The 57,157-nt window shown below is 61.2% G+C and carries 52 protein-coding genes and 1 other RNA gene (1 of these 53 running past the window's edge); 18 read left to right on the forward strand and 35 right to left on the reverse strand.

The genetic code is table 11. The features are described 5' to 3' along the window. A protein-coding gene (locus ACB031_RS15540; protein WP_010635968.1) for a patatin-like phospholipase family protein crosses the window boundary here: on the reverse strand, positions 1 to 1,454 show its 5' portion. The gene continues 805 nt to the left of window position 1, outside the view; only the first 1,454 of its 2,259 coding nucleotides appear in the window; it begins with the start codon at positions 1,452 to 1,454; its stop codon lies off the left edge, out of view. Positions 1,455 to 1,701: 247 nt separating this feature from the next. Here ACB031_RS15540 and ACB031_RS15545 point away from each other — a divergent pair, with 247 nt between their 5' ends. The 3 genes from ACB031_RS15545 to ACB031_RS15555 all read left to right on the forward strand — a co-directional run bounded on the left by ACB031_RS15545 (position 1,702) and on the right by ACB031_RS15555 (position 5,715). Continuing rightward, a complete protein-coding gene (locus tag ACB031_RS15545; protein WP_274181715.1) occupies positions 1,702 to 3,609 on the forward strand; it encodes a methyl-accepting chemotaxis protein in 1,908 nt (635 codons plus the stop codon). A 132-nt stretch (positions 3,610 to 3,741) separates the two neighbouring features. Beyond that, positions 3,742 to 5,388: a methyl-accepting chemotaxis protein gene (locus tag ACB031_RS15550; protein ID WP_162518888.1), complete on the forward strand. Its 1,647-nt coding sequence runs from the start codon at positions 3,742 to 3,744 to the stop codon at positions 5,386 to 5,388. A 144-nt stretch (positions 5,389 to 5,532) separates the two neighbouring features. Next, on the forward strand, positions 5,533 to 5,715 hold the full coding sequence (locus ACB031_RS15555; RefSeq protein ID WP_005305619.1) for a hypothetical protein: 183 nt from the start codon (positions 5,533 to 5,535) through the stop codon (positions 5,713 to 5,715). 72 nt (positions 5,716 to 5,787) lie between these two features. Here ACB031_RS15555 and lpdA read toward each other — a convergent pair whose 3' ends face one another. The 5 genes from lpdA to ampD form a co-directional block, all read right to left on the reverse strand. Continuing rightward, positions 5,788 to 7,215 carry a dihydrolipoyl dehydrogenase gene (gene lpdA / locus ACB031_RS15560; RefSeq protein WP_005305622.1) on the reverse strand — a complete coding sequence of 476 codons (1,428 nt, stop codon included), beginning with the start codon at positions 7,213 to 7,215 and terminating at the stop codon, positions 5,788 to 5,790. Positions 7,216 to 7,364: 149 nt separating this feature from the next. Beyond that, on the reverse strand, positions 7,365 to 9,251 hold the full coding sequence (gene aceF / locus ACB031_RS15565) for a pyruvate dehydrogenase complex dihydrolipoyllysine-residue acetyltransferase (RefSeq protein ID WP_005305624.1): 1,887 nt from the start codon (positions 9,249 to 9,251) through the stop codon (positions 7,365 to 7,367). 113 nt (positions 9,252 to 9,364) lie between these two features. Beyond that, a complete protein-coding gene (gene aceE, locus ACB031_RS15570) occupies positions 9,365 to 12,025 on the reverse strand; it encodes a pyruvate dehydrogenase (acetyl-transferring), homodimeric type (protein ID WP_371139868.1) in 2,661 nt (886 codons plus the stop codon). A 79-nt stretch (positions 12,026 to 12,104) separates the two neighbouring features. After that, positions 12,105 to 12,869: a pyruvate dehydrogenase complex transcriptional repressor PdhR gene (pdhR, locus tag ACB031_RS15575; protein ID WP_371139869.1), complete on the reverse strand. Its 765-nt coding sequence runs from the start codon at positions 12,867 to 12,869 to the stop codon at positions 12,105 to 12,107. Between the two features lie 275 nt (positions 12,870 to 13,144). Continuing rightward, positions 13,145 to 13,717, reverse strand: a complete 573-nt coding sequence (gene ampD, locus ACB031_RS15580; RefSeq protein ID WP_208200766.1) for a 1,6-anhydro-N-acetylmuramyl-L-alanine amidase AmpD — start codon at positions 13,715 to 13,717, stop codon at positions 13,145 to 13,147. 123 nt (positions 13,718 to 13,840) lie between these two features. Here ampD and ACB031_RS15585 point away from each other — a divergent pair, with 123 nt between their 5' ends. From ACB031_RS15585 to yacG, 9 genes are all read left to right on the forward strand, one after another. Continuing rightward, positions 13,841 to 14,311 (forward strand): TIGR02281 family clan AA aspartic protease, encoded by a 471-nt coding sequence (locus tag ACB031_RS15585; protein ID WP_043171614.1) that lies wholly within the window; start codon positions 13,841 to 13,843, stop codon positions 14,309 to 14,311. 4 nt (positions 14,312 to 14,315) lie between these two features. Then, positions 14,316 to 15,173, forward strand: a complete 858-nt coding sequence (gene nadC, locus ACB031_RS15590; RefSeq protein ID WP_139725691.1) for a carboxylating nicotinate-nucleotide diphosphorylase — start codon at positions 14,316 to 14,318, stop codon at positions 15,171 to 15,173. A gap of 321 nt (positions 15,174 to 15,494) precedes the next feature. Beyond that, entirely contained in the window at positions 15,495 to 15,935 is a 441-nt protein-coding gene (locus ACB031_RS15595; RefSeq protein ID WP_010635961.1) for a prepilin-type N-terminal cleavage/methylation domain-containing protein, read from the forward strand. Continuing rightward, positions 15,926 to 17,641 carry a PilB family type IVa pilus assembly ATPase TapB gene (tapB, locus tag ACB031_RS15600; RefSeq protein ID WP_185450531.1) on the forward strand — a complete coding sequence of 572 codons (1,716 nt, stop codon included), beginning with the start codon at positions 15,926 to 15,928 and terminating at the stop codon, positions 17,639 to 17,641. The genes ACB031_RS15595 and tapB overlap by 10 nt, the downstream gene beginning before the upstream one ends. Before the next feature lie 115 nt (positions 17,642 to 17,756). Then, positions 17,757 to 18,998 (forward strand): type II secretion system F family protein, encoded by a 1,242-nt coding sequence (locus ACB031_RS15605; protein ID WP_010635960.1) that lies wholly within the window; start codon positions 17,757 to 17,759, stop codon positions 18,996 to 18,998. A 22-nt stretch (positions 18,999 to 19,020) separates the two neighbouring features. Further along, positions 19,021 to 19,893: an A24 family peptidase gene (locus ACB031_RS15610; RefSeq protein WP_017779053.1), complete on the forward strand. Its 873-nt coding sequence runs from the start codon at positions 19,021 to 19,023 to the stop codon at positions 19,891 to 19,893. Positions 19,894 to 19,912: 19 nt separating this feature from the next. Beyond that, a complete protein-coding gene (gene coaE / locus ACB031_RS15615; protein ID WP_371139870.1) occupies positions 19,913 to 20,527 on the forward strand; it encodes a dephospho-CoA kinase in 615 nt (204 codons plus the stop codon). Positions 20,528 to 20,564: 37 nt separating this feature from the next. Then, positions 20,565 to 21,287 (forward strand): cell division protein ZapD, encoded by a 723-nt coding sequence (gene zapD / locus ACB031_RS15620; protein WP_026141277.1) that lies wholly within the window; start codon positions 20,565 to 20,567, stop codon positions 21,285 to 21,287. A 9-nt stretch (positions 21,288 to 21,296) separates the two neighbouring features. After that, positions 21,297 to 21,491 carry a DNA gyrase inhibitor YacG gene (gene yacG, locus ACB031_RS15625; RefSeq protein WP_005305661.1) on the forward strand — a complete coding sequence of 65 codons (195 nt, stop codon included), beginning with the start codon at positions 21,297 to 21,299 and terminating at the stop codon, positions 21,489 to 21,491. Between the two features lie 60 nt (positions 21,492 to 21,551). Here yacG and mutT read toward each other — a convergent pair whose 3' ends face one another. The 21 genes from mutT to rsmI form a co-directional block, all read right to left on the reverse strand. After that, on the reverse strand, positions 21,552 to 21,965 hold the full coding sequence (gene mutT, locus ACB031_RS15630; RefSeq protein WP_010635956.1) for an 8-oxo-dGTP diphosphatase MutT: 414 nt from the start codon (positions 21,963 to 21,965) through the stop codon (positions 21,552 to 21,554). 8 nt (positions 21,966 to 21,973) lie between these two features. Then, the gene (locus ACB031_RS15635) at positions 21,974 to 23,152 is read right to left on the reverse strand and encodes a tetratricopeptide repeat protein (protein WP_371139871.1); all 1,179 of its coding nucleotides are present in this window, start codon (positions 23,150 to 23,152) and stop codon (positions 21,974 to 21,976) included. Positions 23,153 to 23,226: 74 nt separating this feature from the next. Next, positions 23,227 to 25,944, reverse strand: coding sequence for a preprotein translocase subunit SecA (gene secA / locus ACB031_RS15640; RefSeq protein WP_010635954.1), 2,718 nt, complete (start codon positions 25,942 to 25,944; stop codon positions 23,227 to 23,229). 59 nt (positions 25,945 to 26,003) lie between these two features. Further along, positions 26,004 to 26,909: a M23 family metallopeptidase gene (locus tag ACB031_RS15645; protein WP_005305673.1), complete on the reverse strand. Its 906-nt coding sequence runs from the start codon at positions 26,907 to 26,909 to the stop codon at positions 26,004 to 26,006. A 140-nt stretch (positions 26,910 to 27,049) separates the two neighbouring features. Beyond that, positions 27,050 to 27,973, reverse strand: coding sequence for a UDP-3-O-acyl-N-acetylglucosamine deacetylase (gene lpxC, locus ACB031_RS15650; RefSeq protein ID WP_011707578.1), 924 nt, complete (start codon positions 27,971 to 27,973; stop codon positions 27,050 to 27,052). A gap of 101 nt (positions 27,974 to 28,074) precedes the next feature. Beyond that, positions 28,075 to 29,226, reverse strand: a complete 1,152-nt coding sequence (gene ftsZ, locus ACB031_RS15655; protein ID WP_005305686.1) for a cell division protein FtsZ — start codon at positions 29,224 to 29,226, stop codon at positions 28,075 to 28,077. Positions 29,227 to 29,266: 40 nt separating this feature from the next. Further along, positions 29,267 to 30,526 carry a cell division protein FtsA gene (gene ftsA, locus ACB031_RS15660; RefSeq protein WP_005305690.1) on the reverse strand — a complete coding sequence of 420 codons (1,260 nt, stop codon included), beginning with the start codon at positions 30,524 to 30,526 and terminating at the stop codon, positions 29,267 to 29,269. Beyond that, positions 30,507 to 31,259 (reverse strand): cell division protein FtsQ/DivIB, encoded by a 753-nt coding sequence (locus ACB031_RS15665; protein ID WP_005305694.1) that lies wholly within the window; start codon positions 31,257 to 31,259, stop codon positions 30,507 to 30,509. Before ACB031_RS15665 ends, ftsA begins: the two co-directional genes overlap by 20 nt. A 97-nt stretch (positions 31,260 to 31,356) precedes the next feature. After that, a complete protein-coding gene (gene murC / locus ACB031_RS15670; protein ID WP_010635950.1) occupies positions 31,357 to 32,811 on the reverse strand; it encodes a UDP-N-acetylmuramate--L-alanine ligase in 1,455 nt (484 codons plus the stop codon). Between the two features lie 2 nt (positions 32,812 to 32,813). Further along, positions 32,814 to 33,893: an undecaprenyldiphospho-muramoylpentapeptide beta-N-acetylglucosaminyltransferase gene (gene murG, locus ACB031_RS15675; RefSeq protein ID WP_010635949.1), complete on the reverse strand. Its 1,080-nt coding sequence runs from the start codon at positions 33,891 to 33,893 to the stop codon at positions 32,814 to 32,816. Continuing rightward, positions 33,893 to 35,074: a cell division protein FtsW gene (gene ftsW, locus ACB031_RS15680; protein ID WP_005305703.1), complete on the reverse strand. Its 1,182-nt coding sequence runs from the start codon at positions 35,072 to 35,074 to the stop codon at positions 33,893 to 33,895. The genes murG and ftsW overlap by 1 nt, the downstream gene beginning before the upstream one ends. Beyond that, entirely contained in the window at positions 35,071 to 36,354 is a 1,284-nt protein-coding gene (murD, locus tag ACB031_RS15685; RefSeq protein WP_201990151.1) for a UDP-N-acetylmuramoyl-L-alanine--D-glutamate ligase, read from the reverse strand. Before murD ends, ftsW begins: the two co-directional genes overlap by 4 nt. A gap of 3 nt (positions 36,355 to 36,357) precedes the next feature. Continuing rightward, complete coding sequence (mraY, locus tag ACB031_RS15690; RefSeq protein WP_005305710.1) at positions 36,358 to 37,440, reverse strand: phospho-N-acetylmuramoyl-pentapeptide-transferase; 1,083 nt, start codon at positions 37,438 to 37,440, stop codon at positions 36,358 to 36,360. After that, positions 37,434 to 38,789, reverse strand: a complete 1,356-nt coding sequence (gene murF, locus ACB031_RS15695; protein ID WP_244364973.1) for a UDP-N-acetylmuramoyl-tripeptide--D-alanyl-D-alanine ligase — start codon at positions 38,787 to 38,789, stop codon at positions 37,434 to 37,436. The genes mraY and murF overlap by 7 nt, the downstream gene beginning before the upstream one ends. Then, entirely contained in the window at positions 38,786 to 40,270 is a 1,485-nt protein-coding gene (murE, locus tag ACB031_RS15700) for a UDP-N-acetylmuramoyl-L-alanyl-D-glutamate--2,6-diaminopimelate ligase (RefSeq protein WP_201990149.1), read from the reverse strand. The genes murF and murE overlap by 4 nt, the downstream gene beginning before the upstream one ends. Further along, complete coding sequence (locus tag ACB031_RS15705) at positions 40,251 to 42,005, reverse strand: peptidoglycan glycosyltransferase FtsI (protein ID WP_005305719.1); 1,755 nt, start codon at positions 42,003 to 42,005, stop codon at positions 40,251 to 40,253. The genes murE and ACB031_RS15705 overlap by 20 nt, the downstream gene beginning before the upstream one ends. Further along, positions 42,002 to 42,316, reverse strand: a complete 315-nt coding sequence (ftsL, locus tag ACB031_RS15710) for a cell division protein FtsL (RefSeq protein WP_005305726.1) — start codon at positions 42,314 to 42,316, stop codon at positions 42,002 to 42,004. Before ftsL ends, ACB031_RS15705 begins: the two co-directional genes overlap by 4 nt. A gap of 3 nt (positions 42,317 to 42,319) precedes the next feature. Beyond that, entirely contained in the window at positions 42,320 to 43,258 is a 939-nt protein-coding gene (rsmH, locus tag ACB031_RS15715) for a 16S rRNA (cytosine(1402)-N(4))-methyltransferase RsmH (RefSeq protein WP_010635944.1), read from the reverse strand. Further along, positions 43,259 to 43,717, reverse strand: a complete 459-nt coding sequence (gene mraZ / locus ACB031_RS15720) for a division/cell wall cluster transcriptional repressor MraZ (protein WP_371139872.1) — start codon at positions 43,715 to 43,717, stop codon at positions 43,259 to 43,261. It lies immediately after the preceding gene. Between the two features lie 447 nt (positions 43,718 to 44,164). Further along, positions 44,165 to 44,551, reverse strand: an RNA gene (gene rnpB, locus ACB031_RS15725) — RNase P RNA component class A. A gap of 62 nt (positions 44,552 to 44,613) precedes the next feature. Next, positions 44,614 to 45,447 carry a 16S rRNA (cytidine(1402)-2'-O)-methyltransferase gene (gene rsmI / locus ACB031_RS15730; protein ID WP_017779751.1) on the reverse strand — a complete coding sequence of 278 codons (834 nt, stop codon included), beginning with the start codon at positions 45,445 to 45,447 and terminating at the stop codon, positions 44,614 to 44,616. 79 nt (positions 45,448 to 45,526) lie between these two features. Here rsmI and ACB031_RS15735 point away from each other — a divergent pair, with 79 nt between their 5' ends. Genes ACB031_RS15735 through dolP form a run of 4 tightly spaced genes read left to right on the forward strand, consistent with a single transcriptional unit; the run spans position 45,527 to position 48,930 of the window. Beyond that, positions 45,527 to 47,434 (forward strand): penicillin-binding protein activator, encoded by a 1,908-nt coding sequence (locus ACB031_RS15735; protein ID WP_081013004.1) that lies wholly within the window; start codon positions 45,527 to 45,529, stop codon positions 47,432 to 47,434. Beyond that, positions 47,376 to 47,747 (forward strand): YraN family protein, encoded by a 372-nt coding sequence (locus ACB031_RS15740; protein WP_026139282.1) that lies wholly within the window; start codon positions 47,376 to 47,378, stop codon positions 47,745 to 47,747. Before ACB031_RS15735 ends, ACB031_RS15740 begins: the two co-directional genes overlap by 59 nt. A 9-nt stretch (positions 47,748 to 47,756) precedes the next feature. Beyond that, positions 47,757 to 48,347, forward strand: coding sequence for an SIS domain-containing protein (locus ACB031_RS15745; protein WP_005305871.1), 591 nt, complete (start codon positions 47,757 to 47,759; stop codon positions 48,345 to 48,347). A gap of 4 nt (positions 48,348 to 48,351) precedes the next feature. Beyond that, a complete protein-coding gene (dolP, locus tag ACB031_RS15750) occupies positions 48,352 to 48,930 on the forward strand; it encodes a division/outer membrane stress-associated lipid-binding lipoprotein (RefSeq protein ID WP_005305875.1) in 579 nt (192 codons plus the stop codon). A 46-nt stretch (positions 48,931 to 48,976) separates the two neighbouring features. Here the strand turns inward: dolP and ACB031_RS15755 are convergent, their stop codons facing one another. From ACB031_RS15755 to zapE, 8 genes are all read right to left on the reverse strand, one after another. Next, entirely contained in the window at positions 48,977 to 49,402 is a 426-nt protein-coding gene (locus tag ACB031_RS15755; RefSeq protein WP_371139873.1) for a ClpXP protease specificity-enhancing factor, read from the reverse strand. Next, positions 49,399 to 50,028, reverse strand: a complete 630-nt coding sequence (sspA, locus tag ACB031_RS15760; RefSeq protein ID WP_010635939.1) for a stringent starvation protein SspA — start codon at positions 50,026 to 50,028, stop codon at positions 49,399 to 49,401. Before sspA ends, ACB031_RS15755 begins: the two co-directional genes overlap by 4 nt. An 87-nt stretch (positions 50,029 to 50,115) precedes the next feature. Then, on the reverse strand, positions 50,116 to 50,850 hold the full coding sequence (locus tag ACB031_RS15765) for a cytochrome c1 (protein WP_010635938.1): 735 nt from the start codon (positions 50,848 to 50,850) through the stop codon (positions 50,116 to 50,118). Continuing rightward, entirely contained in the window at positions 50,847 to 52,064 is a 1,218-nt protein-coding gene (locus tag ACB031_RS15770; protein WP_005305888.1) for a cytochrome bc complex cytochrome b subunit, read from the reverse strand. The genes ACB031_RS15765 and ACB031_RS15770 overlap by 4 nt, the downstream gene beginning before the upstream one ends. A 2-nt stretch (positions 52,065 to 52,066) precedes the next feature. Beyond that, entirely contained in the window at positions 52,067 to 52,657 is a 591-nt protein-coding gene (gene petA / locus ACB031_RS15775; RefSeq protein ID WP_005305890.1) for a ubiquinol-cytochrome c reductase iron-sulfur subunit, read from the reverse strand. A gap of 295 nt (positions 52,658 to 52,952) precedes the next feature. Beyond that, positions 52,953 to 53,345, reverse strand: coding sequence for a 30S ribosomal protein S9 (gene rpsI / locus ACB031_RS15780; RefSeq protein ID WP_005305893.1), 393 nt, complete (start codon positions 53,343 to 53,345; stop codon positions 52,953 to 52,955). 15 nt (positions 53,346 to 53,360) lie between these two features. Continuing rightward, positions 53,361 to 53,789, reverse strand: coding sequence for a 50S ribosomal protein L13 (rplM, locus tag ACB031_RS15785; RefSeq protein ID WP_005305895.1), 429 nt, complete (start codon positions 53,787 to 53,789; stop codon positions 53,361 to 53,363). A 266-nt stretch (positions 53,790 to 54,055) separates the two neighbouring features. Further along, positions 54,056 to 55,150: a cell division protein ZapE gene (gene zapE, locus ACB031_RS15790; protein WP_017766407.1), complete on the reverse strand. Its 1,095-nt coding sequence runs from the start codon at positions 55,148 to 55,150 to the stop codon at positions 54,056 to 54,058. A 140-nt stretch (positions 55,151 to 55,290) separates the two neighbouring features. Here zapE and ACB031_RS15795 point away from each other — a divergent pair, with 140 nt between their 5' ends. Together ACB031_RS15795 and ACB031_RS15800 are read left to right on the forward strand one after the other, a co-directional pair. Next, positions 55,291 to 55,671 (forward strand): YhcB family protein, encoded by a 381-nt coding sequence (locus ACB031_RS15795; RefSeq protein ID WP_005305902.1) that lies wholly within the window; start codon positions 55,291 to 55,293, stop codon positions 55,669 to 55,671. A gap of 81 nt (positions 55,672 to 55,752) precedes the next feature. Continuing rightward, the gene (locus tag ACB031_RS15800) at positions 55,753 to 57,114 is read left to right on the forward strand and encodes a Do family serine endopeptidase (RefSeq protein WP_117405618.1); all 1,362 of its coding nucleotides are present in this window, start codon (positions 55,753 to 55,755) and stop codon (positions 57,112 to 57,114) included. The last annotated feature ends 43 nt before the right edge of the window (positions 57,115 to 57,157 follow it).

Genomic DNA, 57,157 nt, shown 5'->3' on the forward strand with positions numbered 1-57,157 from the left:
TCGCCGAAGAAGGTCTGGGAGGGCTCCAGCGGGGTGTAGAAGTCGGTCTTGAAGTGCTTGGCGGTACCGAGCGATGCCTCGGTCAGCCACTCGCCCCCCCAGTCGTTGACGTTGGTGAGGGTGTAGGACATGCCCACGTTGTAGTTGGAGCTGCTCTCGAAGTCATCGGAAAAGCCGAACTGGAAGTTGAGGTAGCCCGGCCCCCAGTTCTTCTCGCTGGCGTCGACCACCAGCACGTTCTCGCCACCCCGCTCCACCACCTCGTAAGTGATCCGATCGAACGACTCCAGTGCATAGAGCCGGCGAATACCCGCCTCCAGGCTCTCGTTGGTCTGGATCTTGTCGGGACGCACCTTCAGCATGGCGCGCACCGTCTCGTCGGAGAGACGGGACTTGTTGATGATCTCCACCTTGTCGATGTAGTAGGCGGGCTGACCGCTGCGCTCGGCACGCCGGCTCAACTTCTGGTTGCGATAGGCGGCATAGGCGGCCGGCGAGAGGGAGAGCTTGTCGAGCCGGGCCGAGGCGCGGTTGGCCACCTCCTCCCCGAGCTTGATCCCCTCCGGCATCAGGGCGAAGTCGGCAATGCCCATGTTGCCGAACTCGGGCGTCAGCAGAATGTCGTCTGGCCCCATCAGCGCCTTCTGTTTCTCGGTGCCGACCTGGGTCATGTAGGTAGTGAGCTGGTCGATCATGGCGAGCCCCGACTTCAGGGACTCGCGGGTGCGCAGCCTGGCGCTGATGTCCACCGCGATCACCACGTCGGCTCCCATCGCCTTGGCCACGTCCACCGGCATGTTGTTGACGGTGCCGCCATCGGCCAGGATGTGCCCCTCCCACTCCACCGGCTTGAGGGCGCCGGGAATGGACATGGAGGCCTGCATCGCCTTGGCCAGGCTGCCGTGGTCCAGCACGAAGGGGGTCACCGTCTCCATGTCGGTGGCCATGGCGCGGTAGGGAATGGGCAGATCGTTGAAGCTCTTCTGTACCGGCAGGTTGGAGGTGGCGTGGCGCAGCAGGCTGGCCATGGACTGGCCCTGGAAGAAGCCGTCGGGGAACTGGACCGAGTCGCCGTTGATGCCGATGTCGGTGCGCAGCTGGTACTGCTCGCTCTGCTGCTTCTTGCGCAGGGAGAGTTCGTCGCGCCCTACCTTGTCCTGATAGCCCTTGTTCCAGTCGATGGCCAGGGTGGTGCGCTCCACCTCTTCGGCGCTGAGCCCCATGGCGTACATGCCCGCCACGTAGGAGCCCATGCTGGTGCCCACTATGATGTCGACCGGGATGCGCTTCTGCTCCAGCACCTTGAGGATGCCGATGTGGGCCGACCCCTTGGCGCCGCCGCCGCTGAGTACCAGGGCAATTTTGGGCCGTTCGGGCTGGGCCGCCGCCATCAGCGGCAGACAGGCCAGCAAAATCAGGAACAGGGGGTTCCATCCTCGACGAAAGATGCGCATATGATTTTCCATTGAATCCAGGGCGAGCCAGCTAGGCAGTGAAGCCTACTATAAGGTGCGCAAAGCGAACCGCAACAGTTGGCAGGGGTTATCGGCGCGCATTCCGACACAGGCGGCCACAGCCCGGCCAGGCAGCGATGTGAGCGCAAACGTAATCCATCAATAAAGTGGGCCGGCCTATCAAGGGTGGCGCCGGGCTGCCGCTAATATGTGCTCAATCCCGCGTTCATCCATCCGAGTCACTCTTATGCTTGCAAGCCTGACACTCAAACAGAAAATCCTGGCCACGGTCACCCTCGCCGTGGTGCTCTCCTGCCTGCTGGTAGGCTACTTCAGCCAGCGTTCGGCCCAGCAACTGATCGAAACCCGCATGTTCGAGCAGGAGCTGCCCAACCTGACCCAGCGCATCGGCAAGGAGATCGAGAAGGATCTCACCTCGGTCGCCGGCGCCGCCAGACAGCTGGCCAACGATCGCTTCGTGCTGGACTGGGTCGAGCGCGGCATGCCCAAGGAGCAGGAGTCCATCCTCATCAACCAGCTCAAGGACATGACGAGCCAGTATGGTCTGGTCACCGCCTCCTTCGCCGATCGCCAGAGCGCCGCCTACTACAACCAGGATGGCTTCCTGCGCAACCTCACCCCGGAGCAGGACGCCTGGTTCTACGGCTACACCAAGAGCCAGCAAGACCTGATGCTCAGCATCTTTCGCGAGAACAACGGCGAGGTGAAGCTGTTCGTCAACTTCCAGCAACTCAATGGCCGCGGCCTCGCCGGTCTCGCCAAGTCCCTCGACAGCATGGTCAGCATGCTCGCCAACTTCCGCATCGGTGACAGCGGCTTCGTGTTCATGACCGATGGCAGCGGCAAGGTGAAGCTGCACCCCGACGCCAGCCGCATCGACCGGGACAGCCTGACCCAGCTGGCAAGCGGCAGCGGCAACCTGCTGGCCAAGCAACCCTTTGCCGCCACCCACGCCGAGGTGGATGGTCAGCCGGTGGTGCTAGCCAGCAGCTACATCCCCCTGCTCGACTGGTACCTGGTGGCCCAGGTACCGGAAGCGGAGATCTATGCCGAACTGGATCGGGCCCGCCTGCACATCCTGCTGGTGAGCCTGGCCATCGCCGCCGGCATGGGCCTGCTCGGCATGCTGCTGGCCGGCTCGGTGAGCCGCCCGCTCAACCAGCTGGCCCGCCTGTTCCGCGAACTCGGCAGCGGCGACGGCGATCTGACCCAGCGCCTCAAGGTGGAAGGGCGGGATGAACTGGCCCAGGTGGCCACCGGCTTCAACAACTTCGTCGCCAAGATCCACGGCTCCATCGAGCAGGTGGCCGACAACTCCCGCCAGCTCGCCGCCACCGCCAACGAGGTGGCCGCCAAGGCCCAGCTCACCCAGCACAACTGTACCGCCCAGCGCGATCGCACCGTGCAGGTGGCCACCGCCATCCACGAGATGGGGGCCACAGTGAGCGAAATCGCCGGCAATGCCTCCCTCGCCGCAGAAGTGGCGAGACAGGCCAACGAGCAGGCAGATGCGGGGGCCGGCGTGGTGGCCCAGGCCCGCCACGGCATCGTCGGCCTCTCCGACGAGATTGAAGGGGTGGCCGGGGTCATCGAGTCGCTGGCCAGTCAGACCGACTCCATCGGCAGCATCCTCGACACCATCCGCAGCATCTCGGAGCAGACCAACCTGCTGGCGCTCAACGCCGCCATCGAGGCGGCCCGTGCCGGCGAGCAGGGCCGCGGCTTCGCGGTGGTGGCCGACGAGGTGCGCAACCTCGCCAGTCGCTCCGCCGCCTCCACCGCCGAGATCCAGAGCATGATCAACCGGCTGCAGGAGCAGAGCGCCCGCGCCGTCAGCGCCATGGCCCAGGGCCGCAACCAGAGCCTGGAAGTGGTCACCCAGGCCGATGCGGCCAACGGCGCCCTCGGCCAGATCACCGCCCACATCACCCAGATCAGCGACATGAACATCCAGGTCGCCACCGCCACCGAGGAGCAGTCCAGCGTGGTGGGCGAGATCAACCGCAACGTGGAGGACATCAACCAGCTCACCATGGAGACCGCCGACATCGCCCACCAGCTCACCGAGTCGAGCCGCAGCCTGCAGCACCTCTCCGGCGAGCTGGACAAGCTGGTCGGCAACTTCCGACTTTGAGGCTTTTGACATCACAAGGGGCGCATGGCGCCCCTTTTTGTTGGCCGTTTGTTAACAAAGGCTCAAGTTGGCGCCAGATCCGTCGATTTATACTGTGATAATTCACATCGTCATGATCAGCGAGGAGAACCCATGCTAGAGGGTAAACTGACAATCAAGAGCCAGTTGATACTGGCTGTCGCCGTGCCCTGCCTGGCGCTGCTGCTGGTGGGCGCCGCCAGCCTTCGCAGCATGGGCGCTATCGAACGACAGGCCACCGAGCTCTATGAGAACACCGCCACCCCGATGCGGGCCATGGCAGAGGTAGTGTCGCGCATCCCCCGCATGCGGGTGGGGCTCGACATGATGCTGCTGCAAGAAACTTCGCTCAAGGATGAAAAAGGGGTGTTGACCCGGGTCAAGGAGACACGGGAAGAGGACATCCCCGAGATGCGCCAGGCCATGCAGCTGGCGGTCAACGCCCAGGTCGATCCTGCCGCGCGGCAAAATGCCCAGCAGCTGTTCGAACAATTCGAAGCGATGGAAAAGAGCGAGTTGCAGCCCATGCTGGCCGCCATGGAACAGGGTGACATGGAGAGTGCACGGCGCATCTACAAGGAGCGCTACGCGGTGACCTACGGCACCATGCGCAAGAGTGCCAATACCCAGCTTGACGAACTGATGAAGCTGGCCCAGCAGCGTCACGCCATCAGTCAGCAGAGCTTCGCACGGGGCGAAAGCCAGATGCTCGCCATCATAGGAGGCGCACTCGTCATCTGCCTGCTGGTCTCCTTTCTGGTACTGCGTGGCCTGCGCAATCGCGTCAGCTTCCTGCAGCAGTACATTGGCTATGCCGCCGAACACCTGGCGCTGGATTCCCGTGCCCAGCTGAAGGGCAATGACGAGCTGGCGGAGATCACGGTGAGCTTCAATCACTTCGTCAGCAAGATCCACAGCGCCATCGAGCAGGTAGCCCGCAACTCCCATCAACTGGCCGCCACCGCCAACGAGGTGGCCGCCAAGGCCCAACTCACCCAGCACAACTGCACCGCCCAGCGGGATCGCACCGTGCAGGTGGCCACCGCCATCCACGAGATGGGGGCCACAGTGAGCGAAATCGCCGGCAATGCCTCCCTCGCCGCAGAAGTGGCGAGACAGGCCAACGAGCAGGCGGATGCGGGTGCCGGCGTGGTCGCCCAGGCCCGTCATGGCATCGTCGGCCTCTCCGGCGAGATTGAAGGGGTGGCCGGGGTCATCGAGTCGCTGGCCAGCCAGACCGACTCCATCGGCAGCATCCTCGACACCATCCGCAGCATCTCGGAGCAGACCAACCTGCTGGCGCTCAACGCCGCCATCGAGGCGGCCCGCGCCGGCGAGCAGGGCCGCGGCTTCGCGGTGGTGGCCGACGAGGTGCGCAACCTCGCCAGTCGCTCCGCCGCCTCCACCGCCGAGATCCAGGGCATGATCAACCGGCTGCAGGAGCAGAGCGCCCGCGCGGTCAGCGCCATGACCCAGGGCCGCAACCAGAGCCTGGAAGTGGTTACCCAGGCCGATGCGGCCAACGGCGCCCTCGGCCAGATCACCGCCCACATCACCCAGATCAGCGACATGAACATCCAGGTCGCTACCGCCACCGAGGAGCAGTCCAGCGTGGTGGGCGAGATCAACCGCAACGTGGAAGACATCAACCAGCTCACCATGGAGACCGCCGACATCGCCCACCAGCTCACCGAGTCGAGCCGCAGCCTGCAGCACCTCTCCGGCGAGCTGGACAAGCTGGTCGGCAACTTCCGGCTGTAACTCTTGGCGGCCACTTCATCACCCGACAGAGGGCGCTGCGGCGCCCTCTGTCGCCACCACGGCAAGCCGTGACGCAGGTGCTTGTGCGCCGCCTCCACCGGCTTCTGAAAATGCCCCATAATCAGGAAAATGAGAGGAGGAGTTATGGGCAAGCTGGTAGTGATGATAGTGCTGGGGGGGCTGCTCAGCGCCTGCAGCAGCGGACCGGTACGGGTGCACAGTGCCGATGTGAGCGTCGATGACGCCCGCATCCGGGTCAGCGATGGCAGCAGGGACGGTTACGGCACCTTCTGCCCGCCCGGCCAGGCGAAGAAGGGGCGCTGCTGACAACCAGCCGTCTGCAGCTGAAAAACAAAAAGCCGCTCGATTGAGCGGCTTTTTCATGGGGCGGGAAGAGAATTACTTCTTCTTCTTGGCCTTGGCGTTCGGCAGGTCGGTGATGGAGCCTTCGAACACTTCTGCAGCCAGGCCCACGGACTCGTGCAAAGTCGGGTGAGCGTGGATGGTCAGCGCGATGTCTTCGGCGTCGGCCCCCATCTCGATGGCCAGACCGATTTCACCCAGCAGTTCACCACCGTTGGTACCCACGATGGCACCACCGATGACGCGGCCGCTCTCCTTGTCGAAGATCAGCTTGGTCATGCCGTCGGAGCAGTCGGACGCGATGGCGCGACCGGAAGCAGCCCACGGGAAGGTGGCGACTTCGAAGTTCAGGCCCTGTTGCTTGGCTTCTTTCTCGGTCAGACCAACCCAGGCCATCTCCGGCTCGGTGTAGGCGATGGACGGGATCACTTTCGGGTCGAAGTAGTGCTTCTTGCCGGCGATGACTTCGGCAGCCACGTGGCCTTCGTGCACACCCTTGTGAGCCAGCATCGGCTGACCGACGATGTCGCCGATGGCGTGGATGTGCGCCACGTTGGTACGCAGCTGCTTGTCCACCTCGATGAAACCGCGCTCGGTCACGGCAACGCCGGCCTTCTCGGCATCCAGCATCTTGCCGTTCGGCACACGACCTACGGCAACCAGCACGTTGTCGTAACGAACCGGCTCGGCCGGGGCGTGCTTGCCTTCGTAGGAGACGTACAGGCCGTCTTCACGGGCTTCAACTGCGGTGACCTTGGTCTCCAGCATGATGTTGAATTTCTTGGCAACGCGCTTGGTGTAGATCTTGACGATGTCTTTGTCGGCAGCCGGTACCAGCTGGTCGGCGAATTCCACCACGTCGATCTCGGAGCCCAGGGAGGAGTACACGGTACCCATCTCCAGACCGATGATGCCGCCACCGATGACCAGCAGCTTGCCCGGAACGGTAGTCAGCTCCAGCGCATCGGTAGAGTCCCATACGCGCGGGTCGTCATGGGGGATGAACGGCAGCTTCACCGGACGGGAACCGGCGGCGATGATGGCGTTGTCGAAGGTGACGGTGGTCTTGCCGTCGGCGCCTTCCACTTCCAGGGTGTTCGGGCCGGTGAACTTGCCGAAGCCGTTCACAACCTGGACTTTACGCATCTTGGCCATGCCAGCCAGACCGCCGGTCAGCTGGTTGATGACCTTCTCTTTCCACAGACGCACCTTGTCGATGTCGGTCTGCGGGGCACCGAAGACGATGCCGTGCTCGGCCAGCGCCTTGGCTTCTTCAATGACTTTGGCGACGTGCAGCAGCGCCTTGGACGGGATGCAGCCCACGTTCAGGCAGACGCCCCCCAGGGTGGAGTAACGCTCGACGATAATGGTATCCAGACCCAAGTCAGCCGCACGGAAGGCAGCGGAATAACCGGCAGGGCCAGCACCCAGTACTACGACCTGGGTTTTGATTTCTTTACTCATCATGACCTCTTTGTCGTTCTTATATCCCCGGACAGCGCAGTCTTAAGCCAGGACAAGGCGGCTGCAGCCGTGAAAAAAACGGGGCAAGTTTACAATCCTGTTAACGAAATGAGAAGTAAAAAGGGCAGGCTCTGGGCCCGCCCTCTCACTTACAGGACCAGTCGACGGATGTCGGACAGCACGCCGTTCATGGTGGTGATGAAGCGGGCTCCATCGGCACCATCGATGACGCGGTGGTCGTAGCTCAGGGCCAGCGGCAGCATCAGGCGTGGCGCGAACTCTTTGCCGTTCCACTTCGGCTTCATCTCGGACTTGGAGACGCCCAGGATGGCCACTTCCGGCGCGTTGACGATCGGGGTAAAGCTGGTACCACCGATGCCACCCAGGCTGGAGATGGTGAAGCAACCGCCCTGCATGTCGGCAGCGGTCAGCTTGCCGGCACGGGCCTTCTTGGAGATCTCGGCCAGATCGCGAGACAGCTCCATGATGCCCTTCTTGTTGACGTCGCGCACCACGGGCACAACCAGACCGTTGGGGGTATCCACCGCCACACCGATATGGATGTACTTCTTCATGATCAGCTTGCTGCCATCTTCGGACAGGGAGCTGCAGAAGCGCGGATGAGCTTCCAGCGCCTTGGCGGCGGCTTTCAGGATGAACACCAGCGGGGTGATCTTCACGTCTGCCTTCTGCTTCTCGAGCATCGCGTTCTGCTCTTTGCGGAACGCTTCCAGCTCGGTGGTATCGGCTTCGTCGAACTGGGTGACATGGGGGATCATGACCCAGTTGCGGTGCAGGTTCGGACCGGAGATCTTCTGGATGCGGGTCAGATCGACCTCTTCCACATCACCGAACTTGCTGAAATCGACCTTCGGCCACGCCAGCACACTCATGCCGTTGCCGTTACCAGTGCCTTGACCTGCAGCCGGAGCGGACTCGGCGCGCTTGACCGCATCCTTCACGTAGGCCTGCACGTCTTCTTTGACGATGCGCCCCTTGCGACCGGAGGCTTTCACCTTGGCCAGGTTGACACCAAACTCGCGAGCCAGACGGCGTACCGCCGGAGAGGCGTGTACGTAGGCATCGTTGGCAACGAAGTCGGAGGCGGCAGCAGCCTGGGCAACCGGAGCAGGAGCAGCGGCAGCAACAGGTGCAGCGGCAGGAGCCGGAGCCGCCACGGCAGCCGGAGCGGCACCAGCCACTTCGAATACCATGATCAGGGAACCGGTGGAGACCTTGTCACCCGCCTTCACCTTGATCTCCTTGACCACACCGGCGAACGGCGCAGGCACTTCCATGGAGGCCTTGTCACCTTCCACGGCGATCAGGGACTGGTCGGCTTCAACCTTGTCACCCACGGCGACCATGATCTCGGTGACTTCGACTTCGTCGCCACCGATATCTGGTACATTGACCTCTTTGGCAGCAGCGGCAACCGGGGCAGCAGCCACGGGAGCGGCAGCCTGGGCCGGTGCAGCAGCAACGGCAGGAGCGGCGCCAGCCACTTCGAACACCATCACCAGAGAACCGGTAGAGACCTTGGCGCCAGCGGCAACCTTGATCTCGACCACGCGGCCCGCGAACGGTGCCGGCACTTCCATGGAGGCCTTGTCACCTTCCACGGCGATGATGGACTGGTCGGCTTCAACCATGTCGCCCACGGCAACCATGATCTCGGTCACGTCCACTTCGTCGTCACCGATGTCCGGCACGTGCACGTCTTTGCGAGCGGCAGCAGCAGGAGCGGCGGCCGGTGCGGCTGCAACCGGTGCAGCGGCCTGGGCCGGCGCCGGTGCGGCAGCACCCTCGGCTTCGAAGATCATGATCTGGGAACCGGTGGCAACCTTGTCGCCCACCTTGATCAGGATCTCTTTGACGATACCGGCGGACGGGGCCGGGACTTCCATGGAGGCCTTGTCGCCTTCTACCGCGATGATGGACTGGTCCAGCTCGACCTTGTCACCCACGGCCACCATGATCTCGGTGACTTCAACTTCATCGGCGCCGATATCCGGCACCATAATCTGTTTGGACATTGTGCTTTATCCTCTTGCGTGCATCCGCGTGACCGACTGCTGTCACGCGTCTTTCGCGTTAACCTTTGCAAGGCCGTGCCGGGCAACGAGTCCCGGCACGACACTTGATCCTCTTACGCGTACAGCGGGTTGACCTTGTCGGCATCGATGCCGTACTTGGCGATGGCCTCGGCCACAACCTGCTTGTCTACCTCGCCGCGCTTGGCCAGTTCGGTCAGGGCAGCAACCACTACGTAGAACTCGTTCACTTCGAAGTGACGACGCAGGTTGGCACGGCTGTCGGAACGGCCGTAACCGTCGGTACCCAGCACGCGGTAGTTTTCGGTCGGCACGAAGGCACGCACCTGATCGGCGAAGGACTTCATGTAGTCGGTCGCGGCGATGGTGGCTTCGCTGCCCAGTACCTGAGCGATGTAGGGAACGCGAGCCTCGGCAGTCGGGTGCAGCATGTTCCAGCGATCCGCGTCCTGACCGTCACGAGCCAGCTCGTTGAAGGAGGTGACGCTGAACACGTCGGAACCGATGCCGTACTCGCTGGCCAGGATCTGGGCGGCGGTGCGCACGTGACCCAGGATGGAGCCACAACCCAGCAGCTGTACCTTGGCCTTGGTGCCGGCCACGGTTTCCAGCTTGTAGATACCCTTGCGGATGCCTTCCTCGGCGCCTTCCGGCATGGCCGGCATGGCGTAGTTCTCGTTCAGAGTGGTGATGTAGTAGAACACGTTCTCCGGGTTCTCACCGTACATGCGACGCAGACCGTCCTGTACGATCACCGCTACTTCATAGGCGTAGGACGGGTCGTAGGAGACGCAGTTCGGGATGGTGTTGGCCAGGATGTGGCTGTGACCATCTTCGTGCTGCAGACCTTCGCCGTTCAGGGTAGTACGACCGGAGGTCGCACCCAGCAGGAAGCCACGGGCTTGCTGGTCACCGGCTGCCCACGCCATGTCGCCGATCCGCTGGAAGCCGAACATGGAGTAGTAGATGTAGAACGGGATCATCGGGCAATCGTTGGTGCTGTAAGAGGTCGCAGCAGCCAGCCAGGAGGACATGGCGCCCAGCTCGTTGATACCGTCTTGCAGAACCTGACCCTGCTTGTCTTCCTTGTAGTAGGAGACGATGTCGCGGTCTTGCGGGGTGTACTGCTGACCGTGCGGGCTGTAGATGCCGATCTGGCGGAACAGACCTTCCATACCGAAGGTACGGGCTTCGTCAGCCAGGATCGGGACGATGCGCTTGCCGATGGACTTGTCTTTCAGCATCACGTTCAGGGAACGCACGAACGCCATGGTGGTGGAGATTTCGCGCGCCTGTTCACCCAGCAGCGGACCAAAAGCATCCAGCGCCGGGATTTCCAGCTTGGTGGTGCTCTCTCGCAGACGGGTCGGTACATAGCCCTTCAGCGCGGCACGACGGGCGTGCAGGTACTTGTGCTCTTCGGTACCCTCTTCGATCTTCAGGTACGGCAGGGTTTCCAGCTGCTCGTCGGTGACCGGCAGGTTGAAACGATCGCGCAGGTGACGCACGGAGCCCAGATCCATCTTCTTGACCTGGTGAGCGATGTTCTTGCCTTCGGCTGCTTCGCCCATGCCATAGCCCTTGATGGTCTTGGCCAGGATCACGGTCGGCTTGCCCTTGGTCTGTGCAGCCCTGGAGAAAGCGGCAAACAGTTTGCGAGGATCGTGACCACCGCGGTTCAGGGCGAAGATCTCCTCGTCGGTCATGTCTTTGACCAGCGCGGCGGTTTCCGGGTAACGGTTGAAGAAGTGCTCGCGCACGTAGCCGCCATCGCGGGACTTCATGGTCTGGTAGTCACCATCCACGGTCTCGTTCATCAGCTGGATCAGCTTGCCGGAAGTGTCTTTCTTCAGCAGCTCATCCCACTTGCGACCCCAGATGACTTTGGTGACGTCCCAGCCGGCGCCGGCGAACAGGCCTTCCAGCTCGTTGATGACCTTGCCGTTGCCGACAACCGGGCCATCCAGACGCTGCAGGTTGCAGTTGACCACGAACACCAGGTTGTCGAGCTTTTCACGCACGGCAACGGTCAGGGCGCCCTTGGCTTCCGGCTCGTCCATCTCGCCGTCACCCAGGAAGGCGTAAACGGTCTGCTCGGAGCAATCCTTGATGCCACGGTCGGTCAGGTACTTCAGGAAGCGGGCCTGATAGATGGCGGCGATGGGGCCCAGCCCCATGGAGACGGTCGGGAACTGCCAGAATTCCGGCATCAGTTTCGGGTGCGGGTAGGAAGGGATACCCTTGCCATCCACTTCCTGACGGAAGTTGTCCAGCTGCTCTTCGGTCAGGCGACCTTCGGCAAATGCACGGGCGTAGATGCCCGGGGAGATGTGACCCTGGAAGTAAACCAGGTCGCCACCGTCCTTCTCGTTGCGGGCACGGAAGAAGTGGTTGTAGCAGACTTCGTAGATGGTCGCGGAAGAGGCGAAGGAAGACATGTGACCGCCCAGGTCCAGGTCTTTCTTGGAGGCGCGCAGCACGATCATCATGGCGTTCCAGCGGATGATGGCGCGAATGCGACGCTCCATCTCCAGGTCGCCCGGGTAAGCCGGCTCGTCGCTGGACGGGATGGTGTTGATGTAGTCGCGATTTGCCTTGGCAGCCACGTCCACACCGCTTGCGCGGGCTTTCTCGGCCAACTGTTCAAGGATGAACTGAGCGCGTTGCGGACCCTCTTCACGCAGCAGGGATTCCAGAGAGGCAAGCCACTCCAGCGTTTCTATCGGGTCCACATCGTTCTTCAGGATATCAGACATGGCTGGTTCCTATTATGTTGTGATTGCACGGCATTGCACGGCGAAGGGCGCAAGCATTCGACAATAAAGCCTTGTGGGATTAGTTTTCCTGCTGACGGATCCGACGCATGGATCGCTGGATCCGGCTGTCTTCCCTCTGCATATCCAACAAGGTGTCCTCGATAAAGGCCAGGTGCTCATGACAAGCTGCCCTGGCCCGCTCCGGAGCCCCCGACAGGATAGCCTCGATCAGATGCGCGCGATGGCGACGGATCTTGGCGACCACTCCCGGACGGCGATTCAGAATTTCGTTATTGCGTAAAATGTTCTGCTCAAGCATGGGGCCCATGGCCCGCAGCAGATGCAGCAGCACCACGTTGTGGGACGCCTCGGCCACCGCCAGATAGAACTGGGTGACGGCAGCGGATTCGGCTACCAGCGAGCCTTGCTGGCCAGCCTCCTCGATGGCGGACTGCACCTGACGGATCCGCTCGAAATCGGCTTCCGTTCCCCGCAATGCAGCATAGTAGGCACAGATGCCTTCCAGCGCATGACGAAACTCCAGCAGGTCGTACTGGGCTTCCGGGTGGGTGCTGAGCAGCTCGAACAGGGGATCGGCGATCCCTTTGCTCAAGGCATTTTGTACGTAAGTGCCGCCGCCCTGACGACGATACAAGAGTCCTCTTGCCTCGAGGCGCTGGATGGCTTCGCGCAGCGAAGGGCGCGAAACCTGAAACTGGATGGCCAGTTCCCGCTCGGGCGGCAACTTCTGGCCCGGCAGCAAACTGCCTTCCAGAATCATCTGTTCCAGCTCGGCGACAATGGCGTCGGCCAACTTGGGTTGAGTAATCTTGAGATAGGGCATGAGGCTGCTTTGTTAAATTGGTATTACCAATTTCATGAATGGGGCGAAAATTAGCAGAGGGCATGGGAAAAGTCCACCCAAAAGATGATCTGAATCAAGAATCAACCTTGCCACTTAAGGGGTAAATAGAGGGATTTATGATTTGCCTCATAGAAATTGGTCAGACCAATATTTTTGACGTGGCTCACAGGCAACATTTGATCAACAGCGAATAAAAATGGCCTGCCATAGAGGCAAGCCATTGTTTTAAAAACACAAACTTATTTTTAGAATATTTACTTAAAGTTGAGTGCCTGGCGATATCGCTGCCATTCGAAACTCTCACCCGGATCCGTCTTGCGCCCCGGCGCTATGTCGCAATGGCCGACGATGCGATCCGCCGTGATGGCGGGATAATGACTCGACAAGGTTCGGCTGAGCCCAACCAATACCTCATACTGTGCGTCCGTGTAGGGCAGTTCGTCGGTCCCTTCCAGCTCGATGCCGATGGAGAAGTCGTTGCACGCCTCCCTCCCCTGCCAGCTAGATACCCCGGCATGCCAGGCTCTGGCACCAAACGGCACATACTGCACCAGTTCACCATCGCGCCGGATCAGGCAGTGGGCCGAGACCCGCAGTTGATGAATGTCGGCAAAGTAGGGATGAGCCGCGGGATCCAGCCTGCCCATAAAGAGATCGTCGATGAAGGGGCCGCCGAACTCGCCTGGCGGCAGGCTGATGCCATGCACCACCAGCAGAGATATGTCGCTCGGGCTGGCCCGCTCGTTGTGGTGGGGAGAGGGCACCTGGCGAGCCTCCCGGCACCAGCCGGCGGCGTCGATGGAAAACGTGAGGTCAGGATGGGTCATCGGCTACTCGATACGAGTTGAGGGGAAAAGCGCGATCCGGGCCGGCATCTTGTCACCAAGCCGCTGAATCAGTGGAAAATTGTGTGTTAGGCTGGGTCATCTTTGGCTCGATATGGATGAGGTATGCAGCAAACGGCGCGCTGGTTCTGGCTACTGGCCTGGCTCTCTTTGATGGGCCTGCTGACCCTCTACTTTCACTCCCGCACCCAACCGAGTGTCACCGCCAGCGGCGAACTCCTGCTGAGGGCCGACCAGAGCGGCCACTATCGACTGGAGGGTGCCATCAACGGCCAGCCGGTGCAACTGCTGCTCGATACCGGCGCAACGCGCATCACAGTGCCGCAACGGGTCGCCGAGCGGCTCGGCCTGACCGCCCACGGCAGCAGCCAGGTGAATACGGCTGCCGGCTTTATCCGGGTCGGCAACGGCTCCATCGAAACGCTGGCGATGGGACCATTGACCTTGTACGATCTGGCCATCTTTATCAACCCGGCGGCGGCTGGCGACGAGGTGCTGGTAGGCATGAATGCCCTCGGCCGGCTGGAGCTGGTTCAAAAGGAGCGGCAGTTGCTGCTCAGACCTTTGCAGGAATAAAGGCATGCTACAACAGGACATCCGTCGCGCCGTGCGCGCCGCACTACTCGAAGATTTGGGCGACGCCCTCACCGCGCTGGACCAACCGGATGCCAGCGCCGATATCACGGCCCAGCTGATCCCGGCGGATCGCATCTCGACGGCCCGCGTCATCACCCGCGAAGCCGGTGTCTTCTGTGGCCAACCCTGGGTAGACGAGGTATTCACCCAGCTTGGCGGCGATGTGCAAGTGGAGTGGCTGGTGCAGGATGGTGAAGTGCTCACCCCCAATCAGGAGCTGTTTCGTCTGCACGGCCCGGCTCGCACCCTGCTGACCGGCGAGCGCAATGCGCTGAACTTCGTGCAGACCCTCTCCGGCGTCGCCACCCTCACCGCCCGCTACGTGGCCGAGCTGGCAGGCACAGATTGCCGCCTGCTCGACACCCGCAAGACCCTGCCCGGCCTTCGCAGCGCCCAGAAGTATGCGGTCACCTGCGGCGGTGGCAAGAATCACCGCATCGGCCTCTATGACGCCTATCTTATCAAGGAGAACCATATTCTCGCCTGTGGTGGCATAGCGCAGGCCATTGCCGAGGCTCGCCGGCTCAATCCGGGCAAACCGGTGGAAGTCGAGGTCGAATCCCTGGCCGAGCTGGCACAGGCGCTGGCAGCCCTGGCAGACATAGTAATGCTGGACAACTTCGACGTGCCCATGATGCGCGAGGCCGTTGCACTCAATCAGGGGCGGGCCAAGCTGGAAGTGTCCGGCAACGTCACGCTGGACACCCTGGCCGAATATGCGGCTACCGGTGTCGACTTCATTTCGGTCGGTGCCCTGACCAAACATGTGCGGGCCCTTGATCTCTCGATGCGTTTTATCTAGCCGAAGGGCGTTCACCATGCCCCGTCGGGCCGGTGACATATAACAAGATGAAGGACTTGCAAAAGGCGCCATAGGCGCCTTTTCTTTAAGGCAGGATCCCTCGGCAAAGGAGTGTGAGATGGACCCATCCCCGCCAGCTAAAAAGAGTCGATAGGGGCTCTTCATCCATGATTTATATCAAATTTTTCGCAAATGACAGAAAGATTGTTAACAAAGACCCCGACCTCTGTTGCCAAGTCGGACAGCTCGGATAAGATACTGACGTGTGGATAGTTTTCCACCGGCACTTCCCAGGAACCAAGGACAAAAAGGATATTTGAAATGAAGAAACAATCAGGCTTTACCCTTATCGAATTGATGATCGTGGTCGCGATCGTCGCCATCCTGGCCGCCATTGCGCTGCCGGCTTATCAGAACTACACCAAAAAATCGAAGATGACCGAGTTGGTGGCAGCTACTGGTAGCCTGAAGACCCAAATCGAGGTCTGCATGCAAAGCTACGGCGCCGACCAATGCAACAACGGGGTTAATGCTATGCCGAGCGGGGCAGTATCTTCTGGTCGTGCTACGTTGACTTATGCTGGGACAGCCACAGCAGGCAACGCAATCACAATTACTGCGGTACCAGTCGATAATACAGTACTGGCTCCTCTTACTACCTCTGACTCTTTCATCATGACGGCATCAGCAGCAGTTCCCCTTGTCTGGACGAAGAAGTGTGAAAACCCGACAGGTACAGCTCAAACTGACTACTGCCCATAATGACATCTAGTCCCAATAGCGGCCTGGCGTTAAGCCTGGCCGCCTCTTCCCTGCTCAGTGAGTCCGACTCACAGCGCTATCTGAGCCAGGCCAAGGCGCAGCGCAAGCCCTTTGTGACCTTTCTGATCGAGAACGAAATCCTCGACAGCAAGGCGCTGGCCGACTTCTGCGAGCTGGAATATGGGGTACCTCTGCTGGATCTTGCCGCCTTCGACCTGGCCGAGATCCCGCAGAAGTACCTCAATCAGAAGCTGATTGAGAAACACCATGTGCTGCCCATCTACACCCAGGGCCACACCCTCTATATCGCCATGTCCGACCCGACCAATGTGTCGGCACTGGAGGATTTTGGCTTCAGCTTCGGGCTGCACACCGAGGCCTTGCTGGTCGAGGAGAACAAGCTGACCGCCGCCATCAGCAAGCTGATGGAGAGCGATCAGGACGCCCTTGGCATGGAGGAGATCGACGAGTCCGAGATTTCCGAGCTGGAAGTGTCTGACGAGGGGTCACGACTCGACGAGAGCGTCAACACGGCGGACGATGACGCCCCCATCGTCAAATACATCAACAAGATCATGATGGATGCCATCAAGCGCGGTGCATCCGACCTCCACTTCGAGCCCTATGAGACCAAGTACCGTATTCGCTTTCGGATAGACGGGATCCTGCATGAGGTAGCAACGCCGCCGGTCAATCTGGCCAACCGCTTCTCGGCCCGACTCAAGGTGATGGCGCGCCTGGACATCGCCGAACGGCGGCTGCCCCAGGATGGCCGCATCAAATTGAAAATGTCGCGCAACAAGTCGATGGACATGCGGGTCAACACCCTGCCTACCATGTGGGGCGAGAAGATCGTGATCCGTCTGCTCGACTCTTCCGCTGCGCGCCTCAATATCGAGCAGCTCGGCTTCGACGATCGGCAGAAGGCGCAATATCTGCGTGCGCTCTCGAAGCCTCAGGGCATGATCCTGGTGACCGGTCCGACCGGCTCGGGCAAGACGGTGTCGCTCTACACCGGCCTGAACATCCTCAACACCACAGAGGTGAATATTTCGACCGCCGAAGACCCGGTGGAGATCAACCTGCCAGGAGTCAATCAGGTGCAGGTCAACCCCAAGGCAGGGCTCACCTTCGCCAGTGCCCTGCGCTCCTTCCTGCGCCAGGATCCCGACGTGGTGATGGTCGGGGAAATACGGGATCTAGAAACCGCCGAGATCGCCATCAAGGCGGCACAAACCGGTCACCTGGTGCTTTCCACATTGCACACCAACTCGGCAGCCGAGACGCTGACCCGGATGATGAACATGGGGGTGCCCGCCTTCAACATCGCCTCCTCGGTTACCCTGATCATGGCTCAGCGACTGGCACGCAAGCTCTGTGACCACTGCAAGGCTCCCGAAGTGGTGCCGGAGGCTGAACTGCTGGAGTTGGGTTTTACCCAACAGCAGCTGGCAGCAGGCTTGCGGCTGTTCAAGCCGGTTGGCTGCAAGGAGTGTTCTGGCGGCTACAAGGGACGGGTCGGCATCTACGAGATCCTGTTGATGTCAGAAAATATTGCAAAATTGATCATGCAGGGAGCCAACTCCATGCAGATTGCGGCCATTGCCCAGAAGGAGGGCATGCGGACCTTGCGTACCTCCGGTCTTGAGAAGGCCCGACTGGGGGTGACCAGCCTGGCCGAGATAAACCGGGTAACAACCAACTGACAGAGTCTATCGCTCAGCCGATTCATCCAGGTGCCGCCGGCCCTGGCGATTTCCATCAGGCCGAGGCTGCTTCTCTTAGCGACAAGCAAGCCGGGCCCCATTGCAGGACGCAGTGATGGCAACGCTAACCCAGAAACAGAATGCCCCCAAGAAAGTCTTCGCCTTTCGCTGGAGCGGGGTGAACCGCAAGGGCCAGAAGGTCTCCGGCGAGCTGCAGGCCGACAGCATCAACACGGTCAAGGCCGAGCTGCGCAAGCAGGGCGTCAACGTCACCAAGGTGAGCAAGAAGAGTCAGGGGCTCTTCTCCAAGGGCGGCGCCAGGATCAAGCCGATGGACATTGCCGTCGTCTCTCGCCAGATTACCACCATGCTGTCGGCCGGCGTACCTCTGGTCCAGAGCCTGCAGATCATCGCTCGCAGCCACGAGAAGGCGGCCATGCGCGAGCTGATGGGCCAGATAGCCGCCGATGTGGAGACCGGCACCCCCATGTCCGAGGCGCTGCGCCGCCATCCCCGCCACTTCGATGATCTCTATTGCGACCTGGTCGAGGCGGGCGAGCAGTCCGGCGCCCTGGAGACCATCTACGACCGCATCGCGACTTATCGCGAAAAGTCCGAAGCGCTCAAATCCAAGATCAAGAAGGCCATGTTCTACCCCACAATGGTCATCCTGGTCGCCATTGTCGTCACTTCCATTCTGCTGCTGTTTGTCATTCCGCAGTTTGAGGACATCTTCAAGAGTTTCGGCGCCGAGCTGCCCGCCTTTACCCAGTTCGTCATCGGCATCTCCCGCTTCATGCAGAACTGGTGGTATATGATCTTTGGCGGGGTTGCACTCGCCATCTTCCTCTACGTGCGAGCCTGGCGCGCCTCGCAGAAAGTCAGAGACAACACCGACAAGTTCATTCTGACCATCCCGGTGGTCGGCATGATATTGCACAAGGCCGCCATGGCCCGCTTCGCCCGCACCCTCTCCACCACCTTTTCTGCTGGTATCCCGCTGGTGGATGCCCTGATCTCCGCCGCAGGCGCCTCCGGCAACTATGTCTATCGCACCGCCGTCATGGCCATTCGCAACGAGGTGGTGGCCGGCATGCAGATCAACGTGGCCATGCGCACCGTCGATCTCTTCCCCGACATGGTGATCCAGATGGTGATGATTGGCGAGGAGTCAGGCGCCATCGATGATATGCTCTCCAAGGTCGCTACCATCTTCGAACAAGAGGTGGACGATCTGGTCGACGGCCTCACCAGCCTGCTGGAACCTCTCATCATGGTGGTGCTGGGGGTACTGGTCGGCGGCATGGTGGTCGCCATGTACCTGCCCATCTTCAAACTGGGGTCGGTCATCCACTGACCCCCAACCAATCCGGAACCCGATGTTGCTGATCACTGACGTTTTTCACAGCCTGTCCTGGCTCTATTTTTCGCTGGTATTCCTCTTCTCTCTGATGATCGGCAGTTTTCTCAACGTGGTGATCCATCGCCTGCCCATCATGCTGGAGCGGGAGTGGCAGGCCGAATACCTCAGCTATTTCAACCCAGAGACACAACTGCAGCAGGAGGAACGCTACAACCTGATGGTGCCGCGTTCTGCCTGCCCCCATTGCGGCCACGCCATCACGGCCATGGAGAATATCCCCCTGCTCAGCTGGCTCTGGCTCAAGGGTCGCTGCCGTGAATGTCAGGCCCCCATCTCGGCCCGTTATCCGCTGGTGGAGCTGCTGACAGCTCTGCTCTCGCTGGTCGTCGCCGCAACATTTCCACCGAGCTGGGGCTTGCTGGCCGCCCTGCTGCTCACCTGGGTGCTGGTGGCGCTCACTTTCATCGATCTGGACAAGATGCTGCTGCCGGATCAGCTGACCCTGCCACTGCTGTGGGGTGGCCTGCTGTCCAATCTGGCAGGGGGATTCGTTCCGCTGGCCGATGCGGTGATCGGTGCCATGGCCGGCTATCTGGTGCTCTGGAGCCTCTACTGGGCCTTCAAGCTGCTGACCGGCAAGGAAGGGATGGGCTACGGCGACTTCAAGCTGCTGGCGGCGCTGGGGGCCTGGCTCGGCTGGCAGGCCCTGCCCATCGTGTTGCTGCTCTCCTCCCTGGTCGGCGCCATAATAGGGATAAGTCTCATCCTGCTGCGCAACCACCATCAGGGCAAACCCATCCCTTTCGGGCCCTACCTGGCCATCGCCGGCTGGATCGCGCTGCTGTGGGGCGATACCATCACCCGCTGGTACCTCACGACGTTTCTCTGATCAAAGGCAGCACTGACCCATGTATGTAGTCGCAATTACCGGCGGGATTGGCAGCGGCAAGACCACGGTTGCCAATCAGTTTGCCGAGCTGGGCATCGAAGTAGTGGATGCGGACATCATCGCCCGCGAGGTAGTGGAACCCGGCACCCCGGCCCTGGCCGCCATCGCCGCCCATTTTGGCGCAAACGTCATCGCCCCCGATGGCCGGCTCGATCGCCGCCAGCTGCGTGAGCGGGTCTTCACTGACCCGCAGGCCAAGGGCTGGCTCAACGCCCTGCTCCATCCCCTCATTCGCAGCGAGATGCAGCGCCAGTGCGCGGCCGCGCGCTCCCCCTATTGCCTGCTGGTGGTGCCCCTGCTAGTGGAAAACCGGCTCACCGCACTGGCCAACCGGGTACTGGTGATCGACGTGGACGAAGCGACCCAGATTGAGCGTACCTGTCGCCGGGACGGCGTGAGCCGTGAGCAGGCTGAGGCCATCCTGGCCGCCCAGGCGAGCCGGACCGAGCGGCTGGCGGCAGCCGACGATGTGCTGGACAACCAGAACGGCACGCCCGAGGCAATAAAGAGCCGAATTTTCGCGCTGCACGAGACATATCTGGCATTTGCCTCTCAACAAGCCCGCCAACTGTGAGTACACTAGGCCGGTTTATGGCTGGCCAGGATTAGGCATGATTTACGATTTTCCCCTCAATGAAAAAAGCCGGACCTATCTTCGTCTGGAGTCCCTGTTTTCCCAGATCCGCGACAATCTGGAGAGCGACCAGCCCTGGGCACACATCGCCTTTTTCAAGGGCCTGTTCGACCTGCAGGAGTTGCTGGAGCGCGGTGACCTGCGTGCCGACCTGATTAAAGACCTGGAGCGCCTCAGCCAGCGCCTGAGCCACTGGGCCAGCCTGCCAGACGTCGACCTGGAGCAGATCAACCTGATGCAGCAGGAGAGCACCCAGCTCTCCCGCAACTTGCTGAGTGCACCGCGGCCCGGTGCCCGCCTGAAAGAGGACCGGCTGCTTGGCTCCATCCGCCAGCGCTTCTCCATCCCGGGTGGGCTCTGTGCCTTCGACGTGCCGCAACTGCACCACTGGCTTGCCACCCCGGCCATCACGCGCCATCAGCAGATGCAGCTGTGGCTGAGCGACATCAACCTGTTGATGAATGCCATCTCCCTGCTGCTGCGCCTGTGGCGCGAATCCGGCAACTTCAGTGAACAGGTGGCCGTCAACGGCTTCTTCCAGGATACCGCCGAGAGTGCCGAGCTGATACGCATTCGCCTGAGCGGCACCCAGCAGTGCTACCCGACCCTGAGCGGCCACAAGAACCGGTTTGCCCTGCGTTTTTTGCCCACCGCGGAGCAGCAGATCGGTGACGTGCCCTTCCAGCTGGCCTGCTGCTAAGGAGCATCCATGGTGACCAAGGTAAAGTGCCCGACCTGCCAGACCGAGCTGGAATGGGGCCCGCAGAGCCCGTTTCGCCCGTTCTGCAGCAAGCGCTGCCAACTGATCGATCTCGGCGAGTGGGCCGACGAGGAGAAGCGGATCCCGGGGGAAATAGACCCGGAGCTGCTGCCCTACCCCGAAGAGGGGGAGCAGTGGCAGTAAGCCAGCAAGCAAAAAGGGCCGATTCGGCCCTTTTTATTTTGGTATGCACTGCGGCTAATATCAGCCCTGTGCGGCCAGCGATGCCTGCAGGCGCGTCACGATCGGGCCATTGGCGTCGGGGAAGTGGTACTCGTGCAGCGAGACCAGCGGCACCCAGCGACACTCCTGCCCCTCCTTGCCAAACGGCTCGCCGCTGAAGCGGGTCACCTTCCAGATATCCAGCAGTACCTGCTTGTCCGGGTAGTCGTGATGCAGCTCCATGAAGGGAGCGCAATCCTGCACCCGGATCCCGATCTCTTCCCACAGCTCCCTGTCCAGCGCGGTGAGCAGATCCTCTCCGGCTTCCACCTTGCCGCCGGGGAATTCCCAGCGATCCCCCTGATGACGATCGGCGGAGCGTCTGGCGATGAAGATATCGCCCCGTTCGTTCTCGATGACGCCGACCGCCACCCAGATCCGTTTCTTCTGTTCCATCATTGTCCTCAGCGTAAACATGGCAAACGGGCAATCCAGGGCGCCAGCCGGCGGGCCTGTGTTTCCCCTTGTGCCGTAAAGATATCCTGCCCCACATGCTCGCTCCCGTCCGGGGCGGGCAGCGGCCAGGGGGTGGCGCCAGACGGCGTGAAGCAGCGGTCATGCACCAGACAGCTCTGCGAGAGATAACCCCAGAGCCGGTCGCGCAAAAACCACTGGTCGATATTCGGCGTCTCCATGACGTCCGGCTGATAGGCTTCGAGCAGGGGCGCCAGTGGCGGCAGCACACCGGCCACCCCACCCCACATGCCCGCCAGCACCAGATCGGTATGACTCCACCAGTCGCGCATGATATGAAACCAGCGCGTCGATGCAAGCCACTCCTGTACCGCCAGCCGCTCGCGCACACCCGGTACCGAATCCACATCCCGCACCAGAAAGCGCCCCACCCGCGGATCGTTGGCTACCTGAAAGCGCCAGCAGAGGCGCTGACGCAAAGATTGACCGGCGGGTTGCAGCAACAGCTCGGCCCCCAGTTCGCGCAGCGCAGCGAGCAGCTCGGCGGGCACGCTCTCATCCACGTAGAAACGCACCCGCCAACCCGGATAGAGATAGGCGGCCGCCAGCACACTGTCGATGGCGCCCCGCAGGTAACGAGGGGCACTACCCCACAGCGAGAAGGCGATGACATCCGGCTTGTCTGCCGACAGCCAGGCTGACGGTGCGACTGCCGGCAGAGTCCAGTCTGACGGCGCCTTGTCGCTCACCCGTGCCTTTAGCTCCAGCGAGCGGGTGCCCGCAAGGGCTGCCTCGGAGTGTCGCTCCAGCTTGGCCAGCGAGGCGCAGAGAGCATCCAGCGCATGGAAGTCGTCGGGGAGACTCTGCAACAGGGTCTGCAGCCGCGCCACCGCCTGTTCATATTGACCGGACCGTGACAGACAAGAGCAGAGGTTGCGTAGCACCTCGTCGTTGCCAGGTTCGGCCTTGTGAGCCATCTCCAGTACCTGGGCCGCCGACGCCGGGTCACCGCACAAAAAGAGGTAATAGGCAAACTGCAGCTGCAGAGCCACCGGCTTGACCGCGCTGGCATTGAGCCGGGCCAGCAGTTGCTGGATGGCAACCTGGCGCTGGCCCGCCAGCCAGCTGTTGTGGGCAGTAGTATCCCATCCTGTCGGCATCTTGCTCATCGCACGGCTCTCCCTCTTTGCCTGCCGGAAATGAATGCACCGCCCGGAGGCGGTGCATCATCGTCATTGCGCTATCAGGTCAACTGACCGTGGCAGTGCTTGTATTTCTTGCCGGAGCCGCAGGGGCAGGGATCGTTGCGCCCCACCTTCTGCTCGTCCCGCACGAAGGTGACCGGGCCCGCTTCGGCCTGCTCTTCATCGGCCAGCTGGTTGTCGGCCGTCGCGTGGGTGTAGGTACGGGGAGCGGCTTCGGCCTGCTGGCGCTGCTGCTCTTCCATCGCCTCCACGTCGCGCTCCTGCACCTGTACCCGGCTCAGGATGCTGACCACGTCGCGCTTCAGGGTTTCCAGCATCTGGGTGAACAGATCGAAGGATTCGCGCTTGTACTCCTGCTTGGGGTTCTTCTGGGCGTAGCCGCGCAGATGGATACCCTGACGCAGGTGATCCATGGCCGCCAGGTGCTCTTTCCACAGGCCGTCCAGGGTTTGCAGCATCACCGCCTTCTCGAAGTTGCGCAGCACCTCTTTACCAACCAGCTCTTCCTTGTGGGCATAGAGCTTGGTGGCTTCATCCAGGATGCGCTCGCGCAGCTTCTCTTCATACAGCTTGTCGTCTTCCGCCAGCCACTGCTGCAGCGGCAGATCGAGGGCGAAATCAGACTTCAGGCGGGCTTCCAGACCCGGCACGTCCCACATCTCTTCCAGAGACTGGGGCGGGATGTACTCGTCGATGATGGCGCCATAGACGTCATCACGGATGACGTGGATGGTCTCGGAGATGTCGCTGGTGTCCAGCAGCTCGTTGCGCTGCTCATAGACCACCTTGCGCTGGTCGTTGGCCACGTCGTCAAACTCCAGCAGGCTCTTGCGGATGTCGAAGTTGCGACCTTCCACCTTGCGCTGGGCGTTCTCGATGGCCTTGGTCACCCAGGGGTGCTCGATGGCTTCACCCTCTTCCATGCCCAGCTTCTTCATCATGCCGGTCACGCGATCGGAGGCGAAGATCCGCATCAGGGTATCTTCCATGGATAGGTAGAAGCGGGAGGAGCCCGGGTCACCCTGACGACCGGAACGGCCGCGCAGCTGGTTGTCGATACGACGGGACTCGTGACGCTCGGTACCGATAATGTGCAGACCACCGGCGGCCAGCACCGCATCGTGGCGCACCTGCCAGGCGGCCTTCAGCTCGGCGATCTGCTCCTCGCTCGGGTTCTCCAGCTGGGCGATTTCCGCTTGCCAGTTGCCACCCAGCACTATGTCGGTACCACGACCAGCCATGTTGGTGGCGATGGTGACGGCGCCGGTCTGACCGGCCTGGGCGACGATCTCAGCTTCCATGGCGTGGAACTTGGCGTTCAGCACCTTGTGCGGGATCTTCTCCTTGGTCAGGATGCCGGAGAGCAGCTCGGAGTTCTCGATGGAGACGGTACCGACCAGCACCGGCTGGCCACGCTCGACGCAGCCGCGAATGTCTTCGATGATGGCGGCATACTTCTCGTTGGCGGTCAGGTAGACCAGATCGCCCATGTCCTTGCGCACCATCGGCTTGTTGGTCGGGATAACCACGGTATCCAGGCCATAAATCTGCTGGAATTCAAAGGCTTCGGTATCGGCAGTACCCGTCATGCCCGCCAGCTTGTCGTACAGACGGAAGTAGTTCTGGAAGGTGATGGAGGCCAGTGTCTGGTTCTCGTTCTGGATCTTGACCCCTTCCTTCGCCTCGACCGCCTGGTGCAGACCGTCGGACCAGCGACGACCCGGCATGGTACGGCCGGTATGCTCGTCGACGATGACGATCTCGTCCTTCTGAACTATGTAGTCCACGTTGCGCTCAAACAGGGTGTGGGCACGCAGGCCGGCGTTGACGTGGTGCAGCAGGCTGATGTTGGTGGCGGAGAACAGGGAGTCGTCTTCGGCCAGCAGCCCCTCTTTCTTGAGCAGCTCTTCCACGAAGATCTGGCCGTTTTCGGTCAGCAGCGCCTGGCGGTTCTTCTCGTCCACCGTGTAGTGGCCGTCGCCGGTGTACTCTTCGGAATCTTCCTTGTCCTGCTTAACCAGCAGCGGGATCAGCTTGTTGACACGGATATAGAGCTCGGAGCTGTCTTCGGCCGGGCCTGAGATGATGAGCGGGGTACGGGCTTCATCGATGAGCACCGAGTCCACCTCATCCACCAGCGCGTAGTTGAGCGGACGCTGCACGCGCTGCTCTGGCGAGAACGCCATGTTGTCGCGCAGATAGTCGAAACCGAATTCGTTGTTGGTACCGTAGGTGATGTCGGCGGCGTAGGCGTCGCGCTTCTGGGACGCATCCATGCCAGGCACGTTGCAGTCGACGGTCATGCCGAGGAAGGCGAACAGCGGGCGGTTCGCCTCGGCGTCACGCTTGGCCAGATAGTCGTTCACCGTCACCACGTGCACGCCGCGGCCGCTCAGGGCATTCAGGTAGGCCGGCAGGGTGGCGGTGAGGGTCTTACCTTCACCCGTTTTCATTTCGGCGATGCGGTTGGAGTTCAGCACCATGCCGCCAATCAGCTGCACGTCGAAATGACGCATGCCGAACACCCGACGGGAGGCTTCACGCACGGTGGCAAAGGCCTCCGGCAGCAGCTGCTCCAGCGTCTCACCCTGCTCCAGACGCTGACGATACTCGGCCGTCTTGGCCTGCAGCTGTGCATCGGACAGAGCTTCGAACTGCGGCTCCATCGCGTTGATCTGTTTTACAATTTTACGCAAAGCCTTGAGCGTTCTGTCGTTCCGGCTGCCGATAATCTTGGTAAGCAGTGTGCTAATCATGGGTACCAACTATTTCTGGTTATATAAGCGTTCCGTCACTGGAACCTGGAGAAAAAAACCTAACCCCGTCTGGCATTGAGAAAACGCGCGGGGTCCACCTGACGACCATCTTTCAACACTTCGTAATGCAAATGGACCCCGGTCGCGCGACCGGTGCGTCCCATCAAGGCAATTTTCTGGCCCTCATCGACCAGGGTGCCCACTTCGACCAGCAACTTGGAGTTGTGGGCATAGCGGGTCACCAGACCATTGCCGTGGTTGATCTCCACCATGTTGCCAAATTCCGGATGACGGCCCGCCCAGCTTACAACGCCCGGGCCCGTTGCCAGGATGGGGGTGCCGGGCTTGCCACGGAAATCTACCCCTTTGTGCATCTTGGCACGACCATTGAACGGATCGACCCGGCCACCGAAGCCAGAGGAGACCCAAACTCGCTCCTGCTTGACCGGAGTCCCGGAGATGAAACCGGCATCGGTTATATGGTGATTCATGATGAAAGATTCAAGTACCGACAGCTGCTCTTCACGACTGCTGAGCTGTTGGCTGAGATGCTTCATGGAGTCCTGCAGCTCGTTGAGGCTGACTTCCAGATCCGCATCATAGGAGGGGCCGCCCATGGGGGGCAGCTCCTTGAAATTGAACTCCTCGGGGTCGAGGTCGGCTTTTTCGGTCAGCCGCTCTCCGAGTGCATTGAGTCGACCCAGCTGCCCCTGCATGGTGCCCACCTGGGCGGCCAGCATGGCAAGCTGTTCGCGGGCTTCGTCAGCCCCTTGCGTGGATTTTTGCTGTTCGGCCATGGCCAGCGCCACTTCCAGCGCGTCCATCTTTTGCTGCCAGCTCTGCCAGAGCCAGCCGCCCCCCAGGGCCAATACAGTGAAGAGGATACCGCCGACCCAGGCCAGACGTTGTTTGGGCAAGTGCAACCTGCGTCGCTGCTTACCATGGAGGATCAGGGTAATGCTCATAGAAATCAGTCTGCTCGGTCAGGTGTGGCCATGGGCCGACACGGAAAATAAAACCGGGAGATAATCGGTATTACAGAATGGAGTAAACAAATGACGGAACGTCGGTGCGGAGAGAGGACCGACGTTCCGTTGCACGGCTATCAGGCCAGAACCAGACCGTTATCGTAGTAAGCGATAGGCGCTTTGTCGCCCTCACCCTCGAAGGTCACCAGTTCCCAGGCCTCCTGCTTGGCCAGCAAGGCACGCAGCAGTTTGTTGTTCAGGGCATGGCCGGTCTTGTAGGCACGGAATTCGCCAATGATGCTGCGATTGCACATGTACAGATCACCAATCGCATCCAGCATCTTGTGTTTGACGAATTCGTCTTCGTAGCGCAGACCATCTTCGTTCAACACCCTGTAGTCATCCAGCACCACAGCGTTTTCCAGGCTGCCGCCCAGCGCCAGGTTCTGGGAACGCAGGTACTCGATGTCACGCATGAAGCCGAAGGTACGGGCACGGCTGATCTCTTTCACGAAGGAGGCACCGGAGAAGTCCAGCACGCAACGCTGATTGCGTCCTTCAAATACCGGATGCTGGAAGTCGATCTCGAGATCCATCTTGAAGCCGTTGCGATAGGGGTGGAATTCCGCCCACTTGTCGCCGTCTTCAACCCGGATGCTCTGCTTGATCCGCACAAACTGCTTGGGGGCATTCTGTTCACGGATACCGACTTCTTGCAGCAGGTAGATAAAGGGGTGCGCACTGCCGTCCATCACCGGGATCTCGGGCGCATCAACCTCAACATAGAGGTTGTCGATGCCCATCCCAGCCAGCGCGGCAGAGAGGTGCTCAATGGTAGAGACACGGACACCGGCTTCGTTCACCAGAGCGGTACAAAGCACGGTATCACGCACCTGATCGGCATTGGCTGGCAGCTCTACCACAGGATTCAGATCGGTACGCAAGTAAACGATCCCTGTGTTAACAGGCGCCGGACGGAACGTCATTGTGACTTTCCGGCCCGAATGCAGGCCGACACCAGTGGCCTGGACACTCGTTTTCAAGGTTCTTTGTCTAATCATGGGCGTATCCGCTTAACAGCTCAAATTCCTGACCAGATGGTCGTGGGCAGGCCATCTTAGCACATTCCTTAAGCAACAAACAAACAAGCGTCATTAGAGGCTTAGTCAGCTTGCTTGCGCAGGAACGCAGGAATATCGAGATAATCCGGTTCGCGACGAGCTTGCGGCTCGGCGTTCACCACCTTGGCCGGCGCCTCTTCCATCACGCGAGACTGCAGGGCTTCGCTGATCAGGGGCTGACGAGCCGGACGTTCCTGGACCATGTTGTTCTTCACCAGGGTGATGTCGGGCTTGCGCTCGGCACCGATACCGGTGGCAACCACGGTCACGCGCAGTTCGTCGTGCATTTCCGGGTCGATTACGGTACCCACCACCACGGTGGCGTTCTCGGAAGCGAAGGCCTTGACCGCGTTACCGACGGTTTCGAACTCTTCGATGGTCATGTCCATGCCGGCAGTGATGTTGACCAGGATGCCGCGGGCACCGGCCAGATCCACGTCTTCCAGCAGCGGGCTGGAGATGGCCTTCTCGGCCGCTTCTTCGGCACGGTCATCACCGGAGGCGGAACCGGTACCCATCATGGCGGTACCCATCTCGCGCATCACGGTACGCACGTCCGCGAAGTCGACGTTGATCAGACCCGGACGGGTGATCAGCTCGGCAATGCCCTGTACCGCACCCAGCAGCACATCGTTGGCCGCCTTGAAGGCGTCCAGCAGGGAGATGCCACGACCCAGCACCTTCAGCAACTTGTCGTTGGGGATGGTGATCAGGGAGTCGACGTTCTTGGACAGCTCTTCGATACCGTGAGCGGCAAAGCCCATCCGTTTTTTCCCCTCGAAGGAGAACGGCTTGGTTACGACAGCAACTGTCAGGATACCCATCTCGCGGGCCACTTCGGCCACGATCGGGGCAGCACCGGTACCGGTACCACCGCCCATGCCGGCGGCGATGAATACCATGTCGGAGCCGGTCAGCAGCTCGCGCAGCGCTTCCCGATCTTCCATGGCCGCGTCACGACCCACTTCCGGGTTGGCCCCGGCACCCAGACCCTTGGTGATGCCACCGCCGATCTGCAGGGTTGTGTTGGCACTGGAGTTGCGCAGCGCCTGGGCGTCGGTGTTGACGGTAATAAACTCGACACCTTCGATGTTTTGACGAACCATGTGTTCGACTGCGTTGCCGCCGCCGCCACCCACACCAATCACTTTGATGACGGCTTCGTCAGTGTGGCTATCCATAAATTCAAACATGTTGTCTCTCCGCTTTATTTGCCTGACTCAGCAAAATCTTTTAGAACTCGCCACGCAACCAGTTGCTGACCCGTTTGACCAGCCCACCTACGCTTGCCTTGGCGGCATATTCCTTGCTACTGCCGGTGGATTGATGGGTGCGGCCGTACTGCAGCAACCCGACCGCAGTCGAGTACACAGGCGCCTGCACGTAATCACTCAATCCCCGGATATTCATGGGCTCCCCTACCCGGACCTGGCTCTGGAAGATCTGCTCTGCGCACTCCACAATGCCTTCGATCTGGGCAGCGCCGCCGGTCAAGACCACACCGGCTGCAAGCTGATGCTTGACCCCCTGCGCTTTCAATTCGCTTTGTACCCGCACCAGCTCATCATTCACCATGGAGAGCAACTCGGTGTAACGGGGCTCGATCACTTCGGCCAGTGTCTGCCGCTGCAGGCTGCGCGCCGGACGACCGCCGACACTGGGTACTTCAATATTGTCTTCCTTGCTGACCAGCCGGCCCAGGGCGCAGCCGTAGCGCACCTTGATCGCCTCCGCATCCAGCGGCGGAGTGCCGAAGGCGTAGGCGATGTCGCTGGTCACAGTGCTGCCGGCGTATGGGATCACCTTGGTGTGACGCAGGGCGCCGCCGGTAAACAGCGACATGTCCATGGTGCCGCCACCGATGTCCACCACGCAGACACCCAGCTCTTTCTCGTCTTCGGTCAGCACGGCGTAGCTGGACGCCAGCGCGGAGAAGATCAGCTGATCCACCCGCAGACCCACCTTCTCAACGCACTTCTCGATGTTGCGAGCCATGTCGTTGTGGCAGGTGATCAGGTGCACCTTGGCGGCCATCCGCACGCCGGACAGACCGACCGGGTTCTTGATCCCTTCCTGGTAGTCGATGGCGAACTCCTGGGGCAGCACGTGCAGCACCCGCAGCTCATCAGACAACCGCACCGACTTGGCGGTGTGGATGACGTTGTCCACGTCTTCCTGGGTCACCTCTTCATCGGAGATGGGCACCATGCCGGTTTCATTGCGACAGTCGATGTGCTTGCCGGACAACCCCAGATAGACGGAGCTGATCTGGCAGTCGGCCATCATCTCGGCCTCTTCCACCGCGCGGCGCAGGGACTTGACCACGGAATCGAGATCGTTGACCCCACCCTTGTCCATGCCACGAGAGGCGTGACTGCCCATGCCGATGACATTGAGCTCACCGTCTGGCAGCACTTCGCCAACCAGAACCGCCACCTTGGTTGTGCCGATATCCAGTCCGACAATCAGATTTCTATCTGCGGTTTTGGTCATTCACTTTCTCTTCGTTCTTCTTCCAGCCAACTGCCATCCCGGTGTCGTATCGAAGATCCACGTAAGCAACCCGCTCACGGGGTTCGATGACCGGAAAGGCATCGATAAACCGCTGCAGTCGAAGCGCGATATCCGAGCGCCCCAAAAACAGCTGAATGTTGCCATCCAGGGTCAGTTCCCAGGCATGGCGAGGGGTCAGATTCACCCCCAGCAGCTTGTATCCTCTGGCCGCCAGCTGCGCCTCGTACTGACGGCTGGCCTCCAGTACCTTGACGGCCTGATCTTCTGGCCCGGACAGCTGCATCAGGGGGGTCTTCACCCTGTCCGGCGCACTGAACACCTCACCCTTGGTGTTGACGAAGCGGTTGCCATTCCAGCGGGCCGCAACCGCCTGTTCGGTGAGGTAGACCTTGATCTTGTTGGGCCACTTCTTGCGTACCGAGACCTGGGCCACCCAAGGCAAGGCGTTCAACCGCGCCTGCAATTCGTTCACATCCAACTCGAAGAAGTTGCGCAACTCGGCGCCATCCAGCACAGCGCTGCGCAGTTCATCGGTTTGCAAATACTGGTGTTGCCCCTGCAGCAACAGCTCGCTCATGGGCAACCGATTGGCATCCGTCAGCCAATCTTTAACATCCAGCGCGGTCTGGTAGAGGCCCCACATGACCAGGAGGAAAAATCCCACCCCGGCGATGAAGCCTCCCTTGGTGCGCCCTTGTGCCCTTGCCTCCACCCGATCGATCCCCGTTTAACGCGCCATGCCGGCCCTTTGCAGGCCGGTTCGCCATTATATAGGCCCCGGCTTGGCGGTCAAAATACTCATTGGGCCCTCAGGCGCCGGATTTCATGCTCTCGATGCTCAATTTCATCTCGCCGAGACGCCGTGCCAGCGCCCCGACGTTCCCTGCCCCCTGGGTCAGCACCAGATCGCCCTCGCCGACCAGGCCGGCCAGTACCGCCGGCACATCGTCCGGCGTCGCGACAAAGATGGGTTCCAGACTGCCGCGGGAGCGGATGGAGCGGCACAGGGCGCGGCCATCGGCGCCCGGAATAGGCTCTTCACCGGCGGCATAGACCTCCAGCATCACCAGCACGTCCACCTTGGAGAGCACGTCAGCGAAGTCTTCATAGAGATCACGGGTACGGGTGTAGCGGTGCGGCTGGAACACCATCACCAGTCGCTTCTCGGGCCAGCCGGCGCGAGCGGCGTTGATAGTGACCTTGACCTCGCTCGGGTGGTGACCGTAGTCGTCCACCAGCATGGCCTTGCCGCGGCCGGTCTCGAACTCGCCATATTGCTGGAAGCGGCGACCCACCCCTTCAAACTTGGCCAGCGCCCGGATGATGGCATCATCGCCGATCCCGTCCTCGGTGGCGACCGCAATCGCCGCGGCGGCATTGAGGGCGTTGTGGATGCCCGGCAGATTGAGGGTTACCTCCAGCTCGCCGGCATCCTTGCGACGGACCCGGAACCGGCTGCGGTTGCTGGTCTGCACGAAGTCCAGCACCTGCACGTCGGCATCATCACTCAGGCCATAGGTGATGGTGGGACGCGCGATCTCCGGCAGCATGCCGCGGATCACCGGGTCATCCACGCACACCACGGCCAGCCCGTAGAACGGCAGATTGTGCAAAAAGTCGATGAAGGTGGCCTTCAGCTTGGAGAAGTCGCCACCATAGGTGTCCATGTGATCCGCTTCAATGTTGGTCACGATGGAAACCATCGGCTGCAGATGCAGGAAGGAGGCGTCGCTCTCGTCCGCTTCGGCAATCAGATAGCGGCTGCTGCCCAGGCGGGCATTGGTGCCGGCGCTATTGAGCAGGCCACCGATGACGAAGGTCGGATCCCGGTCCGCTTCGGCATAGATGCTCGCCACCAGACTGGTGGTGGTGGTCTTGCCGTGGGTGCCGGCGATGGCGATGCCATGGCGGAAACGCATCAGCTCGGCCAGCATCTCGGCGCGGCGCACCACAGGAATGCGCAGCTCGCGGGCAGCCAGCAGCTCGGGGTTGTCCTGCTTGATGGCGGTAGAGACCACCACCACGCTCGCCTCGTTCACGTGCTCGGCACTGTGGCCCACGAAGATGTGGGCACCGAGGGACTCGAGCCGTTCGGTCACCGCATTGCGGGCCAGATCCGAGCCGGTCACCTGATAGCCTTCGTTGGCAAGGACTTCTGCGATACCGCCCATCCCGGCCCCACCGATGCCGATGAAGTGAATGCGACGCACCCGGCGCATTTCAGGGATAACGGTACGCAGTTTTGCCAGTTCAACCTTGGTCATAATCATCTCTCGCTCTGCCCGGTCGCCAGGCGTTTGCACTCATCGGCGACCCGCTCGGCGGCATCGATGATGGCGACGCGACGGGCGGCCTGGGCCATGTTCAATAGGGTTTCCCTGCGCCCGGCAAGCCAGGAGAGACGCGCAGCCAGCGAGGCCGTGGTCAGCTCGGATTGGGGCAGGAATTCAGCCGCACCGCCGTCGACCAGAGTCAGGGCGTTGCGGGTCTGGTGATCATCCACCGCGTGGGGCAGCGGCACAAAAATGGCGGCAACCCCGGCGGCGGCGACTTCGGAGACGGTCAGCGCCCCGGCCCGGCACACCACCAGGTCTGCCCAGGCATAGGCACCGGCCATGTCCTTGATAAATTCACTCACCTCGGCCGCAACACCCTGCTTGGCGTAGGCCTCGGCCACGGCATCGCGATTGCCCTTGCCGCACTGGTGACGCACCTCGATGGGCACACCGGCCGCCGCCACCGCCGGCGGCACCTGCTCGTTGAGCACCCGGGCCCCCAGGCTGCCACCGACGATCAGCAGCCGCAGCGGCTCTGCACTGCTGCGCAGTTGCGGATCCGGCAGGGCCACCACCTCGGGGCGCACCGGGTTGCCCACCACGGCGGTGCGACGGCTCGGGGCAAAGGCGCCCGGGAAGGCCATCAGCACCCGCTTGGCGAGACGGGCCAGCAGCTTGTTGGTCATGCCGGCCGCAGCATTCTGTTCGTGCAGCAGCAACGGGATGCCGGACAGCCAGGCGGCCACGCCACCCGGACCGGAGGCAAAGCCGCCCATGCCGAGCACCACGTCGGGGCGAATGGTCTTGAGCACCCGGCGCGCCTGCAGCACGGATTTGACGATGCGATAGGGGGCCGCCAGCAGCCGCTTGATGCCATTGCCACGCACCCCCTGGATATCGATGAAGGAGATGGGATAACCATGGGCAGGCACCAGCTCCGCCTCCATCCGGTCGGCGGTGCCGAGCCAGTGAATGGTCCAGCCCTGGGCCTTGAGGCGATCGGCCACGGCCAGACCGGGGAACACGTGGCCCCCGGTACCGCCTGCCATCACCAACAGCGTCTTGCTCACTAAACCTCCCGCACGCGCGCCTGGGCACTGGCCTGACGCAACTCGAAATCGATACGAATCAACATGCTCACCGCCACCATCATGATGATGAGGCTCGAACCACCATAACTGACCAGCGGCAGGGTCAGACCCTTGGTCGGCATCATGCCGCTGGCGGCGCCGACGTTGACGAAGGTCTGGAAGCTGAACCAGATGCCGATGCCGATGGCCAGATAGCCTTCATATAACCGCTCCGCCACCAGCGCCTGATGGCCCAGCTTGAGCGCCTTGACCGAGAGCGCGAAGATGAGGAAGAGCGCGCCCAGCACGCCCACATACCCCAGCTCTTCACCCAGGATCGCAAACACGAAGTCGGTGTGAGCTTCCGGCAGGTACTCCATCTTCTGGATGGAGTTACCGAGCCCCTCGCCAAACCAGCTGCCACGACCGAACGCCATGAGCGACTGGGTCAGCTGGTAGCCGCTGCCGAACGGATCGGCCCAGGGGTCGAGGAAGGAGGTGACCCGCCGCATCCGGTAGGGCTCGGCGATGATCAGGGTCACTACCGCGCTCACCCCCACCAGGATGAGGCCGATGAACTGCACCAGGCGGGCGCCGGCCAGGAACAGCATGCCCAGCGACGTCACGAACATCACCACCACAGAACCCAGGTCAGGCTGTGCCAGCAGCAGGATGGCCACCACAAACAGCACCGCCATCGGCTTCATGAAGCCGATGAAGCGCTCGCGCACCTCGCTCTGGCGGCGTACCAGGTAGCCGGCCAGATAGACAAACAGTGCCAGCTTGCCAAACTCGGCAGGCTGCAGGTTGAAGGGGCCGAGCGGCAACCAGCGCACCGAGCCGTTGACGCTGCGCCCCACCAGCAGCACCAGCACCAGCATGACGATGGCCAGCAGCAGCATGGGGCCGTTGTAGTGCTGCCAGCGGGCCATGGGCACCTGCAGTACGAACCAGGAGACCCCGAGCGCCATCAGCAAGAACAGGCCATGGCGCTTCACGAACATGAAGGGATCGTTGTTGATGGCGATCCCCTCCGGGATGGAGGCGGACGCAACTATCACCAGACCCACCGCCATCAGCGCCAGCGCCAGCACCACCAGCTGCCGGTCATAGAGACCGGCAGGGCGCGCCGGCAACAGCCAGCGCTGCAGGAAACCCGCTACCGCACGAAGGGCGTTCATAACTTTTGTACCAGCTCGGTGAAACGATCACCGCGCGCTTCGAAAGACTTGAACTGGTCCAGGCTGGCGCAGGCGGGCGCCAGCAGCACCCAGTCGCCGGGCATGGCATCGGCAGCCGCCTTGACGACCGCGGCATCGAGATCGGCAACCCGCTCGGTCTGCTCACCCAGTGCCAGCAGCACCTCGGCATCCTGGCCGAAGCAGTACATGTGATCGATCTGGCTGCCGAGCAGGGCTTGCACCGGGCCGAAATCCTGACCCTTGCCCTGGCCGCCGGCCAGCAGCAGCAGACGGCCTTTCACCGATTCACGCACCCCGGCCACGGCGGCCAGGGTCGCTCCCACGTTGGTGGCCTTGGAGTCGTTGATCCAGCGCACCCCGTTCACCTCGCGCACGAAGCGGGCGCGGTGCGGCAACCCCTCGAAGCGGCGCAACACGGCGAGCTGGGGCTCACGCGGAATGCCCACCGCATCGCACAGGGCCATGGCGGCCAGGGCGTTGGCCTGGTTGTGGGCACCGACGATCTTCATCTCGTCTACCGCCAGCAACGGCTCGCCGTGCAGGGTCAGCCACTGGCGCCCCTCCAATTCACAGCGGCCATAACCGTTGCAGTCGAGACCGAAGCTCTGCCACACCTGACCCACGTCGGGCAGGGTCTGGGCATCGTCACGATTGACCAGAATGTGCTGGGAGTGCTGATGGATCTCCATCTTGGCAGCGCGGTAGTCGGCCATGCCCTGATAGCGATCCATATGATCTTCACTGAGGTTCAATACCACGGAAGCGGCGGCGCGCAGGCTGTGGGTGCTCTCCAGCTGAAAGCTGGAGAGCTCCAGCACGCAGAGATCCATCGGCTGCTTGAGCAGCTCAAGCGCCGGCGTGCCTATGTTGCCACCCACCCCGACCTTGAGGCCGGCTTCGGCGATCATCTCGCCCACCAGGGTAGTCACAGTGCTCTTGCCGTTGGAACCGGTGATGGCGATGACCGGCACTTCGGTATCGCGCACGAACAGCTCGATGTCACCGACGATCTGCACCCCGCACTCGGCGGCGGCTTTCAGTTCGGGGGTGGCCAGCGCGATGCCCGGGCTCGCCACTATCATGTGCGCCTGCTTGAGGCGCTCGCCGTCCAGCCCGTGAATGAGCTCCACCTCGGGTGGCAGCTGATCCTTGCCGGGCGGGTTGGCGCGGGTGTCCATCACCAGCGGCGTGACGCCACGGCCGAGGAAGTAGTCGACGCAGGAGAGTCCGGTTTTGCCGAGTCCGATGATGATGACCATGGCTTACCTCACCTTCAGGGTGGCAAGGCCGAGCAGCACCAGCATGAGGGTGATGATCCAGAAACGCACGATGACGCGCGGCTCAGGCCAGCCCTTCTTCTCATAGTGGTGATGGATCGGCGCCATGCGGAAGATGCGCACGCCGCGCAGCTTGTAGGACCCCACCTGCAGGATCACCGAGACGGTCTCCATCACGAAGACCCCGCCCATGATCACCAGCAGGAACTCCTGACGTACCAGCACGGCGATGGTGCCGAGCGCGCCGCCCAGCGCCAGGGAACCCACGTCCCCCATGAAGACCTGGGCCGGATAGGTGTTGAACCAGAGGAACCCCAGACCGGCGCCGACGATGGCGGTACAGACGATCACCAGCTCGGAGGTATAGGGCACATAGGGAATGTGCAGGTAGCTGGCGAAGTTGACGTTGCCGGTCGCCCAGGCGATGAAGGCGAAGCCCCCCGCCACCATCACGGTCGGCATGATGGCCAGACCGTCGAGGCCATCGGTCAGGTTGACCGCGTTGGAGGTGCCGACGATGACGAAATAGGTCAGTACGATGAACATCAGGCCGAGCTGCGGCATCACGTCCTTGAGGAAGGGCACTACCAGCTGGGTCTGACCGTCGTGAGTGGCGGTGGCGTAGAGGAACACAGCCACCCCCAGCGCAACGGCGGATTGCCAGAAGTACTTCCAGCGGGCGATCAGGCCGTCGGTGTTCTTGCGCACCACCTTGAGGTAGTCATCGGCGAAGCCGATGGCACCGTAGGCACCCAGCACGAACAGCACCAGCCAGACATACGGGTTGTCGAGACGGCACCAGAGCAGCACAGAGATGAAGATGGCGGCGATGATCATCAGGCCGCCCATGGTCGGGGTGCCTTTCTTGCTCAGGTGTGACTCGGGGCCGTCATTGCGGATCACCTGGCCGAATTTGAGGATCTGCAGGCGGCGGATGAGGCGCGGCCCCATCCAGAGCGCCACCACCAGACCGGTGATGATCGACAGGATGGCGCGAAACGTCAGGTAGGAGAAGACGTTGAAGAAGGTGAAGTGCGGGGTGAGCAGTTCCGCCAGCCAGACTAACATGTGGCCGACTCCTGATGGTCTTTGACCATATCGACGATATCTTCCATGCGGGAGCCGCGGGCCCCCTTGACCAGAATCGAAATTTCTTGATGTGTTTTTATCATTTGCGCAAGCACTTCAAACAACGACGCCTTGTTATCGAAATGTCGGCCAGCCGCGGCATCTGCGGTGTGGCGACTCTGTTCTCCTACCGTCAGCACGGCATCCAGACCGCGCTCGCGGGCGTGGCGACCGACCCGGGCATGCTGCTCGGCGGACTCCTCACCCAACTCCTTCATGTCACCGAACACCAGCACCTTGTAGCCGTTCATGGCAGTCAGGGTATCGATACCCGCCAGCACGGACTCCACGCTGGCGTTGTAGGTGTCGTCCACCAGGGTGAGGCCACCCCAACGCTGGACGCAGAAGCGGCCCTTGACCGGCGCCATCTGCTCGAGCCCGGCCTTGATCGAGGCGAGCGAAGCGCCGAGCGCCAGCGTGCCGGCGGCGGCGGCCAGCGCGTTGGCCACGTTGTGGCGACCCGGAATGGCCAGAGTCAGGCTCACCTCACCCTGCGGGGCCACCATGACGAACTCGGCACAACCCTGCTGATTGATCACCACGTTTCTGGCGTGGAACGGCTGATGCTGATCCTCGATGGAGAAGGCGCAGTGAATGCCGCGGGCCTGCCATTTGGGCCAGAACTCGTTGTCGGCGTTGACGATGGCGGTGCCACCTTCACCCAGCCCCTCAAAAATCTCGCTCTTGGCGTGGAACACCCCTTCCAGCGAGCCGAAGCCCTCCAGATGAGCAGCCGCCACGTTGTTGATGATGGCGGCATCGGGTCTGGCCAGCGAGGTGGTCCAGGCGATCTCGCCCGGGTGGTTGGCCCCCAGCTCCATCACCGCGAACTGGTGTTGCGGCTCGAGGCGCAGCAGGGTGAGCGGCACTCCCACCTCGTTGTTGAAGTTGCCGGCGGTGGCCAGCACTTCCCCTTCCTGGCGCAGAATGGCAGTCGCCATCTCCTTCACCGTGGTCTTGCCGCAGCTGCCGGTGATGGCCAGCACTTTCGGGTTGATGCGCTCGCGCACCAGCCGACCGAGGCGACCCAGCCCCTTGAGGGTATCGGCCACCACCAGCTGGGGGATCGCCAGCGGCAATTCACGCTCCACCAGCAGGGCGGAGGCGCCGGCGGCCACGGCCTGGTCGCAGAAATCGTGGGCATCGAAGCGCTCGCCGCGCAGCGCCACGAACAGCGCGCCGGCACCCAGGGTACGGGTGTCGGTGCTGACAGCCGTGATCGCTTCGTCTTCACCAATCAGACGGGCATCGAGTACCTGCGCCAGCTCGGCAAGCCTGAGGGTCATCATGCGAATGACTCCAATAATGTGTGCAAGGCGGCCGCGACGGTTTCCCGGTCGCTGTAGTGCCGCTTGTCGGTTCCAATGATCTGATAATCCTCGTGGCCTTTACCGGCCACCAGGATGATGTCCTGTTTGTTTGCCTGGCTCAGCGCCAGATGGATCGCCTTGACCCTGTCGTGCTCGATCTGCACGGCGCCAGGATCGCGAAGACCCGCCACCATGTCGGCCATGATCCGGGCCGGCTCCTCGGTACGGGGGTTGTCGTCGGTCAGGATCACGCGATCCGCATGCAGCTCGGCCATGGCGGCCATCATGGGGCGCTTGCCGCGATCCCTGTCGCCGCCACATCCCACTAGGCACCAGAGCCGTCCTTCACAGTGCACCCGCAGGGCCTGCAGCGCCTTCTCCAGCGCATCCGGCGTGTGGGCATAATCGACCACGGCGAGCGGCGCCTTGCCGCCACCGAAACACTCCATGCGACCGGTCACCGGCTGCAGTTGCGGTGCGCTGGCCAGCAACTCGTCGAAGTCATAGCCGAGCACCAGCATGGCGCCCATCGCGGCCAGCACATTGCTGACGTTGAAGCGCCCGAGCAAGGGGGCGGATAATACACCATTCCCCCAACTGGAGTTAATCTGCGTGCGAAAACCTTGCTGGTGGAAATGGGGGTCTTGCGCCGTCAGCTGTCGCCCCGGGTGATTGGCCACCGGGCCGTGCACGCTGAATGCCACCGCGGCCGGATAAGCGGCCAGCCACTGGCGACCCAGGCGGTCATCGGCATTGAGCACGGCGCAAGGTTCTGCCACCAGTTTCAGCAGCTCTTCCTTGGCGGCGCCATAAGCCTCCATGGTGCCGTGATAGTCCAGGTGATCCCGGCTCAGGTTGGTGAACACGGCAGCGGCAAACGGCAAGGCAGCCACGCGATGCTGCACCAGACCGTGGCTGGAAACCTCCATCGCCACCAGATCCGCCCCCTGCGCCTGCAGGGCGGCCAGATTGGCTTGTACCTGCAGCGCGCTGCCGGTGGTGTTTTCAGCTTCGATGAGATCGCCGAACAGGCCGTTGCCGATCGTGCCCATCACCCCGGCCTTGCCCCCCAGCAGGGTGCGCCAGTTGGCGACCAGCAGTGCCGTGGTGCTCTTGCCATTGGTGCCAGTGATGCCCACCAGCTCCAGCTTGCTGGCCGGCTGGTCGTAGAAATAGCCGGCCAGCTCGGAGAGGCGGGCCGGCAGGTTGGGCACGCCGATGCAGGGCACGGCCAGCGTTGGTGCCACGAATTCCCCGTCCTCTTCAAACAGTACGGCGGTCGCTCCCTGAGCCACCGCCTGTTCGATAAACCGTCTGCCATCCACCTGATGCCCGCGAATCGCCACGAAGAGACAACCGGGCCCGACGCGCCGACTGTCCAGCTGGATGTCGGTGAGTGCGAGCGCCGGGGCAGTAATGCCAAAGGGGCGCATCAGCTGATCAAGTGCGCGGGACAACATTGGAAGCCTCCGTACGGGCAAGTTTGGTGGGTACCGCTGGCGGCACCGCGTCGGGACGAATATTGAAGAGTTGCAGCACCCCGCCCATGGCTTCGGCAAACGGCGGGGTCGCCACGGCGCCACCGTAGTAGGCATCGCCCTTGGGCTCGTTGATCACCACCACCATGACGAAGCGCGGGTTGCTGGCCGGGGCGAAGCCGGCGAACCAGGCCATGTAATCCTTGCCGTAGCCGCCGGCCACGGCGACCTTGGCGGTACCACTCTTGCCACCGACCCGGTAGCCCGGGATCTTGGCTTTCGGAATGGCATTGTCGACCACATACTCCAGCGCCTGCAGCATGGCGGTGGCGTTGTTGTGGTCGATGACCTGCTCACCCTTGGGCGGCTCGCTCACCTTGACGATGGAGATGGGCACCCGCTTGCCCTTGTTGGCCAGGGTGGCATAGGCGGAGGCCAGCTGCAGCGGGGTCACCCGCAGGCCATAGCCGAACGACAGAGTGGCCCGTTCGATATCGGACCAGCGCCGGCGCTGGGGCAGCATGCCGCTGCTCTCGCCCATCAGGCCGCTGCCGGTATCCATCCCGAAGCCCACCATGCTGAGGGTGTTGATCATCTCCTGGGCCGGCATCCGCAGTGCGATACGCGACATGCCGATGTTGGAGGAGTAGCGCAGGATGTCGTACAGGTTGGTCGCCTTGTGAATACTCACGTCGCGGATCTGCTTGGCCCCGATGAACAGGGGGCCGCCCTGGATGGTGTCCTTCCAGCTGGTGACGCCGGCCTGCAGGGCACTCAGCAGGATCAGGGGTTTGACGGTCGAACCCGGTTCATAGGTGTCGGTCACCACCCGGTTGCGCACCCGGAAACTCTGGTACTGACCGCGATTGTTGGGGTTGTAGGAGGGGGTGTTGACCATGGCGAGCACCTCGCCGGTCTTCACGTCCAGCATCACCATGGAGCCGGAGGTCGCCTTGTTCTCGTCGGTGGCCCGCTTGAGTGCCCGGTAGGCCAGCGCCTGTACCCGCTGATCGATGCTCAGCTGCAGATCGTTGGCGTTCTTGCCCTCTTTCACCAGCCCGAGCCGCTCGATGACCCGACCCTGCCGGTCCTTGCGCACCCGCATCTCGCCCGGGGTCGCGGTCAGCCATTCGTCATAGCTGCGCTCGATCCCCTCGATGCCATGCCCATCGATGTTGGTCACCCCTACCAGATGGGCGCTGATCTCGCCGGTCGGATAGAAACGGCGCGACTCCGGACGCAGGTAGATGCCGCCCAGCTTGAGCCCCTTGATGTACTCGGACACCGCCGGCGTCACCTGTCGCTGCAGGTAGACGAAGCGCTTGCTCGGGTTGGAGATACGGTGCTTGAGGGTGTTGATGTCGAGCTTGAGCACGGCGGAGAGCGCCATCCAGGCACGTTCGTTGTGGATGGCACCAGACTCGTGCACCGTCTTGGGATCGGCCCACACCGCTTCGACCGGTACCGACACCGCCAGCTGTTCGCCATTGCGATCGGTGATCATGCCACGCACCGCCTGGGTGGAGGTGGTACGCAGCGAGCGCATGTCCCCCTCCTGACGCAGCCTGTCCGGGTCGATCACCTGGATCCAGGCCAGCCGCAGGATCAAGCCTGCAAACGCAATGCCGATGAAAAACACCAGCGTGCGAAAGCGCCACGGATAGAGTGACGGGGCTTTGACCTTGGGTTGGGCCTTGGCGGATGCCTTGCGTTTCATGGTTGTGTAATTACCTTCTCGGTGGTCACCAGCGGGCGAGCCATCTGCAACTTGTCCATGGCCAGACTCGCGACCCGGGAGTGCTCTGCCAGCGTGCCCTGCTCCAGCAGCAGGTGGCGCCACTCGATGTTGAGCCTGTCCTCCTCCGCCATCAGGTCATTCTGTTTGGCGGTGAGGCCGCGGGTCATGTTGGTCACCAGGATCACGGCAAAGGCGGTGATCAGCACGGCGATGGCCAGCACCACCTGCAGCTTGTGCCGCCAGAGATCGCCGAGGATCTCCCTGGCCAGATGAACACGCACCTCGCTCATGGCTTACTCCGCCAGCCGCTGGGCCACCCGCAGCACCGAGCTGCGTGACCGGCTGTTTTCGTTGACTTCATGCTCGGAAGGCTTGAGCGCCTTGCCGACCGATTTCAGTTTGCGACCGCCGGCCAGCTGGGCCTCGGTCAGCGGAATGCCGTGCGGCACTTCCGGGCCTTTCTCGTGTTTGCGGATGAAGTGCTTCACCAGCCGGTCTTCCAGCGAGTGGAAGCTGATGACGGAGAGACGCCCTTCCGGCGCCAGCACCTGCAGCGCGCCGTTGAGCGCGGTTTCGATCTCGTCCAGTTCGCTGTTGATGTAGATGCGGATGGCCTGGAAGCTGCGGGTCGCCGCGTGCTTGCCCTTTTCCTTGCTCGGATTGACCCGGGCGATCATCTCCGCCAGCTGGCGGGTGCGGACATAGGGCTCGGTGACCCGATCATGCACGATGGCGCGGGCAATCTTCTTGGCAAAGCGCTCCTCGCCGAAGGTCTTCAGTACCCAGGCGATGTCGTCCACGTCGGCCCTGGCCAGCCATTCGGCGGCGCTCTGACCGGAAGTGGGATCCATCCGCATGTCGAGCGGGCCGTCCTTCATGAAGCTGAAACCGCGCTCGGCATCGTCCAGCTGGGGGGAAGAAACCCCCAGATCCAGCAGGAAGCCGTCGACCTTGCCCAGCAGGCCGCGCTCACTCAGGTAGGTGGTGATGCCGGAGAAGGGGCCGTGCACGATCTCGAAACGCGGATCCTGGATCTTGGCCGCTTCGGCGATGGCCTGGGGATCCCGATCGATGGCGATCAGACGGCCATTGGGGCCCAGCTGCTGCAGGATAAGGCGCGAGTGACCGCCCCGGCCAAACGTACCGTCGACGTAGATGCCGTCCGGCTTGATGGCCAGCCCTTCGACGGCTTCGTGCAGCAGCACTGTGATGTGTTCAGCGGCTTGGGTCATTTATAAAGAGAAATCCTGTAGTCGTGGCGAGCTTGCCCAGTCATCCTCGGGCAGGCCCTGAATGTCGTCATTGACCTGTTGTTGCCAGTGGGCTTCATCCCACAGCTCAAATTTGTTGAGCTGGCCCACCAGCATGATTTTCTTGTCCAGCCCCGCGTGGCTGCGCAGTGGCTGGCTGAGCAGCAGACGGCCATTGCCGTCCAGCTCGCATTCGGTCGCATGCCCGAGCAACAACCGCTGCAGGCGGCGTTCAAGGGGATTCATGCTGGAGAGGGTCTTGAGCTTGCGCTCGATCTCTTCCCATTCGTTCAGGGGGTAAAGCAGCAGACAGGGGTGAGCAATATCGATGGTGCAGACCAGCTGGCCCTCGCTCTCGTCGCGCAGCCAATCACGGTACTTGGTCGGAATCGCCAATCGCCCCTTGCTGTCCAGGCTGATGGCATGCGCACCACGCAACAAATTGCAGTCCCTGAAAATGAGTTAAAGGGGGCAAACCGCCCGATAAAAACCACTTTGATCCACTTTTCCCCACCTTGAAGTTTAAGGACGTGCTGAGGGCTTTTCAAGCGAGGATCTCGGGCATGGGGAACATATTGACGCAGCATTTTCGCAGCGAGGATTAAATGAGTTGATTTTCCACAAGTTATTTGTGTTAGCCGCAATTCGATTAATTTTCGGCAATTAAAAAACTGACGAGTTGCGCGAATAAACATCAGCCATGAAGGTCACGTTTCTCCAGCGCCATCACAATACTGACATCATTGACAAAAACCACATAACATACTGATATAAAGCACATTTGTTAAACATGGCCAGCCCGGTAGTAAATATTCCGAGTCAACCGAGACAGTATTTTCGGTTAATAAAAAGAGCCTTGCGATAAATCGCAAGGCTCTTCAGGAAAGAGGTCGGAGTCGGCCTGTAAGCCGGGTTCTGTACCGGGTTGCCCCGGGTAGCAATCATTCCTCTAGGCCAGCAATCGCTCGCTGGCTCAAGCAACCTACCCGCCCCCAACGCGGGCCGCGCCAATAGGGGCCTATTTGGTCTTGCTTCGGGTGGAGTTTACCGTGCCACGAACTGTTGCCAGTCGCGCGGTGCGCTCTTACCGCACCCTTTCACCCTTACCTGATCCCTTGCGGGCCATCGGCGGTCTGCTCTCTGTTGCACTGGTCGTAGGCTCGCGCCCCCCAGGCGTTACCTGGCACCCTGCCCTATGAAGCCCGGACTTTCCTCCCCTCCGCCCGTCTGTCCCGAGGGACACAACGACGAAGCAGCGATTGCCCAGCCAACTCCGAGGCGCGGATTATAGCCTCGTGATGCCGGCGGGGTAAACCGGCAATTCCCGTTTACGACAATTAATAATGCTCGAGGCCGTACTTGTAGAGGGCATTCTTCTTCACGCCGTGGATCTCGGCGGTCAGCGCCGCCGCTTTTTTCAGCGGCAGCTCGGCCACCAGCAACCCCAGAGTGCGGAGAGCCTCAGCGGGCAGCTCTTCATCCAGCTTGCTGGCGCCGGCCACCACCAGCACGATCTCGCCGCGGCAGCGGTTTTCATCTTCGCCGAGCCAGGTCAGCATCTCGGAGGCTGGCAGACCGTGGATCGACTCGAAGGTCTTGGTCAGCTCGCGGCAGACCACCACCTGGCGCTCACCCAGAATGCGGGCGATCGCTTCCACCGTCTCCTGCACCCGGCGCGGCGATTCATAGAACACCAGCGAGCGGGTGTCCTCAATCACGGCCTGCAGGCGATCATCGCGTCCCTTGGCTTTGGCCGGCAGAAAACCCTCGAAGGCGAAACGGTCGGTAGGCAACCCGGCGGCGGAGAGCGCCGTGATGGCGGCGCAGGGACCGGGTAGCGGCACTACCTTGACCCCGGCTTCGCGACAACGGGTGACCAGGTGATAACCGGGGTCGCTGATGAGCGGCGTGCCCGCGTCGGAGACCAGAGCCACGCTCTTGCCCTCCTTGATACGGCCGATCAGCACGTCGGCTTTCTGCTGTTCATTGTGATCATGCAGCGCAAAGGTCGGTACCGAGATCTGGTAGTGGCTGAGCAGGATGCCAGTATGGCGGGTATCCTCGGCGGCCACCAGATCGACGCTGCGCAGCACATCCAGTGCTCGCTGGGTGATGTCGGCCAGATTGCCGATCGGAGTGGGGACTATATACAGGGTTGGGATGTCACTCATGGGAGCTCCGAGTGTCCCGACAATTGTGTCGCCATATTGGCCCGTTTACACTATGGAGAATTTCAACACTGGTCGGGGAATGAACTTGAACCGGGTTATAAAGCAGCTAAGTGTATCACGACTCTTCGGCATCCTACTCGCGGCAGTCCTGCTCGCCGCCTGTGCGTCGGAGCCCAATCAACCCGCTGGCCAGTCCGGCATGCCGTCGGCCTTCTCGGATCTCACCAAGAATGCCCAGTGGTATCTGGCCCAAGTGGACCCGGCCAAACCGGCCGAAGCCTTCACCTGGCAAGTGATGGCGGCGCGCAGCTATCTGGCGCTCGGTCAGGCCAAGCCGGCCGCGGCCCTGTTCCAGCAATTGCAGAAGCAGGCCCAGAGCGCCGAGCAGAAGGCCCAGCTGCAGCTGCTGCAGGCTCACCTGCTGCTCGCTCAGGGCAATGCCAACCAGGCGCTGATCCTGCTGGAAGGCAAGCCCGATGTGGCGCTGGATGCTGATACCCAGAAGGATTGGTACCGCCAGCGCGTGGTGCTGCAGCTCGACATCAACAACAAGTTTGGTGCCGCCAAGTCGCTGATCCTGCTGGAGCCCTACCTGGCCCAGAATGAGCTGGCCACCAATCATCAGCAGATCTGGTCCCTGCTCAAGAGCATGACTCCTTCTACCCTGCAGGCTCTGGAAGAGGCACCGGCTCCCGATGTCACCACCGGCTGGCTGCGGCTGGCGGCGCTGGTAAATGAATTCGGTGCCCAGCCCAATCAGCTGGCTCGCCAGCTGGCCGGCTGGAAACAAGCCTTCCCGAACCACCCGGCCCAGAAAGACATGCCGGCCGGACTCGGTGATCTTGCCACCAGCAACATCAATGCACTGCAGCAGATCGCCGTCTTCCTGCCGCTGTCCGGCAACCTGGAACCGCAGGGTGCGGCAATTCGCAACGGCATGCTGATGTCTTACAAGGAAAATCAGAGCCAGTTTACCCTGAACTTCTACGATACCCAGACCAAGTCGACGGCGGATCTCTACAAGCAGGCCATTCAGGAAGGGGCCAACATGATCATCGGCCCGCTGCTCAAAGACCGGGTCGAGGAGCTGCTCAAGGCCAATCCGACCGTGCCGGTACTGGCGCTCAACGAGCTGGACAAGCCGATCGTCAACGACACCACCTATTACTTCTCCCTCTCAGCCGCCGCCGATGCAACGCAGGCCGCCCAATACCTCTATGGCCAGGGTTATCGCAAACCCCTGCTCATCGCCGCCCAGGGGCGGATCGGCTACAGCAGCATCAAGGCGTTTGAACAGGCCTGGGCGACCGTAAGCCAGGACAAACCGGTCGTCGCCACCTTCGGTGCCCGCAACGAAGTCCAGGGTATGGTCAAGAATGCGTTGAGCGGCCGCTCCACCGCCCGGGCTGGCGAAGTGGTTCAGCTCTCCGCTGCCGCCCCGCGCAGCATCGACGTAGTCTATGTGGTCGCCAACAGCCTGGAGACCCGGATGATCAAGCCCTACGTCGACATCTCGGTCAATCCGATGGGCAGCCTGCCGATCTACAGCAGTTCGCGCAGCTACGACAGTGCCACCACCGAGGTGGCCTCCGAGCTCAACGGCATGCACATCTCCGACATGCCGCTGCTGCTTGGCGGTTACGAGAAGCAGCGCGAGCAGATCGCCCTGCTCTGGCCGCAGACCCAGGGCGACCTGCTGCGTCTGTTTGCACTGGGTTATGACGCCGTCAGCCTGGCGGAGAACCTGCAGCAGATGCGCAAGGTCAACGCCATGCAGCAACCCGGCATGAGCGGTCAACTGAGTGTGGATGCCGGCGGCAACATAGTGCGCGTGCTGGACTGGGCCACCTACCAGAATGGCAAGCTGGTCAGTGATAGCGCCATGCCCCAGCTCGAGGGAGTCCCCCATGAAGGTACTTCTGGCACGGATGCGCCGGCAGTTACAGAACCTGTTCCCGTCACCAACGAGCAAGGGACAGCACTTTGAGCAGGTAGCGGAGCGCTGGTTGCAGGCCCGCGGCCTGCAACCCGTGACCCGCAACTATCGCTGTCGGGGCGGCGAGATCGATCTCATCATGCGCCAGGGGGAGACCCTGGTGTTTGTTGAAGTCCGCTATCGTGCCCAGGCCAGCCACGGCGGCGCCGCCAGCTCCGTCACTCGACGCAAACAGCACAAGATCGTGCTGGCGGCACGCCACTATTTCAAGCAACATGCCATCAACGAGGCCAACCAGGCCTGCCGATTCGATGTGATCGCGTTCGAAGGCGACCAGCCGGACTGGATCCAGAACGCATTTTAAGAGGACCCCATGACTGACCGCATCAAAGAAAACTACACCGAGAGCATCCAGACCAAGATAGCCGCCGCCGAGGCGCTGCCGGATGCCATCCATACTGCAGCCCAGATGCTGACCATCTGTCTGCTCAATGGCCACAAGGTGATGGCATGCGGCAATGGTCCCTCCGCAGCACTGGCCCAGCTGTTCATCTCTGAACTGGTCAACTGCTACGAAACCGAGCGCCCCTCCCTGCCCGGCATGGCGCTGACCCCGGACATGGCGACCATCAGTGCCATCGCCACCGATCACGGCTTTGAAGAGGTGTATGCCAAGCAGATCCGTGCACTCGGTCAGCCCGGCGACATCCTGGTGGTCATCACCACCACGGGTAACAGCCGCAGCCTGATCAAGGCCGCCGAGGCCGCCCTCTCTCGCGATATGACCATAGTGGTGCTGGGTGGCGGTGATGGCGGCGAGATCGCCGGTCTGCTCGGTCCCAACGATGTGGAGATCCGGGTGCCGTCTGCCCGTCGCCCCCGCATTCTGGAAGTGAACCTGTTGACCCTGCACTGCCTGTGTGATCTCATCGACCAGACTCTTTTCCCGCAACAGGAAGATTGAAACCATGAAGAAGCAAACGCTCCTGCTCGGCCTGCTGGCCGGCACCCTGCTGCTGCAAGGTTGTGCGGCCGTGGTGGTCGGTGGTGCCGCCGGTACTGCCAAGGCTTCCGGCGATCGCCGCACCCTGGGCGCCCAATGGGACGATCAGGCCATCGAACTGAAGGCGGCCAACCTGCTGGCCGACAACAAGCCGCTGAGCGCGGCCAGCAAGATCAGCGTCTACAGCAACAACGGCCGGGTACTGCTGGTCGGTCAGACACCTTCTGACGCTTACAAGCTCGAGGCTGGCAAGATAGTGGCCCGTATCGAGGGGGTGCGCCACGTCTACAACGAGCTGCGCCTCGGCCAGCCGGTCAGCATAGGGGTACGCAGCAACGACACCTGGATCACCTCCAAGGTGCGGGCTGACATGCTGGGCGCCAAGAACTTCGACAGCGCCAAGGTCAAGGTGGTCACCGAGAATGGCGAGGTGTTCCTGATCGGCCTGGTGACCCGTCAGGAGGGGGATCAGGCCGTCGAGATCGCCCGCCACGTCAGCGGTGTGAAGCGCGTGATCAAGGCCTTCGAGTTTGCCCAGAACTGACCCTGTTGATCGCCATAAAAAAACGCAGCCAATTGGCTGCGTTTTTTTATTTGATGACCTTCAGGGTCGGACGACCGCTCGGGCGCGGCGGTTCCGGCTCGGGCTCTACCGGCGCTTCGGCCTGCTCCAGCCAGAGATCATACCCGGGCTCGGGCGGGAACAGGGTGCCCACGCCGTTTTCCCGGGCATGAATGGCCAGTACGGCCGCCATCGGGATGTAGACCTGCTGGGAAACGCCACCAAAACGGGCGCTGAAGCTGATGGCATCATTGTCCATGTGGAACTGCCCAACCGCACGAGGTGCGATGTTCAGCACTATCTGCCCATCCTGAACGAACTGCATCGGCACCATCACATTGGGGATGTTGACGTTGACCACCAGGTGAGGGGTCAGGTCATTGTCCAGCAACCAGTCAAAGAACGCCCGCAACAGATACGGGCGACTGGGCGTCATCGTCGGTTCCATGCTCATACGCCAGCGCGGATCTCGCGCTCGGCTTCGGTCAGGGAAGCCTGGAAGGATTCACGTTCGAACAGGCGAACCATGTAGGCCTTCAGCTCTTTGGCGCCACGACCGGTGAAGTCGATGCCCAGACTCGGCAGACGCCACAGCAGCGGGGCCATGTAGCAGTCGACCAGACCGAACTCTTCGCTCATGAAATAGGGCATCTCACCGAAGATGGGGGCGATGGCCAGCAGGTTGTCCCGCAGCTCGGCACGCGCCGCATCCACGTCGGTACCCGCCATGATCTTGTCGGCCAGGGAGTACCAGTCCAGCTCGATGCGATGCATCATCAGACGGCTGTTGCCGCGCGCCACCGGGTATACCGGCATCAGGGGCGGGTGCGGGAAACGCTCGTCCAGATATTCCATGATGATGCGCGAGGTGTAGAGCGCCAGCTCCCGATCAACCAGGGTCGGTACAGTGTTGTACGGGTTCAGCTCGGCCAGCTCATCCGGCAGGTTGGCAGGGTCTACCTGGCAAATATCTACGCTAACACCCTTCTCCGCCAGGACAATGCGCACCTGATGGCTGAACATGTCGTTGGCACCGGAAAACAGCGTCATTACCGAACGCTTATTGGCAGCTACAGCCATTGAACCCTCCCGTCATTAAAAAGCAGAAACGGCAATGAAGCATCTTGGACTTCATTGCCGTGCATTATATTACCCGGATCTGGTCGCTTAGTGAACGTCGCGCCAGAATTCCTTCTTCAACAGCACAGTGAAGATGAAGAAGATCACGATGAAACCAAGCACCCAGAAGCCCATGCGTTCGCGCTCCTGTTGTACCGGTTCAGCCGAGTAGACCAAGAAGTTTACCAGATCCAGCACCGTCTGATCATACTCTTCGTTATTCATTTCACCGTTGCCGTCAGATTTGATGCTGACAACTTGCTGAACGTCGACGCCATCGACCTGGTGGGTCGCAAACTCGGCGCGGGGCGTCCCCTGCAGCGGCTCCAGCACGTGAGGCATGCCCACGGACGGGAACACGGCGTTGTTCACCCCGAATGGACGGGTCTCGTCCACGTAGAAGGAACGCAGATAGGTGTAGATCCAGTCCGCGCCACGCACCCGGGCGACCAGCGTCAGATCGGGGGGCGGTGCACCAAACCACTTGGCCGCATCCTTGTCCGGCACCGAGTTTTCCATCAGATCACCGATCTTGGCGCCATTGACGATCAAGTTGGCCGCCATCAGGTCTTCCGGGATACCGATGTCTGCCGCTACCCGGTTGTAACGCTGGTACTGGGTGCTGTGACAGCCAAAGCAGTAGTTCATGAAGGTGGCGGCACCACGCTGCAGCGACGCCTTGTCGTTCAGATCATAGTGAGCCTTGTCCAGATGCACGGCCCCGGTGTTGGCAAACACCAGTGATGGCAGCAGGGTCAGCACTGCAAATATTATTTTTTTCATTTGAATGTCACCCTTTCCGGCAGCGGCTTGGTGCTTTCATTCTTGCTGTAGAAGAACAACAGGACGAAGAACCCGAAATAACCCAGGGTACAGATCTGGGCGATCAGCGTCAGGGTCGGGGTCGATGGCAGCACGCCGAGCACCCCGAGAATGATGAAGCAGACCACGAACTGGGCGATGTTCAGCTTGTGCAGGGTGCTGCGATAGCGCACCGAACGCACCTTGCAGCGATCCAGCCAGGGCAGCAGGAACAACACCACGATGGAGAGGCCCATCATGATGACGCCCAGCAGCTTGTCCGGTACCGCCCGCAGAATGGCGTAGAAGGGGGTGAAGTACCATACGGGCGCGATGTGTGCCGGGGTCTTCAGGCCGTTGGCCACTTCAAAGTTCGGCTTCTCGAGGAAGTAACCCCACATGTCCGGCTTGAAGAAGATGATGGCGCAGAAGAAGAACAGGAAACCGGCTACGCCAATCATGTCCTTGACGGTGAAGTAGGGGTGGAATGCCACCGCATCCAGCGGCCAGCCGTTCTCATCCTTGTGCTTCTTGATGTCGATGCCGTCCGGGTTGTTCGAACCCACTTCGTGCAGCGCCAGGATGTGCATGGCAACCAGCATCACCAGCACCAGCGGCAGGGCGATAACGTGCAGCGCGAAGAAGCGGTTGAGGGTAGCGCCGGAGATGACGTAGTCACCCCGGATCCACAGGGTCAGATCATCGCCGATGACCGGAATGGCACCGAACAGCGAGATGATGACCTGTGCGCCCCAGAAGGACATCTGGCCCCACGGCAGCAGGTAGCCCATGAAGGCTTCCGCCATCAGGCAGAGGAAGATCAGCATGCCGAAGATCCACAGCAGCTCGCGCGGCTTCTGGTAGGAGCCGTAGATCATGCCGCGGAACATGTGCAGGTAGACCACGATGAAGAAGGCGGACGCGCCGGTGGAGTGCATGTAGCGCAGCAGCCAGCCGTAATCCACATCCCGCATGATGTACTCGACGGAGGCGAAGGCACCTTCGGCGGAGGGGTTGTAGTTCATGGTCAGCCAGATGCCCGTGATGATCTGGTTGACCAGCACCAGCATGGCGAGCGAGCCGAAGAAGTACCAGAAGTTCAGGTTCTTGGGCGCCGGATACTTGGCCATGTGGTCGTTGTACATGGCGGTGAGCGGAAAGCGATAGTCAATCCAGCCCATCAGTTTGGCAAACATGGTCAGGCCTCCTTGCCATCGGCACCGACCAGGATGGTGGTGTCGCTAAGATATTGGTACGGCGGAATGACCAGGTTCAAGGGCGCAGGCACCCCCTGGAACACTCGACCAGCCATGTCGAACTTGGAGCCATGGCACGGGCAGAAGAAACCGGAAGTCACCCCCTGCACCTGTTCGCCGAAGTTGTCCGGCAGGTAGGAGGGAGAGCAGCCCAGGTGGGTACAGATACCGACGGCCACGAAGATCTCCGGCTTGATGGATCTGTAGCCATTGTGGGCATAGTCGGGTTGTTGGGGCTCGTCAGAAGCCGGGTCGCGCAGCTTGTCGTCATGCGCGGCCAGGGCATCCAGCGTCTGTTTGGTGCGTTTCACCACCCAGACCGGCTTGCCTCGCCACTCAACACGGATGAGCTGGCCTGGTTCCAACTTACTGATATCCACTTCAACCGGAGCACCCGCCGCTTTGGCTTTGGCACTCGGGTTCCATGACTTAATAAACGGCACTGCGGTAAAAGCAGCTCCTACCCCACCAACGGCGACCGTTGACCAGGTAAGAAATCTGCGGCGACCGGTATCAACTGGCGCATTGCTCATCCAAAAACTCTCCCATGTGGACTCCGCACATTCTTATTGTGTCCCTGTTCCCCTTTCTTCCGTGACAACAGCGGCGGAAGCGGAGTTACAATTGTCACAGAAAAACCGAGGGAATTTTAAAGAAAAGATAACAACTTGACAAGAAAGAGAAGCGAAGGTCAAAAACAATAAATACACAATTTTTTGTCTTTTGTGACGTGGTGTTAGCAATGCGGTTCGTAATATTACCAATAAAAAAAGCCTGGCACGTGGCCAGGCTTTTTTGACACTCGCGAGAGTGCGTACAAAAAGCGAATTAACGCTTGGAGTACTGCGGACGCTTACGAGCTTTGTGCAGACCGACTTTCTTACGCTCAACCTTACGGGCATCACGAGTAACAAAGCCAGCTTTACGCAGTTCGGAACGCAGGGTTTCATCGTACTGCATCAGAGCACGAGTGATACCGTGACGGATCGCACCAGCTTGACCGGAGATGCCGCCACCGTTAACGGTGATGAACAGATCCAGTTTTTCGGTCATCTCAACCAGTTCCAGCGGCTGACGAACTACCATGCGGGCAGTCGGACGGCCGAAGTACTGCTCCAGGGAGCGCTGGTTGATTACGATTTTACCGCTACCCGCTTTGATGAATACGCGAGCAGTGGAGCTTTTGCGACGGCCAGTACCGTAGTATTGATTTTCTGCCATGTTGCCAGTTCCCGATTAGATATCCAGTACTTGAGGTTGCTGAGCAGCATGAGCGTGCTCGGCGCCTGCGTAAACTTTCAGTTTACGGAACATGGCACGGCCCAGCGGACCCTTCGGCAGCATGCCTTTGACGGCAGCTTCGATTACCATTTCCGGTTTACGCTGAATCAGCTTGTCGAAGCTGATGGACTTGATACCACCCGGGAAACCGGAGTGAGCGTGGTACATTTTGTCGGTAGATTTCTTACCGGTTACGTGTACCTTCTCGGCGTTTACAACGATGATGTAATCACCGGTGTCAACGTGCGGAGTGTACTCAGCTTTGTGCTTACCACGCAGACGAGCAGCGATCTCGGTTGCGATACGACCCAGAGTTTTACCTTCTGCGTCCACAATGTACCAGTCACGTTTTACGGTTTCTGGCTTGGCAACGAAAGTTTTCATTAAGTTAAACCCAATTACCTGTTACAGACCCAATTGCTTATGGGGGCTCTCCCACAAACAACAAACGATGGCCTACCTGTACCCCTTCGAATACAAGTAAAGCTTAAAGTGTTGCTGTCTTATCGACAGCTGTAACGTGGGCCGGGCGATTATAAGTGAAGTTGCCTTAAATATCACCTGCTAATTTCACTGCCATGAAGCTAGCAAATGTCGCCCGGCCCTACCTGCCGCAGATGCCCATCCGACTGGCAGGCGCGGTATTGTGACTAAGGAAGGTGCACTCTGGCAAGGTATTCGTGCGATTGCATTTCCTGAAGCCGTGAAAGACAACGTTGGAATTCGAAATCCAGCAGCCCGTGACCATAGAGTTCCTGCATGGGCACCGCCGCCGACATGATGAGCTTGACGTGCCGCTCATAGAACTCGTCCACCATGGCGATGAAGCGGCGCGCCGCGTCATCCGTGCCAGCCCCCATGGGCTGCACATTGGCCAGCAGGACGGTGTGAAACAGCCGCGCCAGCTCGATATAGTCGCTCTGGGAGCGGGGTGTGCAGCAAAGTTGCTCGAACTCCATATAGAGCACACCTTCCCCCATCCCCAGCGACGCCAGCTGACGGTGATTGATCTCGACCTGGCCCGCCAGGGCCTGTTGCAGCCCGGTTAATTGTTGAAAATAGAGCTCGAGATTGGATTTTGCCTGCCGATCCAGCGGGAAGTGATATATCTCCGCCTGCTCCAGCGTGCGCAGGCGATAATCGGTACCGCCATCTACGTTAAGTATCTCGCAATGACGCTCTATGAGGGCAATGGCCGGTAGAAAACGGGCACGTTGCAAGCCGTTTCGATACAAGTCCTGCGGCGGTATGTTCGAGGTCGCCACCAGCACGACCCCATGGCCGAACAGCTCCTGGAACAGGGTTCCCAGCAGCATGGCATCTGTGATATCGGAGACGAAAAATTCGTCGAAGCAGATGACATCGGTCTCGTCGGCCAACTTGCGGGCGATCAGCTTGAGCGGATCTGCCTGACCGGTCAGTCCCTTGAGCTCATCGTGCACCCGGTGCATGAAACGGTGGAAGTGGATACGCAATTTGCGCTCCCCGGGCAGGCTGTCGAAAAAAGTATCCATCAGCCAGGTCTTGCCTCTGCCCACGCCACCCCACATATATAGCCCCAGGATGGGCGTACGGGGCTTCGGCTTTTGCAGCCAGCCCAGCAGACCGCGGGATCTGGTCGGAGTCGGGGTTTGGCACAAATCCTGATAGAGTCGCTCCAGACGGGCCACGGCCATCGCCTGAGCGGGGTCGGCCACGAAGCCGGGGCGCTGCAAATCCTGCTGGTATTTTTGCTGCGGGGTCATCCTGTCAATTGCCTTCAAGTCCCTGAATGAAGGACAAAATGGTATCACGCCCTCGGGGTGCACGGTATAGTGCCATCAAGGCGTAGCGGCCGTTCAGGCCGCATTAACATACATTGGTTTAGCTGTAACAAGGAGCATCTATGAGTCTGTTAAACGGGATCCTGCTGGCTGTCGCCGCCTTGATTATCGGTATCATCATCGGTCGCTTCACAGTGCGCAGCCGGGATGCCGGCCGTCTGGAACAAGAACTGAAGAAGGCTCACAAGGAACTGGAAAGCTACCAGGGTCAGATCAATACCCACTTCGCCGACAGTGCCGCCCTGATGGAGCAGTTGGCCGAGCAGTACCAGACCCTTTATCGCCATATGGCGGAGCAGAGCAAATTCCTGGCCAAAGCCCAGGAGCCGCTGTTCCGTGAAACTCTGCTCGACGAGAGCAGCGATGTCCCGGCCAATGAAGAACCGGGTGTACCGCCCCGTGACTATGCAGGGGCCTCCGGTCTGCTCAAGCAGTCCAGTTAGTTCCCCGCGGAACTAATTGCGCTGTATCGTGGTCAGACCTTGACGATTGCATTGCAACTTTTTCTGGGAGCTGTTTTTCATATGCGTAAACCTCTTTCTGTGCTCAGTGTGTTAGCCCTCAGTGTCGGTATCGCCATATCTGCGGCCCCCGTGCAGGCTGCACTGCCCTCCCTTTTGGCGAACAATCAGGAGATGCCGAGCCTGGCGCCGGTACTCGAACAAGTCACCCCTGCCGTGGTCAACATTTCCGTCTCCGGCAAGAAGATCACCCGCCAGCGTCTGCCGGAACAGTTCCGCTTCTTCTTCGGCCCCAACATGCCTGACGAACAGGTAAGCGAGCAGCCCTTCCAGGCGCTCGGGTCCGGTGTCATCATCGACGCCAAGAAGGGCTACGTGATCACCAACGCCCACGTGGTGCACGAGGCGGACGAAATCAAGGTCAACCTGAAGGATGGCCGTGAATACGCCGCCAAGAAGATCGGCGAAGACAAGCAGTCCGACATCGCCCTGCTGCAAATCAAGGCCGAGGATCTGGTTCAAATCAAATTCGCCGACTCTGACGAGCTGCGGGTCGGTGACTATGCGCTGGCCATCGGCAACCCGTTCGGCCTCGGCCAGACCGTCACCTCCGGCATCGTCAGTGCGCTCGGTCGCAGCGGCCTCAACATCGAGAACCTGGAAAACTTCATCCAGACCGATGCGGCCATCAACTCGGGCAACTCGGGTGGTGCCCTGCTCAACCTGCGTGGCGAGCTGATCGGCATCAACACCGCCATCCTGGGCCCCAACGGCGGCAACATCGGCATCGGCTTTGCCATTCCGTCCAACATGGTGCGCGACCTGTCCGAACAGATCGTGAAATACGGTGAAGTCCGCCGTGGCCAGCTGGGCATCATAGGGACCGAGCTCACCTCCGAAGTGGCCAAGACCTTCGGCTACAACAAGAAGGACGGTGCCTTCGTCAACCAGGTCATGCCTGACTCCGCGGCCGCCAAGGCCGGCATCAAGCCGGGCGACATCATTGTCAGCATCGACGGCAAGGCCATCCGCTCCTTCGGCGAGCTGCGGGCCAAGATTGCCACCATGGGTGCCGACAAGCAGGTGGCACTGGGCCTGATCCGCGATGGCAAGGAGCAAACCGTCAAGGTCACCCTGAAGAAGGCGGATGACAGCGAAATCCTGGCTAGCGCGCTGCACCCGGCACTGGAAGGGGCCAAGCTGAGCACCACCAGCGAGCCGGTGAGCGGCGTGGCCGTCTCCGAGATCGATCCGCGCTCCCCTGCCGCCGCCTCAGGTCTGCAGAAGGGCGACGTTATCATCGGCGTCAACCGCCTGCGCATCAACTCGCTGGAAGAGCTGAGCAAGGCACTGAAGAACAAGCCGGATGTGCTGGCCCTCAACATCCAGCGCGGCGACTCTTCGCTCTACCTGGTAATTCGTTAATCTCCTCTCACCCGCGGCGCCTGCCGCGGGTGATTTTTATCCA

It is taken from the genome of Aeromonas sp. S8(2024) (genome assembly GCF_041403085.1).
Lineage (GTDB): Bacteria > Pseudomonadota > Gammaproteobacteria > Enterobacterales > Aeromonadaceae > Aeromonas > Aeromonas dhakensis.

Excerpts from the sequence above, each read along its gene's own strand:
- ftsW (WP_005305703.1), bottom strand. The coding sequence starts at position 35,074 with ATGAACGCCCTTCGTGCGGTAGCGGGTTTCCTGCAGCGCTGGCTGTTG.
- zapE (WP_017766407.1), bottom strand. The coding sequence starts at position 55,150 with ATGACCCCGCAGCAAAAATACCAGCAGGATTTGCAGCGCCCCGGCTTC.
- sspA (WP_010635939.1), bottom strand. The coding sequence starts at position 50,028 with ATGGCTGTAGCTGCCAATAAGCGTTCGGTAATGACGCTGTTTTCCGGT.
- murD (WP_201990151.1), bottom strand. The coding sequence starts at position 36,354 with ATGGTCATCATCATCGGACTCGGCAAAACCGGACTCTCCTGCGTCGAC.
- ACB031_RS15545 (WP_274181715.1), top strand. The coding sequence starts at position 1,702 with ATGCTTGCAAGCCTGACACTCAAACAGAAAATCCTGGCCACGGTCACC.
- coaE (WP_371139870.1), top strand. The coding sequence starts at position 19,913 with ATGTATGTAGTCGCAATTACCGGCGGGATTGGCAGCGGCAAGACCACG.
- ACB031_RS15795 (WP_005305902.1), top strand. The coding sequence starts at position 55,291 with ATGAGTCTGTTAAACGGGATCCTGCTGGCTGTCGCCGCCTTGATTATC.
- pdhR (WP_371139869.1), bottom strand. The coding sequence starts at position 12,869 with ATGCCCTATCTCAAGATTACTCAACCCAAGTTGGCCGACGCCATTGTC.
- ACB031_RS15610 (WP_017779053.1), top strand. The coding sequence starts at position 19,021 with ATGTTGCTGATCACTGACGTTTTTCACAGCCTGTCCTGGCTCTATTTT.
- lpdA (WP_005305622.1), bottom strand. The coding sequence starts at position 7,215 with ATGAGTAAAGAAATCAAAACCCAGGTCGTAGTACTGGGTGCTGGCCCT.
- ACB031_RS15770 (WP_005305888.1), bottom strand. The coding sequence starts at position 52,064 with ATGTTTGCCAAACTGATGGGCTGGATTGACTATCGCTTTCCGCTCACC.
- mutT (WP_010635956.1), bottom strand. The coding sequence starts at position 21,965 with ATGGAACAGAAGAAACGGATCTGGGTGGCGGTCGGCGTCATCGAGAAC.
- zapD (WP_026141277.1), top strand. The coding sequence starts at position 20,565 with ATGATTTACGATTTTCCCCTCAATGAAAAAAGCCGGACCTATCTTCGT.
- ftsL (WP_005305726.1), bottom strand. The coding sequence starts at position 42,316 with ATGAGCGAGGTGCGTGTTCATCTGGCCAGGGAGATCCTCGGCGATCTC.
- dolP (WP_005305875.1), top strand. The coding sequence starts at position 48,352 with ATGAAGAAGCAAACGCTCCTGCTCGGCCTGCTGGCCGGCACCCTGCTG.
- ACB031_RS15645 (WP_005305673.1), bottom strand. The coding sequence starts at position 26,909 with ATGAGCATTACCCTGATCCTCCATGGTAAGCAGCGACGCAGGTTGCAC.
- ACB031_RS15755 (WP_371139873.1), bottom strand. The coding sequence starts at position 49,402 with ATGAGCATGGAACCGACGATGACGCCCAGTCGCCCGTATCTGTTGCGG.
- murC (WP_010635950.1), bottom strand. The coding sequence starts at position 32,811 with ATGACCAAGGTTGAACTGGCAAAACTGCGTACCGTTATCCCTGAAATG.
- ACB031_RS15605 (WP_010635960.1), top strand. The coding sequence starts at position 17,757 with ATGGCAACGCTAACCCAGAAACAGAATGCCCCCAAGAAAGTCTTCGCC.
- ACB031_RS15735 (WP_081013004.1), top strand. The coding sequence starts at position 45,527 with ATGAACTTGAACCGGGTTATAAAGCAGCTAAGTGTATCACGACTCTTC.
- ACB031_RS15555 (WP_005305619.1), top strand. The coding sequence starts at position 5,533 with ATGGGCAAGCTGGTAGTGATGATAGTGCTGGGGGGGCTGCTCAGCGCC.
- petA (WP_005305890.1), bottom strand. The coding sequence starts at position 52,657 with ATGAGCAATGCGCCAGTTGATACCGGTCGCCGCAGATTTCTTACCTGG.
- ftsA (WP_005305690.1), bottom strand. The coding sequence starts at position 30,526 with ATGACCAAAACCGCAGATAGAAATCTGATTGTCGGACTGGATATCGGC.
- nadC (WP_139725691.1), top strand. The coding sequence starts at position 14,316 with ATGCTACAACAGGACATCCGTCGCGCCGTGCGCGCCGCACTACTCGAA.
- secA (WP_010635954.1), bottom strand. The coding sequence starts at position 25,944 with ATGATTAGCACACTGCTTACCAAGATTATCGGCAGCCGGAACGACAGA.
- ampD (WP_208200766.1), bottom strand. The coding sequence starts at position 13,717 with ATGACCCATCCTGACCTCACGTTTTCCATCGACGCCGCCGGCTGGTGC.
- ACB031_RS15635 (WP_371139871.1), bottom strand. The coding sequence starts at position 23,152 with ATGAGCAAGATGCCGACAGGATGGGATACTACTGCCCACAACAGCTGG.
- ACB031_RS15740 (WP_026139282.1), top strand. The coding sequence starts at position 47,376 with ATGCGCCGGCAGTTACAGAACCTGTTCCCGTCACCAACGAGCAAGGGA.
- ACB031_RS15595 (WP_010635961.1), top strand. The coding sequence starts at position 15,495 with ATGAAGAAACAATCAGGCTTTACCCTTATCGAATTGATGATCGTGGTC.
- rpsI (WP_005305893.1), bottom strand. The coding sequence starts at position 53,345 with ATGGCAGAAAATCAATACTACGGTACTGGCCGTCGCAAAAGCTCCACT.
- mraY (WP_005305710.1), bottom strand. The coding sequence starts at position 37,440 with ATGTTAGTCTGGCTGGCGGAACTGCTCACCCCGCACTTCACCTTCTTC.
- aceE (WP_371139868.1), bottom strand. The coding sequence starts at position 12,025 with ATGTCTGATATCCTGAAGAACGATGTGGACCCGATAGAAACGCTGGAG.
- rplM (WP_005305895.1), bottom strand. The coding sequence starts at position 53,789 with ATGAAAACTTTCGTTGCCAAGCCAGAAACCGTAAAACGTGACTGGTAC.
- ftsZ (WP_005305686.1), bottom strand. The coding sequence starts at position 29,226 with ATGTTTGAATTTATGGATAGCCACACTGACGAAGCCGTCATCAAAGTG.
- ACB031_RS15550 (WP_162518888.1), top strand. The coding sequence starts at position 3,742 with ATGCTAGAGGGTAAACTGACAATCAAGAGCCAGTTGATACTGGCTGTC.
- lpxC (WP_011707578.1), bottom strand. The coding sequence starts at position 27,973 with ATGATTAGACAAAGAACCTTGAAAACGAGTGTCCAGGCCACTGGTGTC.
- rsmH (WP_010635944.1), bottom strand. The coding sequence starts at position 43,258 with ATGACCCAAGCCGCTGAACACATCACAGTGCTGCTGCACGAAGCCGTC.
- rsmI (WP_017779751.1), bottom strand. The coding sequence starts at position 45,447 with ATGAGTGACATCCCAACCCTGTATATAGTCCCCACTCCGATCGGCAAT.
- murE (WP_201990149.1), bottom strand. The coding sequence starts at position 40,270 with ATGTTGTCCCGCGCACTTGATCAGCTGATGCGCCCCTTTGGCATTACT.
- murF (WP_244364973.1), bottom strand. The coding sequence starts at position 38,789 with ATGATGACCCTCAGGCTTGCCGAGCTGGCGCAGGTACTCGATGCCCGT.
- ACB031_RS15800 (WP_117405618.1), top strand. The coding sequence starts at position 55,753 with ATGCGTAAACCTCTTTCTGTGCTCAGTGTGTTAGCCCTCAGTGTCGGT.
- ACB031_RS15745 (WP_005305871.1), top strand. The coding sequence starts at position 47,757 with ATGACTGACCGCATCAAAGAAAACTACACCGAGAGCATCCAGACCAAG.
- yacG (WP_005305661.1), top strand. The coding sequence starts at position 21,297 with ATGGTGACCAAGGTAAAGTGCCCGACCTGCCAGACCGAGCTGGAATGG.
- ACB031_RS15705 (WP_005305719.1), bottom strand. The coding sequence starts at position 42,005 with ATGAAACGCAAGGCATCCGCCAAGGCCCAACCCAAGGTCAAAGCCCCG.
- ACB031_RS15765 (WP_010635938.1), bottom strand. The coding sequence starts at position 50,850 with ATGAAAAAAATAATATTTGCAGTGCTGACCCTGCTGCCATCACTGGTG.
- ACB031_RS15585 (WP_043171614.1), top strand. The coding sequence starts at position 13,841 with ATGCAGCAAACGGCGCGCTGGTTCTGGCTACTGGCCTGGCTCTCTTTG.
- aceF (WP_005305624.1), bottom strand. The coding sequence starts at position 9,251 with ATGTCCAAACAGATTATGGTGCCGGATATCGGCGCCGATGAAGTTGAA.